This is a genomic window from Pseudoalteromonas sp. ABE4_541 (assembly GCF_056312285.1).
In genome coordinates this window covers 1-57,671 of record NZ_JBSVEM010000023.1, presented here as the reverse complement: position 1 = coordinate 57,671, position 57,671 = coordinate 1, and the positions used below count along the sequence as shown (strand labels likewise).

General features: G+C 41.9%; 47 protein-coding genes and 3 pseudogenes (1 of these 50 running past the window's edge). 14 read left to right on the top strand and 36 right to left on the bottom strand.

Annotated elements, in window-relative coordinates:
- Both ACW689_RS18465 and ACW689_RS18460 read right to left on the bottom strand, forming a co-directional pair.
- Positions 1-995: the 5' portion of a methyl-accepting chemotaxis protein gene (locus ACW689_RS18465; RefSeq protein WP_476293571.1), read on the bottom strand. Its footprint begins 985 nt before the window's first position; only the first 995 of its 1,980 coding nucleotides appear in the window; its start codon is at positions 993-995; its stop codon lies off the left edge, out of view.
- Between the two features lie 785 nt (positions 996-1,780).
- A pseudogene (locus ACW689_RS18460) lies at positions 1,781-2,143 on the bottom strand (transposase); the annotation flags it as partial.
- A gap of 60 nt (positions 2,144-2,203) precedes the next feature.
- Here ACW689_RS18460 and ACW689_RS18455 point away from each other — a divergent pair.
- Positions 2,204-2,443: a transposase gene (locus ACW689_RS18455; protein WP_476293569.1), complete on the top strand. Its 240-nt coding sequence runs from the start codon at positions 2,204-2,206 to the stop codon at positions 2,441-2,443.
- Positions 2,444-2,645: 202 nt separating this feature from the next.
- Here the strand turns inward: ACW689_RS18455 and ACW689_RS18450 are convergent.
- The 3 genes and pseudogenes from ACW689_RS18450 to ACW689_RS18440 form a co-directional block, all read right to left on the bottom strand.
- Positions 2,646-3,020, bottom strand: a pseudogene (locus ACW689_RS18450) (transposase); the annotation flags it as partial.
- 218 nt (positions 3,021-3,238) lie between these two features.
- Positions 3,239-4,210 carry a transposase gene (locus tag ACW689_RS18445; protein WP_476293567.1) on the bottom strand — a complete coding sequence of 324 codons (972 nt, stop codon included), beginning with the start codon at positions 4,208-4,210 and terminating at the stop codon, positions 3,239-3,241.
- Between the two features lie 183 nt (positions 4,211-4,393).
- The gene (locus ACW689_RS18440; protein WP_476293566.1) at positions 4,394-4,798 is read right to left on the bottom strand and encodes a hypothetical protein; all 405 of its coding nucleotides are present in this window, start codon (positions 4,796-4,798) and stop codon (positions 4,394-4,396) included.
- A 225-nt stretch (positions 4,799-5,023) separates the two neighbouring features.
- On the opposite strand from ACW689_RS18440, the gene ACW689_RS18435 reads away from it, so the two are divergent.
- On the top strand, positions 5,024-7,186 hold the full coding sequence (locus ACW689_RS18435) for a cation:dicarboxylate symporter family transporter (protein ID WP_476293564.1): 2,163 nt from the start codon (positions 5,024-5,026) through the stop codon (positions 7,184-7,186).
- On the opposite strand, the gene ACW689_RS18430 is transcribed toward ACW689_RS18435, so the two are convergent.
- The 11 genes from ACW689_RS18430 to ACW689_RS18380 all read right to left on the bottom strand — a co-directional run bounded on the left by ACW689_RS18430 (position 7,175) and on the right by ACW689_RS18380 (position 20,663).
- Positions 7,175-7,405, bottom strand: coding sequence for a DUF1294 domain-containing protein (locus ACW689_RS18430; RefSeq protein ID WP_476293563.1), 231 nt, complete (start codon positions 7,403-7,405; stop codon positions 7,175-7,177). The genes ACW689_RS18435 and ACW689_RS18430 overlap by 12 nt on opposite strands.
- A gap of 225 nt (positions 7,406-7,630) precedes the next feature.
- Positions 7,631-8,644 (bottom strand): tetratricopeptide repeat protein, encoded by a 1,014-nt coding sequence (locus ACW689_RS18425; protein WP_476293561.1) that lies wholly within the window; start codon positions 8,642-8,644, stop codon positions 7,631-7,633.
- 199 nt (positions 8,645-8,843) lie between these two features.
- On the bottom strand, positions 8,844-11,012 hold the full coding sequence (locus tag ACW689_RS18420) for an exonuclease domain-containing protein (RefSeq protein ID WP_476293558.1): 2,169 nt from the start codon (positions 11,010-11,012) through the stop codon (positions 8,844-8,846).
- 73 nt (positions 11,013-11,085) lie between these two features.
- Positions 11,086-14,367 carry a response regulator gene (locus ACW689_RS18415; RefSeq protein WP_476293556.1) on the bottom strand — a complete coding sequence of 1,094 codons (3,282 nt, stop codon included), beginning with the start codon at positions 14,365-14,367 and terminating at the stop codon, positions 11,086-11,088.
- A gap of 2 nt (positions 14,368-14,369) precedes the next feature.
- Positions 14,370-15,602, bottom strand: coding sequence for an ABC transporter substrate-binding protein (locus ACW689_RS18410; RefSeq protein WP_476293555.1), 1,233 nt, complete (start codon positions 15,600-15,602; stop codon positions 14,370-14,372).
- Between the two features lie 81 nt (positions 15,603-15,683).
- Positions 15,684-16,541 (bottom strand): alpha/beta hydrolase, encoded by an 858-nt coding sequence (locus ACW689_RS18405; protein WP_476293553.1) that lies wholly within the window; start codon positions 16,539-16,541, stop codon positions 15,684-15,686.
- Positions 16,531-17,133 (bottom strand): TetR/AcrR family transcriptional regulator, encoded by a 603-nt coding sequence (locus tag ACW689_RS18400; RefSeq protein WP_476293551.1) that lies wholly within the window; start codon positions 17,131-17,133, stop codon positions 16,531-16,533. The genes ACW689_RS18405 and ACW689_RS18400 overlap by 11 nt, the downstream gene beginning before the upstream one ends.
- A 477-nt stretch (positions 17,134-17,610) precedes the next feature.
- Positions 17,611-18,093 (bottom strand): bacterioferritin, encoded by a 483-nt coding sequence (gene bfr, locus ACW689_RS18395; protein WP_476293550.1) that lies wholly within the window; start codon positions 18,091-18,093, stop codon positions 17,611-17,613.
- A 3-nt stretch (positions 18,094-18,096) separates the two neighbouring features.
- Positions 18,097-18,567, bottom strand: a complete 471-nt coding sequence (bfr, locus tag ACW689_RS18390; RefSeq protein ID WP_476293549.1) for a bacterioferritin — start codon at positions 18,565-18,567, stop codon at positions 18,097-18,099.
- Between the two features lie 248 nt (positions 18,568-18,815).
- Complete coding sequence (norR, locus tag ACW689_RS18385) at positions 18,816-20,393, bottom strand: nitric oxide reductase transcriptional regulator NorR (RefSeq protein WP_476293547.1); 1,578 nt, start codon at positions 20,391-20,393, stop codon at positions 18,816-18,818.
- Between the two features lie 120 nt (positions 20,394-20,513).
- Positions 20,514-20,663, bottom strand: a complete 150-nt coding sequence (locus ACW689_RS18380; protein WP_476293546.1) for a hypothetical protein — start codon at positions 20,661-20,663, stop codon at positions 20,514-20,516.
- A 101-nt stretch (positions 20,664-20,764) separates the two neighbouring features.
- Here ACW689_RS18380 and ACW689_RS18375 point away from each other — a divergent pair, with 101 nt between their 5' ends.
- Positions 20,765-21,982 carry an NnrS family protein gene (locus ACW689_RS18375; RefSeq protein WP_476293545.1) on the top strand — a complete coding sequence of 406 codons (1,218 nt, stop codon included), beginning with the start codon at positions 20,765-20,767 and terminating at the stop codon, positions 21,980-21,982.
- Between the two features lie 14 nt (positions 21,983-21,996).
- Positions 21,997-23,160: an NO-inducible flavohemoprotein gene (gene hmpA / locus ACW689_RS18370; RefSeq protein ID WP_476293544.1), complete on the top strand. Its 1,164-nt coding sequence runs from the start codon at positions 21,997-21,999 to the stop codon at positions 23,158-23,160.
- Between the two features lie 63 nt (positions 23,161-23,223).
- On the opposite strand, the gene ACW689_RS18365 is transcribed toward hmpA, so the two are convergent.
- From ACW689_RS18365 to ACW689_RS18355, 3 genes are all read right to left on the bottom strand, one after another.
- On the bottom strand, positions 23,224-23,928 hold the full coding sequence (locus tag ACW689_RS18365; protein WP_476293543.1) for a hypothetical protein: 705 nt from the start codon (positions 23,926-23,928) through the stop codon (positions 23,224-23,226).
- A 180-nt stretch (positions 23,929-24,108) separates the two neighbouring features.
- Positions 24,109-27,963, bottom strand: coding sequence for a two-component regulator propeller domain-containing protein (locus ACW689_RS18360; RefSeq protein ID WP_476293542.1), 3,855 nt, complete (start codon positions 27,961-27,963; stop codon positions 24,109-24,111).
- 230 nt (positions 27,964-28,193) lie between these two features.
- Entirely contained in the window at positions 28,194-28,367 is a 174-nt protein-coding gene (locus ACW689_RS18355) for a hypothetical protein (RefSeq protein ID WP_476293541.1), read from the bottom strand.
- 202 nt (positions 28,368-28,569) lie between these two features.
- On the opposite strand from ACW689_RS18355, the gene ACW689_RS18350 reads away from it, so the two are divergent.
- The 3 genes from ACW689_RS18350 (at position 28,570) to ACW689_RS18340 (ending at position 30,237) form a co-directional block, all read left to right on the top strand.
- Positions 28,570-29,064 (top strand): low molecular weight protein-tyrosine-phosphatase, encoded by a 495-nt coding sequence (locus tag ACW689_RS18350; protein WP_476293540.1) that lies wholly within the window; start codon positions 28,570-28,572, stop codon positions 29,062-29,064.
- Between the two features lie 31 nt (positions 29,065-29,095).
- Positions 29,096-29,773: a 2OG-Fe(II) oxygenase gene (locus ACW689_RS18345; RefSeq protein WP_476293539.1), complete on the top strand. Its 678-nt coding sequence runs from the start codon at positions 29,096-29,098 to the stop codon at positions 29,771-29,773.
- A 77-nt stretch (positions 29,774-29,850) separates the two neighbouring features.
- A complete protein-coding gene (locus ACW689_RS18340) occupies positions 29,851-30,237 on the top strand; it encodes a hypothetical protein (RefSeq protein ID WP_476293537.1) in 387 nt (128 codons plus the stop codon).
- Positions 30,238-30,263: 26 nt separating this feature from the next.
- Here ACW689_RS18340 and ACW689_RS18335 read toward each other — a convergent pair whose 3' ends face one another.
- The 6 genes from ACW689_RS18335 to ACW689_RS18310 form a co-directional block, all read right to left on the bottom strand.
- Positions 30,264-31,604, bottom strand: a complete 1,341-nt coding sequence (locus tag ACW689_RS18335) for a sensor histidine kinase (protein ID WP_476293595.1) — start codon at positions 31,602-31,604, stop codon at positions 30,264-30,266.
- Between the two features lie 2 nt (positions 31,605-31,606).
- On the bottom strand, positions 31,607-32,947 hold the full coding sequence (locus tag ACW689_RS18330) for a sigma-54-dependent transcriptional regulator (protein ID WP_476293536.1): 1,341 nt from the start codon (positions 32,945-32,947) through the stop codon (positions 31,607-31,609).
- A gap of 63 nt (positions 32,948-33,010) precedes the next feature.
- Positions 33,011-34,216, bottom strand: a complete 1,206-nt coding sequence (locus ACW689_RS18325; protein ID WP_476293535.1) for an ABC transporter permease — start codon at positions 34,214-34,216, stop codon at positions 33,011-33,013.
- Between the two features lie 10 nt (positions 34,217-34,226).
- Complete coding sequence (locus ACW689_RS18320; protein WP_476293533.1) at positions 34,227-35,540, bottom strand: ABC transporter permease; 1,314 nt, start codon at positions 35,538-35,540, stop codon at positions 34,227-34,229.
- A gap of 2 nt (positions 35,541-35,542) precedes the next feature.
- On the bottom strand, positions 35,543-36,247 hold the full coding sequence (locus ACW689_RS18315) for an ABC transporter ATP-binding protein (protein ID WP_476293532.1): 705 nt from the start codon (positions 36,245-36,247) through the stop codon (positions 35,543-35,545).
- A gap of 40 nt (positions 36,248-36,287) precedes the next feature.
- Complete coding sequence (locus ACW689_RS18310; RefSeq protein WP_476293531.1) at positions 36,288-37,544, bottom strand: efflux RND transporter periplasmic adaptor subunit; 1,257 nt, start codon at positions 37,542-37,544, stop codon at positions 36,288-36,290.
- Positions 37,545-37,896: 352 nt separating this feature from the next.
- On the opposite strand from ACW689_RS18310, the gene ACW689_RS18305 reads away from it, so the two are divergent.
- Positions 37,897-38,385, top strand: a complete 489-nt coding sequence (locus tag ACW689_RS18305) for a SixA phosphatase family protein (RefSeq protein ID WP_476293530.1) — start codon at positions 37,897-37,899, stop codon at positions 38,383-38,385.
- A gap of 193 nt (positions 38,386-38,578) precedes the next feature.
- Here the strand turns inward: ACW689_RS18305 and ACW689_RS18300 are convergent, their stop codons facing one another.
- The 3 genes from ACW689_RS18300 to ACW689_RS18290 form a co-directional block, all read right to left on the bottom strand.
- Positions 38,579-39,067 carry a hypothetical protein gene (locus tag ACW689_RS18300; RefSeq protein WP_476293528.1) on the bottom strand — a complete coding sequence of 163 codons (489 nt, stop codon included), beginning with the start codon at positions 39,065-39,067 and terminating at the stop codon, positions 38,579-38,581.
- Positions 39,068-39,519: 452 nt separating this feature from the next.
- Positions 39,520-40,083 (bottom strand): lipid-binding SYLF domain-containing protein, encoded by a 564-nt coding sequence (locus ACW689_RS18295; protein ID WP_476293527.1) that lies wholly within the window; start codon positions 40,081-40,083, stop codon positions 39,520-39,522.
- A gap of 248 nt (positions 40,084-40,331) precedes the next feature.
- On the bottom strand, positions 40,332-42,509 hold the full coding sequence (locus tag ACW689_RS18290) for a winged helix-turn-helix domain-containing protein (protein ID WP_476293526.1): 2,178 nt from the start codon (positions 42,507-42,509) through the stop codon (positions 40,332-40,334).
- Between the two features lie 412 nt (positions 42,510-42,921).
- On the opposite strand from ACW689_RS18290, the gene ACW689_RS18285 reads away from it, so the two are divergent.
- The gene (locus ACW689_RS18285; RefSeq protein ID WP_476293524.1) at positions 42,922-44,289 is read left to right on the top strand and encodes a zinc metalloprotease; all 1,368 of its coding nucleotides are present in this window, start codon (positions 42,922-42,924) and stop codon (positions 44,287-44,289) included.
- 59 nt (positions 44,290-44,348) lie between these two features.
- On the opposite strand, the gene ACW689_RS18280 is transcribed toward ACW689_RS18285, so the two are convergent.
- Both ACW689_RS18280 and ACW689_RS18275 read right to left on the bottom strand, forming a co-directional pair.
- Positions 44,349-45,161, bottom strand: coding sequence for a hypothetical protein (locus tag ACW689_RS18280; RefSeq protein ID WP_476293522.1), 813 nt, complete (start codon positions 45,159-45,161; stop codon positions 44,349-44,351).
- 227 nt (positions 45,162-45,388) lie between these two features.
- Positions 45,389-45,595, bottom strand: a complete 207-nt coding sequence (locus ACW689_RS18275; protein ID WP_476293521.1) for a hypothetical protein — start codon at positions 45,593-45,595, stop codon at positions 45,389-45,391.
- 254 nt (positions 45,596-45,849) lie between these two features.
- Between ACW689_RS18275 and ACW689_RS18270 the strand changes: the two genes are divergently transcribed.
- The gene (locus tag ACW689_RS18270) at positions 45,850-46,371 is read left to right on the top strand and encodes an NADPH-dependent FMN reductase (protein ID WP_476293520.1); all 522 of its coding nucleotides are present in this window, start codon (positions 45,850-45,852) and stop codon (positions 46,369-46,371) included.
- A 177-nt stretch (positions 46,372-46,548) separates the two neighbouring features.
- Here the strand turns inward: ACW689_RS18270 and ACW689_RS18265 are convergent, their stop codons facing one another.
- The 4 genes from ACW689_RS18265 to ACW689_RS18250 form a co-directional block, all read right to left on the bottom strand.
- A complete protein-coding gene (locus tag ACW689_RS18265) occupies positions 46,549-46,854 on the bottom strand; it encodes a hypothetical protein (protein ID WP_476293519.1) in 306 nt (101 codons plus the stop codon).
- Between the two features lie 149 nt (positions 46,855-47,003).
- A complete protein-coding gene (locus ACW689_RS18260; protein ID WP_476293517.1) occupies positions 47,004-47,846 on the bottom strand; it encodes a YwqJ-related putative deaminase in 843 nt (280 codons plus the stop codon).
- A 40-nt stretch (positions 47,847-47,886) separates the two neighbouring features.
- Positions 47,887-50,538 (bottom strand): hypothetical protein, encoded by a 2,652-nt coding sequence (locus ACW689_RS18255; RefSeq protein WP_476293515.1) that lies wholly within the window; start codon positions 50,536-50,538, stop codon positions 47,887-47,889.
- 401 nt (positions 50,539-50,939) lie between these two features.
- Complete coding sequence (locus ACW689_RS18250; protein WP_476293513.1) at positions 50,940-51,767, bottom strand: delta-class carbonic anhydrase; 828 nt, start codon at positions 51,765-51,767, stop codon at positions 50,940-50,942.
- A gap of 348 nt (positions 51,768-52,115) precedes the next feature.
- Here ACW689_RS18250 and ACW689_RS18245 point away from each other — a divergent pair, with 348 nt between their 5' ends.
- Both ACW689_RS18245 and ACW689_RS18240 read left to right on the top strand, forming a co-directional pair.
- On the top strand, positions 52,116-52,433 hold the full coding sequence (locus ACW689_RS18245) for an antibiotic biosynthesis monooxygenase family protein (protein WP_476293512.1): 318 nt from the start codon (positions 52,116-52,118) through the stop codon (positions 52,431-52,433).
- Between the two features lie 40 nt (positions 52,434-52,473).
- Positions 52,474-53,172, top strand: coding sequence for a helix-turn-helix transcriptional regulator (locus ACW689_RS18240; RefSeq protein ID WP_476293511.1), 699 nt, complete (start codon positions 52,474-52,476; stop codon positions 53,170-53,172).
- Positions 53,173-53,422: 250 nt separating this feature from the next.
- Here the strand turns inward: ACW689_RS18240 and ACW689_RS18235 are convergent, their stop codons facing one another.
- Positions 53,423-53,776 (bottom strand): GFA family protein, encoded by a 354-nt coding sequence (locus ACW689_RS18235; RefSeq protein WP_476293509.1) that lies wholly within the window; start codon positions 53,774-53,776, stop codon positions 53,423-53,425.
- 129 nt (positions 53,777-53,905) lie between these two features.
- Positions 53,906-54,199 (bottom strand): CBS domain-containing protein, encoded by a 294-nt coding sequence (locus tag ACW689_RS18230; RefSeq protein ID WP_476293594.1) that lies wholly within the window; start codon positions 54,197-54,199, stop codon positions 53,906-53,908.
- 274 nt (positions 54,200-54,473) lie between these two features.
- Here ACW689_RS18230 and ACW689_RS18225 point away from each other — a divergent pair, with 274 nt between their 5' ends.
- Both ACW689_RS18225 and ACW689_RS18220 read left to right on the top strand, forming a co-directional pair.
- On the top strand, positions 54,474-56,864 hold the full coding sequence (locus ACW689_RS18225) for an Ig-like domain-containing protein (protein ID WP_476293508.1): 2,391 nt from the start codon (positions 54,474-54,476) through the stop codon (positions 56,862-56,864).
- Positions 56,865-57,054: 190 nt separating this feature from the next.
- Positions 57,055-57,579: pseudogene (locus ACW689_RS18220) on the top strand (transposase); the annotation flags it as partial.
- Positions 57,580-57,671: the final 92 nt, after the last annotated feature.

Genomic DNA, 57,671 nt, shown 5'->3' with positions numbered 1-57,671 from the left:
GGCTTTATAATAGAACGAGACACGATATACGTTATGCTCACAACGCCACCCACTGTGAATAAGGCAATAACCCCAATAATCCAGTTCATGCTGTAAATAGGTGCAAACGCTTCCGCTTTGTCTATTTCTACGAGCAGTACCCAATTCAAGCCTTCATAACTAAAGGGCGTATAAGCAGAAAGAACAGGGTTGCCGTTATAATCAATGATGATCTGAGTGTCAGATGTGCCTCTTAAACCAGCACGAACGGCTTCGGTGTCCACCCCATTTTGCTCAATACTACCAGCGAAACTTGCAAGAATAGAGTGGCCGGTTGGGTCTAAGTATGAATCAGAGCGCATTCTCTTATCATCCCCCACCAAATAAGATTCACCAGTTTCTCCCATGCCGCTGCGAACTTGCATGATACTATTGATGGCATCAATAGATAGTTGCAATGCAATGATGGCTTCTACTTTGCCATCAATGACCACAGCCTGACCGACAAATGCAGCTGGCTCATAGTTGCTAGGCGCGTATCTTGAGAAGTCTTGAATAACAAAACCATTATTATATCGGGCGTTTTGATACAACGAGGCCAATCCTGAATCGCGGTATGGCCCAGACACAAGACTAGTTTGATAATCGGGTTCTTTGGCTACTGTGTATTCCACAAAGCCATCTGGACTAATCACAAACAGATCGTAATAGCCATTAGTCTCTATGAATGTATTAAAGAATTCATGATGTTGCTCCGCCATCGTTTTCAGAGATTGGCGAGTATCATGCACAGTTGTCGCCTTCCACTCAGACACCAACACACTTAGGTCTGCTTTTTTAGCGTCGAAATAACGAGTAATTTGCGTATGTTTGATCTCTCTTATCGACGTCAGCTGGTTATAGGTTTGCTGTTCAATAGTCGAACTGGCCGTGAATAGCGCCACGAGCGATATCATGCCAGCTGGAACGAGGCCAACAAGCAAAAAAGACAACAATAAACGGGTTTTGATACGCATAATTACTCCACACAACTTTAAGCGGCCGCGGAGTGTACATGAATATGACAGTTTTATGAATGGTAATAGAGGTACAAAAAGTAAACGAATGTCAAACCATAAGGATGGGTGTAAATTAACACCCTAATACTTATGGCTTTTTGACGACTAACCCAGTTGAGCAATTTTTGATAAATTTAGCACTTTCATTATCGGCAGCTCATAGCCACTCTTACAATTTAAAAGAACAGACTTAAACTTCGCCTGACAGGCGGCTTTGAGCGTTCAAGAAACGGTCGTTCATCTAACTCATTCCTGCCCCTAAGCGAGTTAGTATGAATGCTCTAAGCGAAGAACAGGTGTTGGTAGCGAGTAAAGCTATGTGAGCTTTTACACAAAGTGCTTAATTTTAAGAAAATTAAGTTAAGAAAATTAATAAGAAATTAAGAAGAAATTAAGTGACACCCACCACTATCCATAAATTAATAAGAAATTAAGAGTCGAAATTAAGTGACACCCACCACTATCCATGGCTATGCAGCACTTAAAAGTCAGTAACAATAGTTGCACAGAGAAAATAAGTCAGAGAAAATAAGTGACACCCACCACTATTCATATTCAAGCTGAGGAAGTGAAATAAAAACGTATAAAAACACTCCAATCACTGGGTTGGGTACAAACACATTTTTCGATAGGCCAATTTTTAGCGCCCAAACGTATCTCTGCACCAAAACCGGGTTATCGCGCACGACAAAGCGCTGTAAATACAACAGTTATAGATTTTTGAGTTGATAGTACTTGTCTGACTAAGACAACAAGCGCTCGCAGTTTGTTAGATTCGTGCGCCGTCGTTTTTGAAGTGTTTCGCAGTAAGTAGTTACTGTCCGCTCTCGACCAACCGCGCCGCGGAATACCCGAGAAAACTGAGTTGTTAGTTTTATCCAGTTCTTAGGCTCTATATTTAATCGAGTAAGAATGGGCTGCGCTTCGTTGATATAACCACGCTTGTCAGCGCGAATACATTGGCCTGTTAGTTCAACTAATTCAATATAGGATTTGAGTTCAAAAGGCAGGCCTTTAGCCATATGTTTTCGTGGGCTACCAGCAACACGTAGTAGGCTTTTGGGTTGTTTTCCCTGCTTAGCGTGGTCGATGCGCTTTTTGATGTTCTGCTTTAATCATACAGGACACTTTAATAATGGAATATAATCCAATTATTGAGGTGTTAAATGACAAAACGAACAAACAGAAGTTACACAGCAGAATTTAAACAAGAAGCTGTGGCATTGGTAACCGAGCAAGGTTACAGCGTACCAAAAGCAGCTGCGTCTTTAGGTATCACGGATAAATTGCTCTATAACTGGAAAGCTAAGTTTGAAGCTGAGCAATCTGGAGCTGACTTGAACGCGGATGAACGAGCTGAGCTGTTAAGGCTCCGTAAGGAAAATAAAGAGCGAGAAAATAAGTGACACCCATCACTATTAATATTCAAGCTGAGAAAGTGAAATAAAAACGTATAAAAATACTCCAATCACTCGGTTCAAACACGTTTTCCGATAGGCCAATTTTTAGCGCCCAAACGTATCTCTGCACCAAAACCGGGTTATCGCGCACGACAAAGCGCTGTAAATACAACAGTTATAGATTTTTGAGTTGATAGTACTTGTCTGACTAAGACAACAAGCGCTCGCAGTTTGTTAGATTCGTGCGCCGTCGTTTTTGAAGTGTTTCGCAGTAAGTAGTTACTGTCCGCTCTCGACCAACCGCGCCGCGGAATACCCGAGAAAACTGAGTTGTTAGTTTTATCCAGTTCTTAGGCTCTATATTTAATCGAGTAAGAATGGGCTGCGCTTCGTTGATATAACCACGCTTGTCAGCGCGAATACATTGGCCTGTTAGTTCAACTAATTCAATATAGGATTTGAGTTCAAAGGGCAGGCCTTTAGCTATACATTTTCGTGGGCTGCCAGCAAAACGTAGTAGGCTTTTGGGTTGTTTTCCCTGCTTAGCGTGGTCGATGCGCTTTTTGATGCTTGTGTAGTCTGAAAATTAAATTTAATGACATCCACCACTATTAATATTAAAGCTGAGGAAGTGGAGTAAAAACGTATAAAAATACTCCAATCACTGGGTACAAGAGCTCTTTTCGACAAGCCAATTTTTAACGCCAGAGTGTATCTCTACACCAAAACCGAATTATCGCGCACGACAACGCGCTATAAATACATCAGTTATAGACTTTTGAGTTGATAGTGTTTGTCTGACTAAGACAACAAGCGCTCGCAGTTTGTTAGATTCGTGCGCCGTCGTTTTTGAAGTGTTTCGCAGTAAGCGGTTATTGTTCGCTCTCGACCAACCGCGCCGCGGAATACCCGAGAAAACTGAGTTGTAAGTTTTATCCAGTTCTTAGGCTCTATATTTAATCGAGTAAGAATGGGCTGCGCTTCGTTGATATAACCACGCTTGTCAGCGCGAATACATTGGCCTGTTAGTTCAACTAATTCAATATAGGATTTGAGTTCAAAGGGCAGGCCTTTAGCTATACATTTTCGTGGGCTGCCAGCAAAACGTAGTAGGCTTTTGGGTTGTTTTCCCTGCTTAGCGTGGTCGATGCGCTTTTTGATGCTGGTGTAGTCTGAGGTTTCAGGCGTTGCGGCGATTTTCGCCCTAATGGGGTTTAAGTCTACGTAAGCGAGACAAGCAGCCAGTGCGGCTTCATCCAGTAATGCTTGAGATTTAAATCGTCCTTCCCAGAATCGACCTGTACAATTATCTTCTTTATTTGCTCGGCGGGCGATGTCTTCGTTAAGTACCCGCATAAACCAGCTAATATCCGCGAGTCTTTCCCTGTACTTGGCTACATGCTCATCGAGTATCAACTGTTCCGACTCTTTGAGTGGCTCTCCCTCAATGAGCTTATGGGTTATCCAATTGCCTTTGAATAACTTGTGCCACCGTATCACAATTGCCCTATCCGACAGACGCTTAGCCTTTTTATCATCAACATATAAAACAATGTGAGTATGATTACTCATCACGGCATAAGCACAGATATCAATACAAAACACAGACCCCAACATCAGGAGCTTTTCTTCAACCCAATCCCGGCGGTGCTCGTATGATTTGCCCGTAAACCTATCTTCACCGCACAGAAACGCGCGCCTTACGCAACGGGAGATACAGTGATAGTATTTGGTGTCGGTTAAACTGATTTGTCTTTTACGGGCGGTTGCCATCGTTTCGTTTCCTCAATCCTTTGAGTGCAGGATCAAAGCTTAGGCGGCATTTTAGTAAGGCGCAAATTTGTGGTGGGTGTCAGCGATTTGTTTCATCAGCGATTTGCAAATTTGTGGTGGGTGTCAGCGATTTGTTAATTGTGGTGGGTGTCAGCGATTTGCGAGCGATTTGTTTCAATCTTACTAATCTATCTCTTCTTGGGCTTTGTTTTTCGCTTTCATCGCCTCAAGCTGCGCTTTTTTCGCCTTCTTTTTCGCTTCACGTTCTTTTTTGCTCATTCTGTTTTTGTGCTTTTTACCTTCTTTATTTGCCTTATCTCTGGCTTTTTTCGCTTTTTCTCGTTCTTTGTGAGAACGCTCCTTTTCAAACTCTCTTTTCTCTAATGCAGCTTCTCGCTTTTCTTGCGCCAGTTCCCGCTGATTTTCTCTTCGCTCTTGGGCACTTTCGCGGCGCTGCTCGGCTTTTTCCTTTGCTTGTTCACGCATTTGTTCTGCGCGCTCTTTGCTTTGCTCGGGGTCTTGCGCACCGGCGTTTACCGCCCACACGGTTGATATGGCTAACAAAACGCTGATTAATGTCTTTTTCATCCTGCCTCTCCTATCACTTATCCCAAATGCATCTCGGGTATGATCTGCACCAATTAAATATAATCTATAAATCAAACATTAAGCGATTTGCATATCACCGGTTTGCAACAATGCAGCTGTTTTTTGAATAGCGGTTCACCTAAAAGTCAGTTTACCTATGTAAAATCCCCGCTCTTTTTGTTTTCTATTATGCTTATTAATACATAACTGCACATTTGTATCACTATGAAATCATTGCTCGAATTTGTTAAAAACCTCAACTGGATGCTGTGGGCGCTTGTTTTAGGCGTTGCGACTGGCCTTATTTTTGGTGAACGGGTTGCCTTTTTGCAACCCATTGGAGCTGGGTTTGTGAAGCTCATGCAAATCACCATTTTTCCATATATTGTGGTGAGTTTAATTGTCGGCTTGGGGAAATTTGATCCAGACCAAGTACGTAGTATTTTGCTCAAAGCGGCGACGGTTATGTTGTGTTTATGGGGCGTGGGATTATTCGCTATTTGGTGTTTTACTTTCACCTTGCCACAACATGATGCTGGCACGTTTTTTTCACCCGCGCTTGTGGCCCCGACTAGTCAAGTCGACTTTGCCGAACAATATATTCCTGCCAACCCATTTGCTTCGCTAGCAGCAGGTAACGTGCCAGCCATCGTGATATTTTGTATCGCAATGGGTATGGCACTCATCGCTAATAAACGTAAAAACACCGTATTGGAATTTTTAGATGTTGTAGGCCAAGGCTTAACGGTGATCTCAAAAAAGGTTATCTCCATTTTTCCGATTGGCATTTTTGCCATGACCGCCAGCACAGCGGGCACGCTTAGCCAAGAGCAGTTAAACAACTTGCAAGTATATTGGGTGCTTGTACTCTGTTTAGGTTTATACCTTATGCTGGTTTTGTTGCCCATGCTCGTCGCGGCATTTACACCACTCAAATATCGAGGACTTATTTGGGTGATGCGCAACGCATGGATCACCGCCTTTAGTACGGGGAATGTATTTATCGTCTTACCCGTGATCACCGAAGGGATAAAAGAGCATATGCGCGCCATACATCAAGCTGACGAACAGGCCGATCATATCGCCGAAGTGTTAGTACCTATTGCGTATACTTTCCCAAGCTTAGGTAAACTCACAACCCTCATTTTTGTCATGTTTGCCGCATGGTTAACCGGTAATCCTGTGGGGGTCAGTGACATTCCCAATGTCACACTGTCCGCTATGCTCAGCTATTTTGCCAATGTGCACTTAGCCATTCCATTTATGCTGGACAGTCTAAAAGTACCAGCTGATAGCTATCAGCTATATTTATCTATGTCTGTGCTCACTGCCAAAGTGGTTTCACCAACCACTGTGGTGTACATCTTTGCTTTTGTATTTTTGAGTATATTCTACTGTCGCAAACAACTTCATTTAAAACGCCTGCGCTCCGTGTATTACGTTACTTTATTCAGCGCATTATTACCTGCGTTTATGTTGCTCAGTTTTAGCTTAAACAGCTATTTGGCTAAACATACTCAAGCCGCAGATGAGGTTATCGCCAATATGGTTATTGCCGATAAAGTACCTGCCCACGTGTTGAGTTACGTGCCGAAAGCCTACCAAACTGGAGAGCTGTCTCTTACTAATATTGATGTCATTAAAAAACGTAACTTGCTGCGTATTGGTTATTTGGTAGATAACGTGCCATTTAGTTACTTTAATCAAAAGAATGAGCTAGTTGGTTTTGATATCAGCTTGGCCCACCGACTCGCCGCAGATTTAGACGTTAAAATTGAGTTTATCCCGTTTAAAAAACACCAGCTCAGCGAATATTTAAACAAAGGCTATTTTGACGTCGCTATGTCGGGGCTAGAGATTAATGTCGCAGATCTCACTAAGGTGCGTTTTAGCAACCAAGTATTACAGTTACAGCTTGCTCTGCTTTCTCACGACTATCGCCTTGAGGAGTTTGCTAGTTTAGAGTCATTACAGGGCAAAGCACTTACCATTGCTCATGTTGAGTATGGCCCGCTACTAAAACAAACAGCAAAGGATTACCCCAATATTCAATTTAAGCATTTAGCTAATTTAAAAAGCTACTTTAACAATCCAAGTAAATACGATGCGCTGGTGATCAGTGCTGAAGCTGGCTTTGCTTGGAGTATGTTTTACCCTGAATTTGGCGTGGTTGTGCCGCAAGGTAGTGTGAGTAAATATCCAACAGGCTTTGCCGTTGCAAAGCGTAACTACGATTTACTGAACTATCTCAACGCTTGGCTCGATATCCAGCAAGCAAACGGGCAAATTGCGACAAACTATCAATACTGGATCTTAGGCCAAGGTAGTGAGAAAACAGCAAAACGCTGGTCTTTACTAGACGAATATGCGCCCAGCCTATTGGAATAGATAGATGTAAATAAACGAGCTAAGTGCCGTTGTTTGAAGTAAAGTACACAAAAGCAACTTTGCATTGAACTGCCACTTTAATGTTTTATGCGCAAACTTTTTTTGCGCATAAAACAGCGTGATATTGAAAGAAAGCGTAGAAAGAGTCAGTAACAAAAACTCACTCATTCGTTGTCCTGAGTGAATCGCTCTGCGTTTATCCAAAGCAAACATGCTCATGAAGACTAAATTGCAAACCGCGATCGCTCCAACAACAGGGATGCTCTGTGTATCAAGTGTCGCCAGCAATACGAGAAGGCATAACCAATTACACCTCGATACGCTATAGCTCAATGCAAGGCACGCTAAATTAAACTGTGAGTGAAGCAAAGGCTAAAACCAAAATGCAAACTTTACGCTATTTTATCGAAGTCTCGGCCTAGGCCCAACCTTAAATGTGAATGGTTACGCCTCGCTCCAATTACATGTTCGGACTAAATCAAACCAACTTTTATCAAATTTTAAGTTTCTCGGTGGTATTGGCATAGACACATCAACATCCAACTCAGATGCCAGATGTTTACGTACCAGTATTTTTACTTTATCGCTCTCGAGATGCTCGTAAGCGACCTTGAGCGCCAGTTTTTCTTTTTCAGTAGGTACATGACCTTGTAGCTGATCATATCGCGCATTAAGCCACTGCAACATCGCCTGCTTGGATTCATTGGGAAATATTTCAGTTAACTTCGATGTTGGTCCAATCAAGCGCTGAAAATTGGTGATTTGCCCCTGTATGAGAAACACAAAGAGTAAGTTGATCCCAGCCGAAATTTTACCTGAACGTTTATCAACTTCTTGATAGTCGTTCAGAGCTTGGCGAAACAGTTTTTCCGCTTCATTAATTTTGCCTTCATCTAAAGCAACACTGCCTAAGTTATTTTCGATCATGGCTAAAACCGCGATTTGCTGCATTTGCTTTGCGAGCACCTTTGAACGCGAGTAAAGCTGGCGCGCTTTTTTGTACTCCCCTTTTTCTCTGGCGACTAACGCTAAGCTATTCGTTAGGGTGAGCCTTTGACGATCATCTGCCGCATATTTATATGAACAATCTAAACTCGTTTGCGCATCGCTGTAATAACGCTCTCTTCTTAACCAAATACCCAGCGCACTTAGCACGGTTGTAATGTTCTTTTGAAAATGAGGCGTATCATGCTTGCTGAACACCGCTTCTAAAGATTCCATTAACCGTGACATTTGATTCGTGGGCACAGAAGCTCGCATAGAAAGAATATGCCAACGCAGAAAAAGATGATCTGGTAGCTCAGCAGGATCTTCAATGTTTTCAAGAAGAGTTAGCGAATAAGCGGGGTTTACTGTTAAATAGTCTTCGGCCTCATTAAGCACACCAACGGGGTTTATGATGCGGGCGTTCGCATTTAAGCTTAACAAGAAGATTGCAAGTAATAGCAAAATCCGCACAGTCACCTCGTTAATTTACCCCAATCTAAACTTAACTCTAGTTGCTAAAGGCAAAATGTTCAAAGCGTGGTATTTTGTTCTTAGCATGACTTAAACTACATCACAAAAAAATAAATCATTGATTTTAAAATCCTTTCCATAATATCAAGCTTCCTTTTGCCAATTGACGTTCGCGTTTTTGGCACGATTAATATGCGCCTTATTGCTTATCATTCGTTGTTATTGCCTCAATTCGCACTGCATTTATCATCATTAAAATTTCCGCCGCAGCTTGCGCATCGGCCAATGCTCTATGGTGATTATTCAATTCAATGCCTAAAGAGGCGCACAAGTTTGCTAAGGAGTACGACGCAAAATGAGGGTAGTATTTTCTCGCTAGCTGTACGGTACACAACTTTGGCATGTAAAAATCCATGCCTACCCTTTGAAACTCTTTTTTGAAAAATCCCATATCAAAATTAACGTTATGCGCAACAAAAATAGCGTCTTGGCAAAAATCTTGAATTTGCTCAACAAGTGATGAAAATAAAGGCGCATCACTCACCATGGTATTATCAATGCCCGTCAGTTCGGTGATATATTTTGGTATGCGTCGCTCGGGGTTGACCAAACTTTGCCATGTCGCTACCACTTCGCCCTTTTCAATTCTGACCATGCCAATTTCTGTAATGCGGTCATAGTCTTTTTTGCCCCCAGTGGTTTCAACATCGACCACCACATAACTTTGCTCTGGATCTGTTTGCCACTGCGTTTTTTGTATTTGCACCTTGAACCCGCATTGTTCAAGTTTATTGATAACAACCAATTGGTTTGCTCTAAGCGTATCACCGGGCGCTTTGATCTCTTCAAAGCGAAGTGTTTCTCCATCCAGTACCATGAGATCGGGAAAGCCAGACTTAAACGTTTTGAAATCTTGAGTCATGATCGTCAAAATTTGCGCTATCGAATTGACGTCAACATGCTCAACTAAAGTCATAAGCCAATGAAGAAGCTGGTCATGCCAATAAAACAACGGATTTGACTGTCCCAAATAGCGTGTAAATTGCTGCAATACGTAGTGTTTAAACGCTTGGCTATCATTTAACTGATTTAGCTTGCGCTCTATTTCATCACCTAACTGATCATATAACCGATTAAATTTTAAAATAGTGGGATAACGCGCAAATTCATTACCTGCTATGCTGTCTTCATGTTCAAAAATCTCTTGCCAAAAAGTGAGACAAAACAAAGCTAACCAAAGCTGGTTTTCCGTGTGCCACGCTTGAATGCCTTTACGAGCGTAGCAATCAATAACGCCTTGTTCCGTTCTACCCCGGTACGCTTCATCTAACCTCAATACACAAGCACTCTCCCGCAATTGATCCGTTAATAAAGATGTTCGCTTTTGCTCGAATTTTCTTAGGAAAAAGTCTTTCGCAAAAAGTAGCAACAGTTCATCATTCGGTGAGTTTAGTATTGATTCAAGGTGTAATTTACATTGCTCAACTTTGCCGTGTGTATAGAGCATACGGACATACTTTTCCTTTGCTTTACTACTTTGGCAAGTTTCTAACAAAGCCAGCGTCAGCTCAGGGTGTTGCTTTTCTAACAAACACGCCAGCTTATAAAAAAGCTTCTCACGTCGGTACTCTCCTTGCTCACCTATGTCTTCGCTCACGGTTTCATTGACTATCTGCATCGCAAATATCGGTAACTCATGCTCCTCAAGCGTGTTTAATTGCTGATACCTTTTGGCACTTTCAAATGCAAACTGTGCTTGTGATAAACAGTCAAAGTAACTTGAAGGGATAACAGAGTTTTGCGTTGCCATAACGCCTAAATCTCGCATAGAGAACTGTGATAAGTTGCTCTCTAATCGATTAAAAAACAAAAACAAAAAGTATTCAAAATCAGACGCTATAGACACATTTAAATAACTTTGCAGTAATTCATGATCGCGCACCGAATCGTAGCAAAGGTAAGATTTGGCAAAGTCTAGCCATATCGACTTTTTAGCACTACGCGCTGGTAAACTTTGCACATTGAGTTCTGAGCACAGTACAATCAACTCGGGTTTAGTCAGTACATCTAACCACAGTGTAAAAGTATGCTTGCCTATCGTCTCAATCATCTTGCTCTGCTGTAGTGTTTTCAATGCTATCAACACATCTTCTATTTCGGCGTATTGCAGCGTGTTCACTGCAATAATTTGAGACTTTCTATTGAGCATTCTTACCAAAAGACACTGTGAACTTTCATCCAACTTCTCAATTTTTCCCAACAAATTCACATGATATGGCGTGAGCAAATGTGCATTTGTTTTCAAAATGAATGAAGTAAACTCGCGATAATGGTCAAGGTAGTATTTTTCTGGCAGTTGCTTTTGCATAAGAATGTAAAACTGTATTTTTATACAGTTTTACATGACAGTGGTCATTTCTGCAAGCAGTTGAAAGCGTATGCTAGTACGTTGTATGAGGCAACCATGCTCGTAATTTGTTAAACAGTACATCGGGGTCGATGGGTTTTGCTATATAGTCATCCATACCACTTGCCAAGCATTTATTTTTATCGCCCACCATAGCGTTTGCCGTCATGGCAACAATCGGCACCTTCAGGTAATGGGGCCCAACATGCCCATTACGAATAAGCTTAGTTGTTTCGTAACCGTCTAGTTCCGGCATTTGACAGTCCATTAGAATAAATGTGTACTGATCTTTATTTTGGGATTGTTTCAATAAATCCAGAACTTCATTGCCATCTGCCGCAACGTCCACTTTGTTAAGGCCAAATTTTTGTAACATACTCGTCGCCACGATTTTGTTGACCTGATTGTCTTCGGCAAGCAAGATCCTCACTCCACCATCCCATTGTATCTTGTCCGCCGCATGGCCTATGCTAGTTTTTGCCGTTGTGCTAGTAGCCTCTGTTTGCAACGGTTCTCTCACACCCGATTTTAGAAGGTTTAACGCAGAAAAAAGATCTGATGTTGTCACAGGTTTTGGAAAATAACTGGTGATCCCACTTTCAGCAAAGTAAGTTTCATCTTGCTTGCTGTTCATTTTAGTCATTGCCACTAATTTCATTGCAGAAAATTCAGGCGCTTGAACCAGTCTATCAGCAAGTTGTAGGCCATCCATTTTCGGCATATCCATGTCAATCAAGGCCAGATCAAAGCATTTTCCCGTTGCGCAAACAGTTTCATCACAAAGTGTGAGCGCTTGTCCTGCGGAACCTGCGCCCGTAACGCTTGCTCCCCAGTGTGCCAACTGCGCCATGATCACATTTCGCTGCTTAGCGTTATCATCAACCACTATAATATTATGCAATGACACATCGACTGGTGGTTTAACATATTCAGAAGCAGTGCTTTTGCGAAGAAGAAGATAAAAGCTAAAGCAGCTCCCTTTATTCGGTGTACTCGATACCTGCACTTCTCCATTCATGAGCTCACATAACTTTTTAACAATGGCTAAGCCTAGACCCGTACCACCGTACTTACGCGTCGTGGAAGCATCTACCTGAGAAAAGGACTGAAACAACTTCTGCTGCTGCTCTTTTGATATCCCTATCCCTGTATCACTGACAGCACAATCGAAGCGCCAAAAATTAGGTGCATGTTCAGATAAAGAAGCTTCAACAACAACTTCTCCTTGTTCTGTAAACTTAATCGCGTTGCCAACAAGATTGGTAAGAATTTGCCGTAACCGCCCAGGATCACCTATAACTAAAGACTCATTCACTTGGGTCATGTTAATCACCAACTCAATCCCTCGTTCTTGGGCTTGAATTGCGCATGATTCAATGAAATCACCAAGCATTCTTCTTAAATCAAACTCCAGCGCTTCCAGCTCGAGTTTTCCCGCATCAACTTTAGAAAAATCTAAAATGTCATTAATAAGATTGAGTAACGATGTAGCGCTGGTCATTGCAACCTGAGCTCTATGATGCTGCTCTTCTGAAAGTTCGCTATTTAAAAGCAGATTTAACATACCGAGCACACCGTTCATGGGTGTGCGTATTTCATGACTCATTGAAGCCAAAAATTCACTCTTAGCCATACTCGCCTGTTCGGCGGCTATTTTAGCTTCTTTAAGTGCTTCTCTCGACTTAACCCACTCTGTGATGTCTTGTTGAATACCCACATAGGCTTTCAGTTCCCCTTTGGCATCAAATACAGGGGATAGTTGTAAGCTATTCCAAAATGGTTCTCCGTTTCGTTTGTAGTTGAGTACTCTGGTATTGAATTTTCTGTGCTCTGAAATTGCCTGACGCATCTGAGCCGTCACATCTGAAGAGGTATCTTTGCCTTGTAAAAAACGGCAATTGGTGCCTAACACTCGCCTATCGTAACCAGTCATGTCCGTGAATGCTTTATTGACAAAAACCAACGGAGAATCTGCATGCTTAGCATCTGAAATGGAAATACCCACAGTACACGACTCTATGGCTTCAACGAGTAAATCGTTATGCTCTTTGGCTTCTTTTAGCGCGCTTTCGAACATGCGCTGTTCGGTAATATCCGTTAGGGAGCCAGCCATACGAATCGCTCTACCCATTTTGTTTTTTTGGGCAATTCCTTTAGCCCGATAGTTTCTAAACTCCCCTGTGGCGGTACGCAACCTAAACTCGATATCAAATGGCTGACCGTGTTTAAGGTGTGCGACTATCTGCTCATGAAGCCGCTGTTTGTCTTTACTATGTACATGTTTACTTAAAGTATCTACATGATTGGGGAAATTATCTTTATCATGGGCATCAAACCCCAATAGTTCTCTAAATCGAGGGGCAAAGTAAATTTCTTTTTTCTCTATATCCCAGTCCCACAGACCATCATGACTGCCTTTCACAGCGAGCTTGTATCGCGCTTCGTTTGCTTTGGCTTGTTTTTCAGATAACTCCAGCTGCTTAAAAGGGTTAAGCAAAAGCTGACGACCAAAAATAAATAAAATAATTGATGACAACGAAAGACTAATCGCGATTGCCCAAGCAATATCTTTTTTAAATGAAAATATCTTATTTTCTAACCAAGTGGTTTCTATTAGATATTCAAATGAAATGCCCGTAGAGCCAATTTTTTGTTTTTCAATCCTTAAATAACTACTGCTGGGGTTTCTCGAATCATAGGAAACCCAATCGCTTTTTAGTACTACCGCGTTTGCCTCATCAGCCATACTTTGCGAAAGTAACGCGTTTAAGTTTAAGTGAAACTTCGCAACCAACGCGCCTTCAGTAAAACCATTGTATTTAACGGGAACGGCTATTTTAAATTGCGTTTGTTCAAGCACAACAACACTTTCTACTTGGCCATTGATAACTTTTTGCAGCCATAACTGAGTTATATCTGCCAAGCGTTCTGTTGGCTGGTTGTTATATACCTCATCACCGAGAATATTAAAAACGGTTAAGGCTTCTTGTTTACCTAAAAATGCATAGTTTTGTAGAAAATCTGACAAGGATGCTTTGGAGCTATCGCTCCCCATAATACCTTGCACAAGAATGGGGGTCTTCGCTAAGTCACGCAGCAGTTGTTGTCTTGCTTCTAAAAACTGCAGCAAATATTGCCGGGTTAGTTGCGCCTGTGCTTTGTGGGTATTTATCTGTAACTCTACTACTGTATCGTTCGACCTCTGACCAACTAAGAACAAACTAATTAAAATGGACAACAACAAGCTCGCGAGTAAAAATGCGTAAAATGTTTTGTCAGTTGAGCGCATAAAAAAACGACTTATAAATTGGCTCATATTCAATTAAGCCCCTGTATAGGCTCAGGTAACAAGGTAACACCACCATCAGTATCATATTTGGCCATACAGAAGTCTGCAATTCCGAGCGCTTCATGGGCATCATCTTGCTGTTCTGACCAAACAGAAAAAGGCTGTCGATAAGTTTTTATTAACCCTGAAATGGGCTCTCCCAGTTGTTCTAACTCATCTCGTAACTGCGTACGAACCTTAGTAACTTCGAGGCCCAGATCAACTTTTTGTAATGCTTTAATAAGCAATTTACCCATATCATAACTATGAACGAATCCCGTCGGCGCTTGCAATGTCGCTGGTGATTCAAACGCTTTTGGGAAGAGGCTTTGCGCGCGCTCGATCACTTGTTGCGCCAATTTATTTTGCTGATAATCTCTTAATGAAAAACAGCTTTGGATAAAATGAAGAACTAGCCCCTGACCAAGTGGTTGTTTAACTGAATCGTAAAAGCCACCGCCAGTGATCCCCCAATGGCTAATAATGGGCAATTGTTGTTCTTTTGGGAAGCTCGCCATCGCATTCACAAATTGTTCCCCTTCGATAGCATTACCTACAAACATAATACAATCGGCATTTGTTTGAACAATGTCGCGGATCATAATTTTTGCAGCATTGAGTTTTGTATTCCAATTAAACCAAGTAATTGCCAAATCATTTCCTTTTCCACTAGCTTGTCGCATTGTACTCTCGTTTGAGCGGCCCCAAGGCGTACTTTCCAATAATAGATGCTTATTTTTGCAGCCCATTTTATTCGCATGCTGAGTAAGCGTGTAACCTGCTTTGGTGTCGTCAATAGATAGTCTAAAAACCCAGTTAGTACCATCAGAATAACGTGTAATTGGACCGCCAGCAGCCCATGGAACAAGCAATAAAATACCATTTTCATTGATGAAGTTACGATATTTAATGTAGGGCGGTGAGTGTAACCCACCCAACATAAGTAACGCATCCGAATCTTTTAAAAATTGCTTCATATGCAGCAGACTACGATTGCTATTGCCCCTGTGATCTTTTTCTAGCAATTTAATTTGATAACCATTAATTTCATTGCTCACCTCGGCGAGGGCTGTCAACAAGCCCATCTTCATCGCATTTGCCGATTGTGCATGGTTTGTATAATCAGAGTCGTGATAGATAAAGTACACTGGCTTATCTTGCTTTTCTTGTGCATGCAACAAGGCGCCAAACAAAATGCAAATAAGCCAAAATAGATATTTCATAAATAAATTTGAAAAACGATTAGATAGTTCTAAAAATAGCCCAAATTTATGGAAATTGAAGTAGTTATATCTTCTAATACGCTAAAAACTGGTTCTGATAGTATTCAATTTGGTCGCAATTTTCTGCCACGTTTGCTCGTGATTGATGACGCGCCCATGTCCCAAGCCTCGTGTCGTATAAAGTTCAATGTGTTCATGAAGGCCAGCTTGCTGTTTTGATAATGCGTGATAAGCAAATCTGTCTTCTTCATCATGTACAATTAAAATATCGTTATGCTTTGTTAAGTGTTGCTCTGGTAGCAGAGTGCTAAAAGTCATGCCGTGTTGTAACTCCACTCCTTTTAATACTTGTTTAAACAAACGTTGTGATAAACCCGTTGATAGTATTCTTTGCTCAAAGCCAGTATAAAAATCAAATGGTGGGGCGATTAAAATATGCGAGGACCCCGCGACCTTGTTAACGGCGGCGATACACCCCATCGAATGACTGATAGTACATACAACAGGCGCATTAATATGACGAATAACCGCATCAAGCGCTTTGACAAATAACGGTAAATTAGCCTCGCGCCCTGCGCTTTGTCCATGAGCAAAGTGATCAAACCCAACCGCCTTAAAACCAAGACTCGCCACCTTTTCCATCAATGGATAAAACTGCCCTGTGCTACCACTCCAACCATGGGTAAATAACACTACTGGCCCACTTCCAAGCTCCGTGATGTGCAGGTCGCCCTCACTCGTAGACAATTTATATTCTTGGCTACAAGATGGCTTGGCAATTTTCGCCTTATGGCGAACAGGCGTGAGCAAAAGACGTCGAGCAAACTTATTACCCACCCGTGGGGCTAATCGTGCAATGGTGCCAGACAGGAATTTAATCCCATAATACCCAGCACTTTTACGCTGATTTTTATCCGAAAAATATATTTTACTGCTCATTGCTAACTCCTTGATGACGAGTAACTAGGCTCGCTAGTGCATTTTTAAAACGGGTGTGCGAATCATCTTCAAAGCCAACCCAAATCATGTGTTGAGAACCCAAATAAAGCGAGTACAGCTCAAAGGTAAACTGTTTTGCATCCGTTTGAGGACAAAGCTCTCCCAGCTCAACCGCCTTACTCACCAGATTATTTAGATAACCCAACCAATTTTGTAACTGGGCTTTTACTTCCTCTCTAACCGCACCTGGTTGATCGTCAAACTCAACGGCAGCAGAAATAAATATGCAGGTGCACGCTTGTTCTTGATACCAGCTCTGCCAACGATCACAGGTTGCTAATAGAGCCTCTAAAGGTGACAGTTTTTGTTCTTTAACTGGTGCAATCACTGTTTCTTTAAAAATAGTTTGTGCATGTGCTAGCACCGCTAACTGCAAGTTTTCTTTTGAATTAAAGTGGGCAAATAGCCCCGATTTTGACATTCCGGTGGCGGCTGCCAATCCACCAATCGTTAAGTCATTTAAACTTGTCGCAGTCGCTATGTTTAGCGCTGTAGCCAAAACTTGCTGCTTAGTCTGTTTTCCTTTACCCATAACCCACCAAAATAGAACGAACGTTCGTTTTATCTGTTTTTTCTCTGTGCTTGGCAAGTAAATTTTGCAATAACAATGGTGGCAGGCTTCAGCAACCACATGAGAATACACACGTACATTGAACTTCTTTCGCCAAAGGTGCGTATTACTTGTACTGTTTTTTGGAGGTCGTATGTTCAATTGGTTTCAATCTGATGTGTCAAAGTTATAGTAAGAACGCATTAGATGCGTCGATCGACGGTGTCGTTGTTTTAGACGAAAACAACCATATTGTTTTCTTCAACCGAACAGAACTGGAGTTACCAAGCGAGCGAAGTGCTTGCGCCTAAAGGCATTCAACGAGTCATGATGACTAGGTAAATCGTAATCTTGAGACAGGCAAAAACCGAATCTTCGGAACTTCCATTGAGTTACCAACCACAAAAAAGCAGCGCTCTATGCGCTGCTTCACTTTGAGGATACACACACATTTCACAACTAAGTTGGATCGCCACCCATTTGGCTTTGAATATAGTTTGGTAAACCAATCAATTTAATTAAACCCAAGTGCTGTTCAAGCCAATAAATATGATCCATTTCAGTATCATCTAAAAGCTTTTCAAGCATTTCTCGAGTAACGTAATCTTTCTCTTTTTCGCACTCAGCAATGATGCTACGCAAACTCGCTGCTACAGTCATTTCTGCTGCAAGGTCGTTTTCAAGCATCTGTTTCACATTATCTCCAACATGAATTGGCGCCCTTGACGCAGTATCTGGCGTACCTTCTAAAAACAAAATACGTTCAATGATGTTCTTAGCATGGTCAAGCTCTTCATCGAATTCGTGCGCCAACTTATGGCCCAATTTACCGATGCCCCAATCTTCATACATTTTTGAATGCGCTAGATACTGATCCATCGAAGTCAGCTCCAAAGTGAGTTGCTTATTCAACAGGTCAATAATTTTTTGACTGCCTTGCATAGGTTACTCCTCAATCTGCGATTGCAGATAGTTTTCAATACCAGTGTGCTGAATCAAGAATTGCTGTGCTTCTATCCAGTCAACATACTCTTCTTCATACTCAAGAATGTCTTCCAAGATTTCACGGCTCACAAAATCTTGCTCTTGCTCACACAAGGCAATGGCAGATTTAAGCTCTGGAATTTGTTCCATTTCGAAGGCTAAATCACAATCAAGCATTTCTGCCGTGTGTTCCCCGATACGCAGCTTTTCAAGATGCTGTAAATTAGGTAACCCTTCTAAAAACAAAATTCGCTCGATTAAGTCATCGGCCTGTTTCATGTCTTTAATAGATTTTTTATAGGCCTTTTCATTGAGTTCTTCCAAGCCCCAGTTTTTGTACATTCGGGCATGGAGAAAATATTGGTTAATTGACGTCAGTTCCAACGTCAGAATACGATTTAATACATTCAGTACTTGCTTATTACCCTGCATAGGGCCCCCTTGAAAAACAAACACACGCTCAATAACCCTAGTTCAAAATAACTACAACGCAAGACTGTTCTGCACTAATAATTAATTTAATATATTCTTTTAAAATAAATAACTTATAACATAATTGAGAGTGATTCACATTGCTAATCGCAGTTGTAATTACAATGCTTTTTCGTAGTTACTTACGGCCCGTTGAACGCGCTATATTGAGCGTTCAACTTCACTTTGGTTTGGGAGAGAAGAGTAGGTTATAAATGCTTCTTAACTTCAATGTTTAGTCGCTTAGCCAAACGCACTAAATTTGCTCTGTCTAACTGTAATGAACGAGCGGCCGCTGACCAATTTAATTTATTCTCTTCAAGGGCGAGAATGATCTTTGTACGTTGGAACTCATCAACCGCTTGTTTAAGTGGCAAGTGTGTTTTCTGCTCACTTATTGTGCTCATTGGCGATAGCGCAACTGAAGAAGAGGCCTGCAACTCACAATTACTCGGTTCAATCTTGACGATATCTGCTGGCCACTGTGCTTGTTTTGCCCTTAATGCACTTCGACTAATAACATGTTCTAGCTCACGAATGTTGCCCGGCCAGTCATAATTTTTTAAAGTTTGCTCTAATTTAGAATTCAAAGTGAGTTGTTTAATACCCAACTTTTTGCGTGTTCGCTCGATAAAAAATCCAGCAAGCAGGGAAATATCATCTCGGCGCGCGCGCAATGGCGGAACTTTAACAGGATAAACACTTAAACGATGATATAAGTCGGCACGAAAGCGCCCTTGCGCAACTTCATGCTCTAAATCTCGATTTGTAGCAGCAATAACGCGAACATCTACTTGTTCGGTTTTATCTGCACCAACAGGTTGGATCTCGCCGCTTTGTAACACTCGCAGTAACTTACTTTGAATACCAAGCGGCAACTCACCTATTTCATCTAAGAAAATAGTACCGCCATCAGCCAACATGAATTTCCCTTCACGACGCTTATCAGCACCAGTGAATGCACCTTTTCGATGACCAAAAAATTCACTCTCCGCTAAGTTTTCCGGCAATGATGCACAATTTACCTGCACGAAAGCTTGCTCTGCACGAGTAGAGTATTTATGAACATTACGTGCCACAAGCTCTTTACCCGTCCCCGTTTCACCATGCACCAGCACACTAAAATCAGAACTGGCCACCAGCTCTATATCATTTTTTAATGATTGTATCTGGGCGCTTTCGCCAACCATATCAAGAGGCGCTTGATTCATCGCAGATACCAGCGCATTGCCATGCTGTGCTTGACGAAGTAGTTGCTCATTGTACAAAACACATTTTAGTTGGGTCGCGACAATATCACTGACATGCTGCAGAAATGATTGGCTATATTTGCTAAAACTTGCAGGCGTTAAACTGTCAAAAGTGAGCAGCCCCAATAACGCTTGTTGGTCATGCAACGCCATACCCATACAGGCATGCACGGGCATATCTCCCTCGGTCGCAAGTAATAAACCATCATAGGGATCAGGCAGCGCGCAATGCTCATCAAAACAAAGAGGCCCATTAGCTTGGCTGATCAACTCTAGACGCGGATGCGCGGTGAGTTCGAAGCGCCGACCAAAAGTATCTCGAGTTAGCCCCTCTAACGCGACTGGAGTGAGTGTGCCACTTTGGTTCAGTAGCAAAGCGACTGCATCTGAATTAATACATGTCTTCACAGCCCGTACTACCGCACTGTAAAACCCGTTTACAGATTGATTTAATTGCGAAGGCTGCGCTTGTGTCAGAGTAACGCTCAACGTTAACAGCTGAGATAAATCTTGTGAATTCAAGTCAAAATGACTCATATATATATTTTTGAATAAGACAATAATAGGTCAATATGACTTTATCCGCAACACAAAAAACAATAAATTGTTGATATTAAATCGTTTTTATTTTGGCATAAAGAGTGCAAATACAAGCTATCATTCATCGACAATAAGTTTTTGAACATGCCAAATACCCGCTTCATTTTGACTGTAGCAAACACCGCTTTGGTGATGCTCGCCCTCATTTTCAGTGCCAGTATCGGAGCAAGTTACCCCTTGGCCGATCACTTTAGTTTGTCGGCTCAAATCGCACTCCACATTTCAAGCATTGTAGTCGCTGCGTTATTTAAAATCAGCTATGTGGTGCGCTGCGTTTGCCAATATCAATTAGGCATGGAGGTGAAATAATGCGCCCTATCAATCTTGACGAGCCTATTGCTACCAAAGCGTCCTGGTATCAAGTTAATGAGTGGCCCATTTTCATGCTTGCCTTTAGACCGTTTTTTTTAGGTGCCGCGATTTGGGCTGTGATAAGCATCGCACTATGGTCAGGCATCTTAATGGGTAAAATTGCATGGAGCACGGCTATTCCAGCCACACTTTGGCACGCTCATGAAATGATCTTTGGTTTTTCTGGCGCAGTAGCTGTTGGTTTTTTACTCACCGCTGCGCAAACGTGGACCAATGTACCAAGCATAAATAGTTGGAAGCTTTGTTCACTTGTTGCTGTATGGGGTGTAACACGTTGCGTCTTTTTTATACATGCGGACATGTTATGGGCGGCATTCATCGGCCAAATAACATTTTGGTTCTGCGCCATCGTTTTTTTGAGCAATATGTTGCTCAAAGCCCAGTCAAAAAATAACTATATTTTTATTTTTATTTTGTGTGCGCTGAGTGTGTTCAACACTTTGTTTTTTATATTACTTTGGCAAGAAGATTTTTCTACTGCCCGTACCTTTTCTCATCTGGCAGTTTTGATGTTCATGCTCCTAATCGGTGTCGTCGGCGGTCGAGTTATTCCATTTTTTACGGCAAGAGGACTTGGTTTACAAGCCCAAATACGCACACCGCATATCGATAAACTTTTGCTCTGGGTGAGCTTGCTTGGCATATCTGGTTTTATACTTAGCCAAGTTTTCTCGCTACCACTCAATCCAGGGTACCTCATCGCATGTGCCGCATTCTTACACTTGATCCGTGCCGCACTTTGGTTTGACCCTTGTGTTGTAAAAGTACCGCTACTTTGGTCACTACAATTGGGCTACACACTCAGTGCCATAGGATTACTGCTCGTCGCGGGCAGCTTCTTTTCAACCTTAATGAGGCTTTCAGATGCGCTGCATTTGATCACTTTGGACGGAATGGGGCTGGTGATTATCTCCATGATATCGCGGGTATCTCTTGGACACACAGGCCGCCCACTTCGAGTTCATCCGTCCATGTCTATCGCATTTATCGCCGTCACACTTGGCGCATTATGCCGAGCCTTTTTACCTAGCGTAATTAATCCCCATCTCGCATGGCTGCTAAGCGCCGCGCTTTGGTGTTTGGGTTTTAGTTTGTTTGTTTATCACTATTTTCCCGTTCTAACGCAACAACGCGTTGACGGTCGTCGTGGTTAATTTTTGGAGAATATATGTTATCTCAACGCACTATCAGTTTAGTCAAAAGCACAGTTCCACTATTAAGTAATGCGGGTACAGCCGTGACTGAACACTTTTATCAACGCATGTTCACGCACAACCCAGAACTAAAAGATATTTTTAACTTGAGTAATCAGCACAGTGGTAAACAGCAGTTTGCGTTATTCAATGCACTGGCGGCATACGCCACTTATATTGATAATCCGGCGGTATTAACAGAGGCGATTACGCGTATCAATCACAAACATGTCAGTTTAAATATCCAAGCTGCGCACTACGATATTGTTGGTTATCACTTAATTGAAACCCTAAGAGAGCTTGTGCCTGAACAATTTACCCCTGACATTGAACAAGCGTGGCGCGAAGCATACGGTTTCTTAGCTGATTTATTCATCACACAAGAAGAAGGACTATATCAACAAAGTGAACAACAACTTGGAGGATGGCGAGGAACCAGAGCGTTTACCATCACTCGCATAGTTCAAGAGTCTGCAAAAGTGAAAAGTTTTTATTTAAAACCTAGCGATGGAGGCCCGATTGCTCACTACCAAGCAGGTCAGTTTATCGCATTAAGCGTAAAACCCGAGCGCAGTGACAACATCCAAATTCGCCAATATTCACTCTCTCAAGCGGCTAAAAAAGACCACTATCGGATCAGTGTTAAGCTAGACGGATTAGTCTCTGAGCACTTACATCAACTCTCTCAAGGTGACGTGCTGATGCTCTACCCGCCTGCCGGGGATTTTACCCTCAAAAACACAGACGTTGATAAAGTGTTTATTAGCGCGGGTGTGGGCATAACTCCCATGATGGCCATGTTAGAGCAGGTATTTGAATATGAGCACGCAGGAAAACTCAGCTTTATCCATGCCTGTGTTAGTGAGGCAGAACACAGCTTTAAGCAAGATATTCAACACAAAAAACAGCAACATGATCGGTTAAGCACTGAAATCTGGTATGAACAAAGTGACAGTGGCGACCAAACTGGGCGAATTTTGTTAACGCAAAGCCATATACCGTTACCACTGGAGCAGGGCGAATTTTATCTGTGTGGCCCAACGCCATTTATGGCGAATATAAAACAACAGCTACTTAAAATGGGTGTAGAAGAAGAACGTATTTTGTACGAAGTATTTGGCCCACACGAAGCATTATGATGGGCTAATTGAGAAAGCCCCAATTGGGGCTTTCTTAACTAACCACCACATCAGCTACTGAGGTTAACTTGGGCGTGCTGACTTTGCTTTTATGAGCGTTTTTGCTAATTGCCAAAAGTTAATCGGTATAATCACAAATAATGCCATACCACGATTAAAGTCGGGGTTCACCTTACAATAATATTGTATTTCAGGTTTGTTACTGGCTTTTAATTCCATCACTTCTTGTTCTGTATAGTTGGTTTTTCTATCCACAGAGACTAAACAGCGTAGCGCGTTTGCCTCGCTTATTTGCCCATTGTGGTTGAAATGCTCAAACAGCACTTTTGGTGCTGTCAAAGAGAAATGCGGCCAAATAATTCCCGTTTTTTTTGCGATAGCACGATACATTGCGGGGCTTAACATTGTGTCGGCATAGAAGTACCGACGCCATGGCCTCTTTAGCCAAGATGAAACGCTCTCTTGGATTGAAAAAGAAAATGTATTGCCACCTTGGCGATGCTCCGGCAAAAATGCGGCGGAAGCCCGTATAATGGTCAGGTTTTTATCATCCGTAAACGTCAACAAGCAATAACCCACCAATTTTTCCGCCTGATAATACAATCGGATCTTTCGCTCAAAAGGTGCTGGGCAATCAAAATATTTAGCTAAATAGGCTTGTGGAACAACATTTGAAAAACTCTTTTCAATTATGCCACTAATTGCATTTCTTTGGGATTCAGATAACCAATGTTTAGTTTGGACAAGGTCTTGGGTTTTCAGTGTCATATCGATTGCTTTGTTCTTATATCATTTCCCTTATAGTCAGATTATTTTACTGCATTAAACTCGCTTAAAGAACCATTTACTTACAAGACAATGACGCCAGAAAATAGCTGCTGTTACGCTGTTACAAACTCAGTTGAAATAGTGCTTATTCTTAGATAAAACTCGTCAGATTTTGCTGTATTACCGTAATGGTGAGACGGACTCTAGTGGTAACTTAATCACAAATTCACTGCCCTTACCTAATTCACTTTTACAGGTAATTTCGCCATTGAGTTTTTGCGTCACGATATTAAACACAATGTGCATCCCAAGGCCCGTGCCACCGGCATTTCGTTTAGTTGTATAAAAGGGTTCAAATACTTTATTGAGGGTTTCCTCACTCATTCCATCGCCGTTATCACTAAAGTGCCATTGTACAATGTTATCTTCAACACCAAGAGCAATGTTAATTTGCCCCGCTTTTTGGCCATTACTAAATCCATGCTTAACCGCATTTTCAATTAAGTTTGTCAAAATCTGTGCAATGGCCCCGGGGTATGTGTTAACTGGCACGCTTTCTGGAAAGTGGGTCTGTACATCAATATTTGTGTGCTTCCATTTTGGATGCAAACTTGTTAGCACATCTGACATATACGCCGATAAATTGATGCTTCCCATCTCTTCAACCGATTGGTCAACAGCAACCTGTTTAAAGTTTTTAACCAGTTGCGCAGCACGTTCAAGGCTAGATTCTTGCAGCTTTACGCTTTCTTTGATGGTATGAATAAATGAGGTGAGCTGAGGTTTGGTGAGCTTGCCATCATTTAATAGCTGTTCGCACTGCTCAATTTGCTTTGCCGCATGCGAGCTAGCGGTAATACTTATTCCCAATGGAGTGTTGATTTCATGAGCAACGCCCGATACCAATCGCCCAAGCCCCGCCATCTTCTCCTGTTGGATGAGCTGCTCTTGCGTTTGCTTGAGGTGCTCATGTGTTTGTTTTAACTCTTGATAAGTACTCGCCAATTTAGTCACTGAGTCAGCGTTTGCCAGAGCAATGGCGGTATAGTTCGCAATCGTTCGCAGCATTTGCACATCATTTACGGAAAACGCATTTTCACTAAAACTTTGCACGGTAATACAGCCAATCACTTGATTATCAATCGCTAAAGGTAAGTAGATGATTGACTGAGTATTGCCGCCACTCACTGGCGGTTCTATCTGCCCAATGTAAGATCTCAGCTCTTCCAGGTTGTTGGTGACCAATTCTTTATTGTGCACAACACACCAAACTGCGGGCCTGCGCTTGTCATCAAGAGAATATTCGAAAGACGGGAGTTTTTGACCATTTTCAATTGCGAGCTTACACACTATTTTTCGCTCTGTCTGGTCAATTATCCCAACCACAAAAACTTGTGCATTCATCAGTTCATTGACATGTTTATAGACTCGCTCTAACACGCTCTCTAGCTGTAATGTTGATGTGATCTCTTGCCCTATGGTGCCCAACATAGAGATGTTCGCCGTTCTAGATTGCACCAAATTATCTAATGCAATTTTTTGCGCTTGTAGTCCTCTCACGCGCCACAAGTAAAGTACATAAACAATAAAGGTAATGGCGAACAACAACACGACCTTAAACCAATGCGTTTCATACCAAGTTGGCAACTGAGTTACTTTAAGCGATATTTGCTTGTCACTCCAAACGCCCTGTCGATTTGTACCCTTTATTCTAAGCAAGTAATTCCCTGGACTAAAACGGGTATAGGTAACACGGCGGCGACTCGCATCAGTTGATATCCAAGCATCATCAAACCCTTCCAGCATATAAGCATATGAGTTACTACTTGGGTGGGTGAAATCAAGCGCCGATAATTCAAATGAAAAGCTTTTAGTCTCGGCTGGCAATATGAGGTGCTCTGGTACAGGGGTGCTTTTGTTATTGAGCTCCAATTCACTCAACACTACAGGCGGGTTGTATTGCCAGGACTGCCACAATAACGGGCGAACCATAAAAATGCCTTTGGTGCCACCAAACAGCAATGTACCATCACGAAGCTTTGTATAGGATCCGGTCCACATAGCACCGATATCCCAGTCATCCTCGTTGTCTAAACCTAGCCAAGTCTTGTTTTTCGGGTCAATCCAGCCATAACCATTCCATATTCGACCCAACTCGTCTTCTAATAAATTTCCAGCTGTACCAATGGGCCTATTGACAAGTTTATCTAATGACTCAAATACCGCCCTGCTACCATCAAAACTGATCAGCCTATCAAGACCATGACGCGTTGCCAGCAATAATCGCCCTTGGCTATCCACCAACAAGCTACTGATATAATTATCGGATAAAGACTCTGTAGTACCTGCCTTTTCGCTAATCTCAGTCACTTTGTTATCATCTAGCGACACAACAAGTAACCCATTTCTAGCGCCAACCCACAATTGCTGTTGTGCGGTGTAAGCAAAGCTTATTACTGACCTTCCAATTAGCTGCTCACCATTTTGAAGTCGCGTTACAGATTGCAAGGTGCGAGTGTTGAGATCCATCATCACAACTCCTTCACCCGTTCCTATCCAAAGCCTGTCATTGGCTGTCTCTTTTAAAGCGACAATTTGAATACTTGGTAATCCGTCTTTTTTCCCATAGTGATAGAAACGTTGCTCAACTGGGTCAAACCGGTAAAGTCCATCATTTGAAGTACCAACCCATATACTCCCATCGGCGGTTTGGGCCATAACACGGACAAAGCCCGTGCCAAGAGCCCCCACTTTATTGGGATCAGGCCTAAAGCCACTCACAACGCCCATTTTCGGGTCAATAATGTCAATACCGGTTTGCGCATTACCGACCCATATTTGCCCATTGTCGAGTTCCAGAAAGCTACGAACATCTTCATGACTTAACGAGTGAGGGTCGTTCAAGCGTTTTACAAAAGTGCGTAAAGCCCCATTGTTTGGATTGTGACGGTTAAGCCCAGCTCCCCACGTTCCAACCCAAACAATACCTGAGTCATCAACCATGATAGTGCCTATGGTATCAATATTGATACTAGCGCTATTCAAAGGGTCGTGATTTATGTGTCTTTTTACGCTCCCAGTTGCAGCGCTAACCACGTTGATCCCACCGCCGGACGTACCTAGCCAAATTTCGTCTGCATTTGGTTGTGCAATACTATTTACCCAATGATGACTTAGTGTACTGGCATCATCGGGGATATGCTTTATGTGAATAATTTCATTAGAATCTGTGTTAATAAACGCGGCACCATGATCTGTGGTCCCAACCCAAATATCTTGATTTTCAGCTTGAAAAAGTCGGTACGCATTCTGGCCATTAAAGGCTGAGATAGTCTTACCATGCAGGGAGCCATCTAAGCGTGTTAAATCTTGCGGTAAGGTTATTTGGCATAATCCTGTTTTACTTCCAAGCCACAATGTCTGTTGCTGTGTTAGTAGTACAGAGCGCATACGTTGTGATTGCAATGGCACATCGCAACCGCTCACTTTGTTGATTTGAGTCACCTTTCCCGACAAGGTATCAACGTGGTTTAAGCCTTTATCAGTAGCCACATAAATATTGCCTTTGTGATCGCCTGTCAGCGCACGAATCGTATTGTTAGACAAACTATACTCGTCGTCTGGAGAGTGTTGAATATGGCTAAATTGATCCGTCTTGGGATCATAAATAGAGATACCGTCTGAGTATGTGCCGACCCAAATTCGACCATCTTTTGCGGCCCACAATGAGCGTACAAAATTGCCACCTAATGACGTTGGGCTATTTAGCTTCTCTTCATACAAAACAAATCGATAACCATCATAGCGAACAAGACCAAATTGGGTTCCTAACCAAATAAACCCTTGTTTATCTTGTACCATGGCGGTAACCACCCCTTTAGGGATGGTTTTTTCGTCTCCTACGGTTTGAAAAATCAGCTCACCGAGATCAAACAGGCTTTGATTAAGACGTGCAGGTTGCTGCGCATAACTCGCCAAAGATAAAAGACACAAACACAGTATTAACAGCTGGCGAATTTGAAAAAAGCAGCTCACGTTTTTACTTCACCCCAATTCATTCACACTAAGAAGCACTAACGAAACAAAAGTTAATCTCATTGGGTAAAGCTAGAATAGGATTGTCATTTTTACCAATCGACATGTCTTCGTCATAAGCATACAAGCTCGCACGTCGTATACCGACCCACAGACACAATGTTGATGGAAAGTGTTGATAGAAGAGGAAAAGGCAGCTTCTCAAAAAGGCTGCCTAAAATGACTTGAGATTATTTTTCAATCTTTGCTTCAGTTGGTAATTCACAGAACATCCAGCTTCCACAGCCAAACATCCCCGGCTTACTGATATAACCACCCGCGACTTGCGGTGTCATGTCCTGAGGTAAGTTTTGAGCATTTTGTGACAAGTTCTTCATTTTCTTTTTATTTAGCTTCACCTTCATTTTCATTTCCTTTTTACGAATAAAGTAATCCTAGCAGTGCTAGAACATGGGCCAGAATATGCTTATCTAACTTAAGCGTCAAGTTGTTAAAAATACGAGTTGACACAAACAATTAGGGCCAGAATATAACAAAATAGATATGAATGATTTTATGTATTTGTGATAGTGTTCTTAATTGTAAAGTTTTGGAGATGAGGACAGTATGAAGCACTTTGATGAGCTAAGTAACGTGAAAAAAATATTGGTCGTATGCATGGGTAACATTTGCCGCTCGCCCACAGGTGAAGCTGTGCTTAAAAAGAAGTTAACCGATAAAAAACTCAATATTGAAGTTGAGTCGGCCGGTACCATAGCTTATCACCAAGGAAACCCGCCAGATAGACGAAGTGTACAAGCGGGCACTGCCCGAGGTTATGATTTTTCAAAGATGCAAGCACGCCAAGTCAAAACTTCTGACTTTGAGGAGTTTGACCTGATTTTGGCTGCGGATAACGCCAATATGGCGGATTTAATGGCCATTTGCCCGAAACAATATCAACATAAAATTAGGCTATTTTTAAGTTTTGGCACGGATAATTATGCTGAGATCCCTGACCCTTATTACGGCGAGGGCGATGGTTTCGAACTCGTGCTCAACCTCATTGAAAACGCCAGTAATGAGATTGTTTCAAGACTACAAAAACACATTGTAAAATGAAGTAAATTTCGCTCGCCATAATTGGGGCCTTATGATAAAAGTAGCGCCCCACTATTTTGAGCGCACGCCGTTGTCCACATCAGAAAATTTATTTGAACAGATCGCCCTTGATTTGCAGTTTCATGGTGTCAGTACTCAGCAATTCAATGAACAAGAGCCCACATTACTCGCACTTGTTAAGAGGCTAAACTTATTATCGCAAAACGATTTCCATAAAGCTGGAATAGGCCGAAATGAAGATTATATTAAAGCGGACAACGTACGCCGAGACAAAATTCACTGGCTCGACATAAGCGATCCACATGAATCGCTCTTTTTGTCTTACATGCAAGATCTAAAAACCTACTTAAACCGGCGTTTGTTTATGGGCTTATTTAGCTATGAGTGCCACTTTGCTCATTACGAACAGGGTGCATTTTACAAAAAGCATGTAGACGCCTTTAAAGGTGAAGCAAACCGCATACTATCAACCGTGTTGTATCTTAACCCAGATTGGCAGCAAGGTGATGGTGGTGAACTGGTGATATACGACCCAGATAACACTGTTCAGATTCTAAACGTTGTGACGCCAAGTTTTGGCACCTTGGTGACGTTCTTAAGTGAAGATTTTCCGCATGAAGTATTACCGGCACAAAAAGCACGTTACTCTATCGCAGGTTGGTTTAGAGTAAATGCCAGTATTGCAGGGCAAATCGATCCGCCTCGGTAAGTTTTACACTTTTTTACTTCTGATTATCTAACGCATTGTCTAGTATGCAACTTTACCGCAAGCACATGGAACGAGAAATGAGAAACGTATTAGTGGCAAGTGTCATGCTGGCCATGTTGAATGGATGCATATTTGTCCCCAAAGAAGTGAACTACTTCGACGAGAAATGCCAAGTATTCTCGAAAAAGGCGGTGCTAGACACAGAGACAGCTGTGCGTATTGCCGACTGTCGCGACGCTTCTTGCGGTTTTGCACTCGCTGGGGCTGGTTTAGTCAGTGCTGCAAGCCTTGTCGTATCAGGTAGCATTGTCGTTGTTAAGAATGCTGTTTATTGGCAAGAATTAAAAGGTAACTGTAAAACGCTAGATACCGACAGTTCAAACCGCGTCCATCACGAAGAAACGAACGCCAGCGAGGGTAACACTGAAACACAGAGTGATATCCAAGAAATTGAACGGTACTAACAAAGACAAAAGCTAAAGTGGACATACTAATTAGCGGCCAGTTTGCCAAAAGGAATAAATACCTTCACCACTAAACCTGATTGTCCACCTTTTTGAGCCGCGCTATGTAGACTTAAATAGCCATGATGCGCTTCAACAATTTCTCTACATAAAGCCAAACCTAGGCCGCTACCCGATGCTTTGGTTGAATAAAATGGCACAAGCGCATTGGCCATCACCTGTTCACTCATGCCCATCCCTTCATCTTCAACACTCAGCATCACGCCATTCGCTGCCTGCTCTATACGCAGCTTCACTTTATCTGCGTCAGATCCCGATTCATGGGCATTTTTGAGTAAATTGATCAACAGCTGTTGCAACTGCATATTATCCGCGTAACAAGGCTGCGATGGTAAATCTATGTGTGTTTCAAACTGCCATTGTTGGGATAATTCATCGTTTAGCTTATGCCAATCTACTTCCTCAAGCTTAGGCTGGGGAAGCTTGGCAAATTTACCATACCCTTGCACAAATTCAGTTAAATGCTTAATGCGCTCTTCAATCGTTGAAAACACTCTTTGCAGTCTTGGCTCATCTAAATTTTGCGTTAAAATTTTGCCACTGTGCAACATCGACGACATTGGCCCTAAAGAGTTGTTTAATTCGTGGCTAATAATACGGATCACTTTTTTCCATACAGCCACTTCTTGCCTGTTAAGTTCTCGCGTTAACTGCTTGAATATGTAAAGTTTATGCTGTTGATTGTTTAATAAAAACTGTCCATTTGCCAAGTGCCATGTTTGTACTTCTTCTTGCTCACTCAACAGGTTGAATAAGCCATCCTGATCGGCCTCAATGGCATGGTTCAGTTCTGTAGGAGCATAAGCTAACGCCTGTGTTAGATGCATCCCCTCTAATCGGCTACCCTGTGCTAGCAAGTTTTGTGCACTCAAGTTACAAAACACAACCACATCGTTACTATTGACTAATAATAACGCCTGCGGAGCGCTTTCTAACACTTTATCTAGCATTAATTCTCGTTGATAGATCCACTGTTTTTCTTGTCTGAGCTTTTCAGCCGTATGATTATAAAGTTCACATAACTGCCCGAGCTGGTCATTTCCTATGTAAGCCAACTTATTTGAGAACTCACCATCTTTGAAGTTTTGGAGGCCTAGCTCTAACGCATCAAGTCCTTGCTTGATACCCGAACAAACAAACGAAGTAACAAGTATGGCCAATATGACGCCAATAAAAGTGACGAGTGCCCCTTGTGCCCAAGATACTTCTAAATAAACGAGTAGTGGCAGCAAACAAACTGTTAAAATAAATACCACACTCAGCTTAACCCGAGTGACAATGGGGATTGAATTGAACATGTTTTGCATCATTAATAGTCAATCTCAAACTTTTGCAAGCGTCGGTACAGTGCTTGACGCGTCATGCCAAATTGCCTAGCCACTTTTGCGATCACACCTTGATGTGCATGCATGGCCTGCTCTATTTGCTCTTTACTCGGCTCTTGTTTGGCCGTATTTGCAAGCTGTGAAGTTGTTGGAGTTTGCACAGTCAAGGCAAAGTCTTGTGCGTTTAATTCCCCATCGGGCTTGAGTACTGCTGCTCGTTTACACGCATTCTCAAGCTCTCGCACGTTACCAGGCCAAGCGTGGCTGAGTAATGCCTGCTCTGCGCATAAAGACCAAGAACGGTTTGGCAAAAAGTGTTTCACTAACGGTAAAATATCATCGCTGCGCTCACACAGCGGTGGTAGCTTAAGCTCTATCACATTTAGCCGATAGTAAAGGTCTTCCCTAAATCGCCCTGTTTGAATATCCTGAAGTAAATCTGCGTTGGTTGCAGATATCACACGTACGTTCACTTTTTGAGTCTGCACTGAACCTAAGCGTTCAAATTCACCAGTTTGTAACACCCGCAGCATTTTCATTTGCCCCGACATGGGAAGGTTACCTATTTCGTCCAAAAACAAGGTACCGCCATCCGCCGCTTCAAAACGCCCTATTCTTTGCTTATTAGCCCCTGTATAAGCGCCTGCTTCAGCGCCAAATAGCTCTGCCTCAATCAGCTCTTGTGGCAAAGCCCCCGCATTAACTTTGATAAAAGCTTGCTTACTGAGCATCGAATTAGCTTGTATTATCTCAGCGATACGCTCTTTACCACTGCCATTAGGCCCCGTGATCAACACAGACACATCTGACTTTGCCAACTGTAATGCCATGTCGACGATGCGTTCCATAGCGGTACTGGCATATACAAGACCAGCCAAGTTTGCTTTTGTTTTAGGTGCATTTCGTTCTTGCTGTTGGCGTTCATATACAGAGTTATCGGCTTTTGCTTTGCCAAGCTCAATCAAATTACTGATACTGGTTAACAGTTTCTGGTCATCCCACGGTTTACCGATATAATCCACAGCACCGGCTTTGACCAACTCAATTGCTGTTTCTAGCTCCGTCCAAGCTGTAATCAATATAATGGGTAGGTTTGGATTAATATCCCTGAGCCGATAAAAAAGAACTTTGCCTTCTTCACCTGATGTGGTGTCTTTTGAAAAGTTCATATCTTGTAAAACAAGGGCAATCCGCTGATATTGCACAACTTGTTCTGCTTCAAAAGGCGTACTAGCAGTCACAACCTCATAACCATGTATCTCAAGTAAAAGTGACAAGGCGTCTAGTACTGATGGGTTATCATCAACGATGAGTATTTTATCCATATTATTTTATTTACTTCACTGTGTTACACCCAGTGGAGTGTAACACAGCTCTAGTTTGATTCGTTAGATAGTACGTGTGGCAATACTCGGTGAAATATTTGCCGCTTTTCTTGCAGGCTCAATGACCGCTAAAATACTCATTAAGAACACACACAATCCTGTAGCAACAATATAGACATAGGGAAGTTGAGCGAGATCATAATGCAGCATTAGCTGCTGTCCCAAAGCGATGGCGCATATTCCACCAATGGTGATCCCAGCAGAACATACAAATGCATTTTCAACAACAAAGTATTTGATAATGTCTGACTTTTTCGCTCCCAGCGCACGGCGTGTGCCAATTTGTTTAGTTCGCTTGCTAATATTGAATAAGGTCATCCCGAAAATACCCAATGCGGTGATTAAAACCAACACAGTGATCATTACCATTAACATACGCATAGTAAGCTTATCTTCCGCAACATATCTCGCTTTAACATCGTCAAGACCTTTCACATTATAGATAACGCGTTTTCCATTTAAAGCATACAAACGCTGCTCTACCTGAGACATTACTTGCGCTCTTTGACCCGGCTCGGTTCTTACCACAAAGCGTGTTAATTTATTCGCTTTAACAAATGGCGTTATGACTGAACGATCCTTGCGGTTATCTTTCAACCAAGGCCCTTTCATCATGCTTGTTATACCTATAATTTTCGCAGGGCTTTCTCTTCGGTAAATACTCTTTCCAAGTGCATCTCCATCGGGGAACAATTCATCAGCCATTGCTTTAGTAACAATCACAACGGTCGGCAATTGCTCGTAGTTATCAGTCACAATCACTTCTGACTCTGTAAAATTCCTTCCTTCGATAATGTCCACATCTAGCGTGTTTAGCAGATGCTCATCACCCCTAAATATTGACGCATTCGCACTTTTGCCTTGCTCAGAACCCGGCACGAGGCTAAAAGAACTCGCAGATCCCGATCCCGATAAAGGAACCGCATTAACCATTGCCGCATCAATAACACCCGGCATACTACGAATATTCGCTTCATCTAGTTCAGCTTGCTGACTTTCATTAACATCACTTGCAAACGACATGATTTGGAAAGTGAATATATCTTGTTCTGGATAGCCTGTTTCTTGGTTTAGATAGTTAATTTTATCATTCACAATATAAACGGAATTGCTCACTACCGCTGTGGTAATTGCTATTTGTAGCAGCAGCAATATGGCGCCCACTTTTGAGCGACACAAAGCACTAAATATAGGTTTTAATTCAGACATGTTTAGCTCCTTATTGACTCTTTAGATAAATGGCAGGCGTGGTTTTACATACAAGCCATGCAGGATAAAGCCCAGCACAAATACAGGCCAATATTGCAATAGCTGGTGCGCAAATAAGCATCGTCATATCCATATTGGCTAGCCCATCGTAGTAGCTGTAACTTGCACGAACCCCCCATAAACAAAGCTGCGCGATGACTATACCTAGCACACCACCAAGCACTCCAAGTAAAGAAACTTCAACAAGATGCTGATAGAAGACTTGTGTTTTTGACGCACCGAGCGCTCTTCGTACACCCACCTCTGGCGCTCGACGCAGGAATTTAGCCAGTAACAAACTTAAAATGTTGGCAACACACACCGCTAAAAACATAAAGCTCAGAGTGACCATGATTTTGTTATCATGCTTTACAACACCTCGGTACTCCATTAATTCAAGTACGTTGAATAAATTGTACTCGAGCTTTTCACGATTAAATCGACCAAGCGACTGCTGTTGTGCCATGTAATTATCGAGATATTGACCAAACTCAGTTATTTCTTGTTCATTTTCTAATTGGATCCAAAATTGTAACCACACAGACTCCGAACCCATCAGCTCTTTGTAAGTGTTATCCGACTCTTGTTTCCATCCATTGGTATTGCCCCATGTATAAATTTCATAAGCAGGGCCCATTGTGATCGGCATAAAAATACCCTCGGGATCTCGAAATGCGCCATTATTCGTGTCGTAATATTTAACTGTGGTGTTCCAGTTAGCAACTACACCCGCTACTTGCACTTGGATATCATCAAGGTAAAAGTGCTGACCAACAGAATTGGCCCCTTTAAACAACTTGTCATTAACGCTTTTAGAAATCACCACCGCCGCTACGGCATCATCTTCTTGGCGCTGGGACCAAGCCCCTCCGTATATAAATTTAAGATCAAATAGCTGAAACATGTCTCTAGAGGTTAAGCGTACTGTCTCTACAAATGGTTTTAGATCAGGCGAGTCTAAATGAACAGAGAACCCTGATTTGTACATAGCGGCGCGCTCATATGGCAAATTCGCATTGAGCAAGTGCATTGCATCTTGGTAAGTTAGCTGAAACGGCTTGTTATCTTTTGACCACCAAGTTTGCCCTTCATCCATTGTTTGTAATTGCACATGGTGCAACACACTACTTTTGTGCGGAATAGGGTCTTTTGACATCATGTGATAAATCGACAGACTGGTCATGGTGATACCAATACCTATCGCTATAGCAAGCACCATAAGCGCGCTAACCATGGGCGTACGCTTGAAACTGCGCCAACTTAAGTCTAAATAGTGAAAAAACATAATTATGCCCCCACCACTGCCGCTGGATTACCTTGATATAAGGTAAAGTCTGCTAGTTGACCATCCACCACTTGGATGTTTCGAGGTGCACGGCGAGCCAGCTCTGGGTCGTGCGTAACCATTACAATCGTCGCGCCTTCTCTATTTATTTGTTCCAGTAGCTCCATCACTTGGCGCGCCATTAAGCTATCCAAGTTACCCGTTGGTTCATCGGCAAGTAAAAATCTTGGCTCCCCTGCAAGCGCGCGGGCTATTGCCACTCGCTGCTGCTGACCGCCAGAAAGCTGTTGAGGTAAGTGCTTTGCTCGGCTTGCCAAGCCTACTTGCTCTAAACGTTCTTCTACTCTGCGTTTACGTTCTGCGGCCTTAATGCCTCGATAGCGCAAAGGCACTTCAATATTTTCAAATAAATTCAAATCTGGGATTAAATTAAAACCCTGAAATATAAAACCGATTTTTTGGTTTCTCAGTTCAGCTCTTTGATTGTCATTCAGTTTACCTACATCAACGCCATCCAAAATGTATTGACCCGATGTAAACGACTCCAGCATGCCGGCAATATTCAAAAAGGTGGTTTTACCTGAACCAGAAGGCCCTGTGACGGCAATAAACTCTCCTTCGTCAACTTGTAGTTGAAAGTCACGTAGCGCATGTGTTTGTACCATATCCGTCTGATAAACTTTATTGATGTTGTTCATTGTTAGCATAATAATCTTCCTACTCTTAATCCTGTTTATTGTTTGATTCTTAACGCAAAGCAACCTGCTCTGCTTGCTTAAATTCTTGATAGTTTGAAATGACAATCTGGTCGCCTGCCTGTAACCCGCTCAATACTTCAACAGCGTTGATACTGAAAGAGCCTGTTGATATCTCAGTTCTTTTTACTACAGAACCGTCAACTTTGTAGGCGATACCACCACCTGATTGCATAAATGGACCACGCTTAACCATCAGCACATTTTGTTTGTTTTCTAATAAAATTCTTGCCGATAAACGCTGATTTTGGCGAATGCCCGTAAGGCCTGTTTGATCAAACCGCACTCGCGTGGTGACTTCTCGTTGATTAACTTCTGGTGAAATAGAAGACAACTCCCCCATCACTTCTTGGTTACCTATTTTTAGTGCGACTTGCATACCTAAGCCAAGTTCGTTCGCGTAGCTTTCTGGCACTTGTATTTGCGCTTCAAAAGCACTGAGGTCAACGAGAGTCATCAGCGCCTGATTCTGCGCAACTAGGGCTTGGGGTTGCACCAATAAATTACCTACAATGCCTGAAACACTGGCTTTAATATGTAAGTTATTCACTTTTCTTTTTATTTCATCAACAACCAATTGCTGACGTTCAACAGTACTTTTCACTGATTTCAGTTCAAATTCCAGCGTATCTTTAGCCAGTGCAACTTCTTGTTGGGCATGTTTATATTCCAGCTCTGCTTTGGCCAAGTCATCTACTGCTTTTTCTAAATCTATTTGGCTAATCAAACTCTTTTGAATGGAAAGCTGTGCACGGCGATTTTCTCTTTGTGCTGCGTTAAGTTCGACTTGCGCCATATCAAGTGACTTACTCAAACTAAGCGTTTGACGACGAGCCTCAAGTTCCCTGCGCGCTAACTCATCCGAAAGTCTTTGTAGCTCTGAGTTCTGTTGTTTTAATTCATTTTGCAATTCTGGGCTGATTACTTTGGCAACATTCTGCCCTAGCTCAACGCGATCACCTGCTTTAACGAGTAACGTGACTACGCCTTGTTCTGGGCTATATACTTGTGGCGCATTCGCAGCGACAATTCTCCCAGTAGCCGCAACGTCCCTAACTAAATCACCTTGAACTACAGTGGCCATCTTCAATCCATCTTTTGCAATGGAAAAACTAGATTCTGCGCCCGATATAAGGGCATTGGCAGACATGGTTCCGCCAATAACGACAAACGCTCCAATTAATAATGGTTTGGCAAATGAACGCTTGGTAGTGACTATCTTGTCTTGACCGCTGGTATCTTTAATCATGAGAGTTCCTTATTGAGATGCCGCATTTTCAAGTACTTTAATAAGCCCGGCTGCGCACAAAACGATACCTGGAGATAGAAAGAACAGTGAATATAGCAACATAATTAAATCCAAATTAATCTTGATGCTTTTTACTATCCCAATTACGTGCCAAAATTTAATTACATAAAAAACAACAACTTAAAATTTCACACTCTAGAAGCAAGTGTCCGCGGACACTTAAAGTGTCTGCTTCGGACACTTTTAACATCACAAAATGAATAAGTGCGATTGCGGGTTGGTATCAACGCTTTGCTTCCAAATGGACATTTGCTAAAGTGCTTCTCTTAATAAAAATAACGTTAGTACTCTTATGAAAATAAAAAGCTTTTTACTCCTCATCTGTTCGTTCATTGGTAATGCTGCAATGGCGCTGCCTGATCAAGTTATCTTATTTCGTCATGCTGAAAAGCAAGCTGGCAGCAATCCAGATTTAACAGCACAAGGTCAAAAACGCGCTGAACATTTAGTGACTATGCTGAGTAAGCCTTCAATCAAGCACCTTTTTAGCACTGACTACAAAAGAACACAGCAAACCATTGCGCCGCTTTCTAAACGCCTAAGTTTACCGGTTCAAAGTTATGACCCTCGCAAACTGCCCGATTTTGCGAAACAGCTAACCGGCTTATCCGGCACAGTTGTTGTAGCCGGGCATAGCAATACAACTCCTATGCTAGTAGAGCTTTTAAGTGGTCAGAAAGTAACGATTGATGAATCGCAATTCGATAAGGTATTTGTGTTGGATTTTGGTTCTAACAAAGAGACCACATTGACTACATTAAGCTCAAATAGTCAAAACTAAGAACTGCCTTTTATAAAGGAAAGCTGAGCAGTATTTTCATACTGCTCAGCACTTCGCTTTATCATGGCGGGATTAAAAGCTTTACATCAAAAAAACGGTTTAAAATAACAGAAAACAAACCTGGATTATTGCCATTTAATAAACAATGCAAAAACAGCAGCTCTTAAAAAACATGCTTTTTACGCAATCTGATTTAGCACGTTAACATAGCTCGAATGACTTTCGCAGCTTGATCAAGACTGACCAATCGTTCAATTGCTTCAGCGCGTCCTATCCCTTTGATCGCCTCGTAGTCTTCTAAGAACAATACTTTGTCATACTTGCCGCTATTACTGTTTTTAATATAAACCAATACATAACAACGAATAGAAATCTTATCCAAGGTGCAAAGCATATCAATATCACAAGCATCCATTTTGGGCTTTACTAACGTGCCCAAATGTTCAGTGAAACTATGCTTGATATAAAGTGCATCAGATTTAGAGCGATATTTGGTGACGTTACTTACCCCAAACTCTTTAACCAACTGCATATGTATATCATTATCTAGTTGCACAGTTTCCTTGTTATCAAGAAAACGATGCCAAAGCTGACTAAACGGCGGTTTTTTTTCCTCACACTCAACCGTGTGAAATAGCGAAAACCAACTTTTTACCATTCGACTCTCCATCCACATCTGCATCTTTTTAATCCTCCTTGATAAATAAAGTTACCGAATCAAATAAACTAAAACGGTCCTGTCTAGCTAGTAACATCAAAATAACGAAGTTTGTTCTACTAACTGTCAATATCACATGTTTAAATATTAATATGTTAATAAACAGGATAAAAAGTTAACGAACAAAACCTTTTAACTTTCCCATTACATAACAACAACTTAGGCAATAAAACCAGCATATGAGAAACTGACAAATAATCCTGTAAATTAGGATTAAAGAGCAATAATCACAGCAAAACGCGCGCTTTACTGATAATAAACAGGCTCAAAAACCCAATAAAGGGACTTTTGTAACTTTTTTGTCTTATCTTTGAATCGACTTCTCATCTTAAGCATTAACGGACTTTGTTCAGTACTTGCTATGGCTATTGCTTGTTCGAACAGCGCCAATCTCGTTTTATTGGTGCGTATATAGCCTAGTTAAGTTCATCATCGACCCAAAATTTGGTTCCTTTTAGTACTGCTTGAAGCGCCAAACCCGTTTCTGTTAGAGAGTACACAGTTACATCGTCCACAACCGCCTCTGCTGCTACCGCACCACCTTGATGCTTGTGCTTTGCAGCTGCGTCAGCATTTCCACCAAAAGCCCAACCGTGTGCAATGAATCGCGCTAAGGCATCTTGTGTGTGAAACACCATTACAACACTAAAGTCTTTTGCGCCAATACCCAATCCTAAGCCCGCTTCGGCCATATTCATGTAGGTTCGAGTACCAGTCTGGCGGTTAACTGCAACACCATACCCACCGCCAAAGCTCGCAAAAATCACATTCACATTTGCGTTATCAAATACGGCGTAGCCAGCAGAACTCGCTATTTGCTGTTTTACATCAGGTTTGTTGGTATACAACTTACCTAAAACATCTGCTCGCATATCTTCAACCGCCGCTCTTTTTTGGGCGACCGACTCACCACTGGTACCTGCACAACCTCCAAGCAAAACCATCACGGTCACAACTATACCCACTGCGCACTTTTTCATTGTTTTCTCCATTTAAAGGATCATCTATATGAGTTGTAGTTTAAACTGGCTCGACTGGCTAATGCCTGAATGAATTTGTATGGAAATTGTAAAAACGCGTAAAAAAGGCCGCTTGCGCGGCCAACATCATGGGTAATCATGAAGGGATAAGTGTGAAAACAAGTTTAGTGTACATAGTGAATTAATAAATTAAAACCACATTATTACGCATTAACAACTCGAAAAAACCGAATTATTACCTAAGCCTTTTAACTTTTTTCACATACTTTGCGCAACTGCTTATTCAGTGAACGAATATGCGGCTGTAACTCAATCATTCGGGTCATTGCTTGATTCTTAGCTTGTGCAACGCGGTTGGTGCCTGCAACTTGAGCTAGCAGCGGAAATGCCCCCCAACTTTGGCATATAGCAGGGCTTTTGCTGCACCCTTGAAGCAAGGCTTGCTCGGCTCTACTCATGTCACCATTGAGCACAAAAAAGCGCGCTAATATTAGGTCTGTCAATGCAATTTCGTCCTCGGGCATGGTCAATGCGCTATTTTCGAACTGCGATAGAAGTCGAGTTTGCTCATCGTTTGAAAGCTGCTCAGTTTGAACTCGTATCACTGCATCAGCCATATCCACAAGCGCCTCCTGACTAAAGCGGGAAAGTGAATTGTTCATTAAGGTATATAATTTCAAAGCTTGTTGATTGTCTCCCAGTGCTAAATAGGCAGTAGTATTTAAGAAAAGCGCCTCAAACAAACTATCTCCACCTAATATGTCTGGCGCATAGGACTGATACCATTGCGGATACTTGCTTAACTCTTTCTCATAGGCATGTTTAGAAAATACTAACCACGGCAACCGCCAATCTCTGGCTGGTAATTGCTGCACCCAATACTCACTTTCTTCAGCATTCCCTAGCGCAACATTAAGTAACGCCATGGTGCCAGTAAAATCATCATTGCACGTCATTGACGCCTGTCGTTCAGTGAGTAACGTGAAAATACGTTCAAAATCGCCTCGCATCATGAGCCAATTAATGAACACAAAATCAATACTCGTTGAAGAATACGAATGGCTTAGTAATGAAGCTTGATACTGCCCTAGCTCTTCATTATGCGGACTATAAAGCAGCTCTAGAAAATAAAAGTAGGCATTGTCTTCAAATTCTGGTTCATGCTTATACACCTTCTCAAAGTGCTTTAACGCGCGATCTGCTTCGTCCAATTCAATATGGAGTAACCCCTGAATATATGTAAGAAAATGGTCTTGTTCTAGCTTTTCTAGCAATTGAAATGCAATGTGCCCATTATCTACATTTGCTAGATATAATGCTGCAGAAATTAATGCGTAATTGCTTTGGTGATAGCGCGCCAGCAAATAGTTTACACCGGCCTGCAGCTTACTCTCCTCAACAAACTCTATGCGGTAAAATGCCAGTAATGTATCTATAAAGGCATGTTTGGCCCGTTTTTGTTGTTCATTTAAACTGTTTGTGTCAATTTCAACTCGCAGTTTTAAAATCGCATTTTTGATATTGTCACTTTCAGATAGTGCAGCTAAGGCCTTTAACTCTTTACTCCCTCGCACTAACTCTGCTAACCCCGAGTTCCCCTGACGTAGCATAGGTGCTGTAAATTGGCTCACAATATTTGAAATAACATCCTGAGCCTCAAACTTAATGAGCGATCGATACTCGATATGAATGAGTCTGGAAGGTAGCCCCATCATAACAAGCGCTAATACGGCGTCTTTTTCTGGAAGGTACTTGATCACTAATTTGGGCTGACTACCGAGCTCATTCAGTTTGTCTAAAAACGTGTTATTTTGCACTACAAGCGCATTAGAAATATTGAGCGCCCTTGCCAACTTAGTTTGCAACGCATTAAATTGTGGGGATTTTTCATGCGTACCGGAGTCTATCACTACAAGATATGGCTCATTTTCAATACTTTGTATTACTGAAACTTCCGAGTGCGTTTGCTTAAAATGAAACCATACATAAGCACTGAGCGCGATAAAAATAGTGATAAATGGAATAAGCGCAAGTTTGTATATTGATACTTTACTATGTGCCGGCTTTTCCATGTTCTGAGCCGTGGTACTTAGCGATTTTTCTGTTATTGCCTCTTGCTCAATACGACCGACCTGAGCAATCAGTTGATAGCCAAAGCGAGGAACAGTTTTTATGTAAGTTTGTTCTTCACCGTCCTCAAGTGCAAGCCGTAAATTGCGGACCGTCTGATAAACCAAATTGTCCGTTGTGTGCTCCGTGTTCCAAACTTGCTTTTTTATTTCACAAATTGAGACCACTTGATCAGACTTAAGTACCAATAGCTGAAGTAGTTTAAATGCGGTAGGACTGAGTTCGATCTCATTTTCTCCTTCGAAAATGCTAAATCGCTTTTCATTTAAAACCCACTTTCCAACAGTAAATTGCACACCCAGTACCTTTTGTTAAACTTTATACTAACGCCTCGTATTAGAAGCTTCGCATATTTATAGTAAGTCCCTTTATCAATACCAAAAATCCAGTCGAACTTTATATCACAACTCTTTATGCCCTTACATAATCCGTAGACCAACAGAATAGAACTCAGACCAGCCATTAATATAAATCACACAAAAAGATGATGTCTAATTTGCCATTTTGGCTCTCGCCAGCGCCTACTGCCCTTGCAATTTTATAAATAAAAAAACACTCATAACTACAGCGTGAAAACATAAAATAAACTTACTTATCATCAGTATAGGCATTTCATTAAGAATAACTCAGATCTATTTAGTTTGTAATTTAGCCAGAATTGATAACTTGAGAGTCGATGTTACTCAACTTATCAATAGGAAAATAATCATGAATATCACGCGTCTTGTGCCAATCGCTGCATTTAGCGTAATGACGTTAGGCTGCTCGGGCGGCTCATCTAACAATGACAGTGCCGCACAGCAATCTCAGCCAATAAAAAGTGCCGCACCCTCGCTCACGCAAATATCAGTAAAGGTTGACGAGCACGCTATGTCAGTTATACCCAATGTACTCAACCTAAAACCAGGCGAAAGTGGAGCGTTTAGCCTAACGCTTACCCAGGGGTATAAAGTTGATTCAATCAGTGGGTGCGGCGCAGCATACAATCAAGAGACCGGAAAAGTTAACGTTACTGCGACTGAAAAATCGTGCTCAATCAAAATAACGGCAAAAGCGCAAACGATGATCCCTATCACCAGCTCGGTATTGGGTTTTGGCTCACTTGTTTCATTACCTCAACACTTAGAGCAAGGCAGTCGATTGGATATTAATGCAACGCCCCAAACGGACTATAAGCTCGATAAAATCGCTGGCTGCGGAGCAACACAAGACAACAGAGGTAATTGGCGCGTTCTGTCAGTGCAATCGCCTTGCCATATAGAGGCCACATTCATACCAAACTTTAGTGAATCTAAAGAGTTTAGTGAATCTATCCGATTACCCGTTATTGTGCATGTTATTGAAAACGACAATGTATCTATCAGTGATGAACAAATTAGTAGTCATATCGAGCTGCTAAACATGCACTTCAGACGTTCGAAATTACTCGCAGATTTTGACTTTCTAATTGACAGCAGTTCGCCTGATCACACACCTTTACCAGACAAAGATAGACAGTATATTGCAGATACAGGCATAACATTTTATTTAGCAACAAATACACCTGATGGCGCGCCAACTGCGGGGATCAATCGTATTTCTGCTGAGCAAGCGCTAACTGAGCAAGCAATGAAATCATCGATGTGGGATGCAAATAAAGTAATAAACGTGTGGGTAGGCGAAAAACCAACAGCAACCAAAGATCTTGAAACTATCTATCAGCTCACAGCGAATAGCGAGCCAAACTCACTTGCTGGAATCGCCATCGACCAACGCAAGTTTTCCGATTATTCTAGTCGACGTTTCGATGCTAAGCTGGGTAAGACATTAACACATAGCATGGGGCACTATCTGGGCTTAATCGGTCATATCGTGCAAGGACCAGAAAGCGGCCATCGCAATTTACCCTGTGACGGTGTGATCCAACCAAGTCCTCAATGTAATAACAAAGACTTATTATTCAATTACATGCGTGATAGCCAAGTCGCTGACGAAAACAAGCGTATGTTTTCTATCAGTCAAGCAAACCTGATGAGGCAACACATTCAAAACGGCCCTCTTCAGACGCTTTATAATAATGTGCGTGATAAACAGTAATGTAATTTAAAAACCCGAGCCTTGAGGTAAAGTTTTTATGTCTCGGCTCGATTCTTTTACTATATCGAGCGCAAACGAACCGATGTTTGTTGCATGTCTAGGTTAATCGCCGCAACCACTCGTGGTAAGTGTATAACTATGCTTTGCGACGCAATGTATAGTACCCAATTGATTTCTCTAGCGAGTGGAAAAAAGCCAGCGCCATTGTTACCAAAGATCCAAAACGCACCAATAATGGCATCTGCAATCGTGGCTAACGCTAGACCTAAAGCCAGTAGCCACATGCCAGTGCATCTTCGTGCAAAGGAATGCAGCAATAGTAACACCGAAGCACATGCAGGCAGTGAAATTAACAAGCTATAGGCAAAAGAAAGAGAAATAACGTACCGACCACTACCTTGAATAACCATACTGTTATAACAAAACGACGCAACAATCATTGTCAGCAAACAAGCAAACGTGAGCGTTCGAAACGAGTAAAAACGTAACAGCACTTTCGCGATTGCAACAAGTAATAGCGCATATCCGGGGGCAAAAAATATAATGGAGTCAATTAAGTAATCATGCATAACCACATTTGAGTGGTTATAGAAAGTTTGGCCCAGGTTAAAATTAACAATATCGCCAAACATGCACACAGTTATTGATAACGTGCAGAACCAAGCTAACTGATAAATCTCAGTATCATGTTTAAATTTATTCTTAATTAACAGGCTATTGACTAATAACAGAGCCAATGTACCTAGTTCAAAAGCGACAATGGCTACACGGTCATCAGGGTGAGTTATCGACCAAAATCCGAGCATTCCACCAAAGGCATCAATGCATGCAAAGAACATCGCAATGGCAGAAATGAGTACATATCGATTCAACGCAAAAAATCCTTATGCTCTTTATCACTTTGCATCTAATTGATGCGGCAAACTTAAGCCTGTGCTTAGGCCCCTTTCTCTCCCATGTTTTGTCTCGTAAATAAAACCGCAGCTTTGAAACACACTAAAAGTGGAAGTACAACGATATTAAGCCAACTTAACACCAAAGTCACAAATAGTTATTTTCATCTTCTTATGCAAGCAAGTAGCCCGACAACCTCGCGCTACTACTTTTTAATCACTACTGGCACATCATCAATGGTGCTGGGGTTAGACCAATTGGCAATGTAAGTGCCCACTACTTTGTTGCTGGTTTGCTTAAACTTTTGATGGGTGCCAGTAAAGTGTGAATAGCCTGTTTTCGCACAAGCGGAAGCTGTGGCAAACAAAAGTATCATACTCAATAGGCTACATTTATTGTTTGTTAATTTCATCAAAGTTCCTCTACTTAGTTGTATCAGCGCACACGACCCTAGTTTGTGACGCACTAGAAAATATATCGTATGCAACTATTGCGATTAAGCCAGACACACGTCAAATAACGTTTAGTTACGTCATCCGCTTACTTTAAAAGTTGTCACGTCTTTAACTTTTAAAAAATTAAATTTAATCATTGACCTAAAGTTATGTTGAGGTTTTAAAGTGCCAACCAATGAAAAATAACATACTGAGCTATAAGGAATTAATTATGAAAGTACTGGCCTTCGCAGCAAGCAATAATAAAAACTCAATCAACAAACAACTGGCTTTATATGTCGCAAAAAAGCTTCCTCAAGCAGAGGTTAGGTCGCTCAATATCCATGATTTTGAAATGCCTATCTTTAGTGACGACAGAGAAAAAGAACATGGCATCCCGCAACTTGCGCATAACTTCTATCAAGCCATCGGTGATGCTGATGTTATCGTGGTCTCATTCGCTGAACATAATGGTACCTACACCGCCGCCTACAAAAATGTGTTTGATTGGACCTCTCGCATAGATATGAAAGTATTCCAAAATAAACCCGTGATCATGTTGTCTACCTCTCCAGGGCAAGGTGGCGCACAAAGTGTACTTAAAGCAGCCACCGAATCCGCCCCTTATTTTGCAGCCAATGTTAAAGGTGCGCTGTCATTGCCCAGCTTTTTCGACAACTTTGATACAACAACTGAACAAGTAACTTGCGAAGCGTTTAATCAAAAACTGGCAAGTGCGATTGGTGGACTTTAGAAAATTGCTTTTAGCGAGTAATTTGTATCACTTATCCCGTAAAGGTCTTTTAACTGCCTAATAAAAGCGTTATTAAATATTAACGACGATCAATGTCGATTGGTGTTGCTTTGCGACTTAACCCGCCTACTTAGGTAACACTGTAGGTTGGTTAAGCCAAAGGCGCCAACCAACCGTTTATCGCCAAACCTCCTTCAAACGCGCAAAGCGCACCACTTGATACACTGCAATATTTTTTTCATTCAATGCTCGGACTAAATCCGGCACCGATTGCAATGGCACTTTGAGCAAATAGCCATGATCCATCGGAGTAATATAATCTTGTCTTGTTGGACCTAGGTACTGTTCAAAAGTGCTGCGTGCCATATTTTCATGTTCACCCACTTCAAAATACACTTGATAAACATACTCAGTGTACTCTTTTGGTGAGCCCATATCACAGGCTCTTGCGCCTATGGGGATCAATTCGTGTTCATTTTCCATCGCTCTTACCGCCACTATTTGAATTAAATTGAATTGCTACAACTTCGCCCAGAACACGCGAGCGGCTAGGCGAAGTTGTAACCGTGAAGAGTTACAGCACACTAAGGATGTTGCTGTGTACTTAATTGTCGATTAGCATGTCACGATTGCTAGAAGTCATCCGTAAGAACGTTCACTCCTGCTCGATTTAAAATCCCATAGCAATTTGGGCACGCACCAAAATCAACACCTAAGAGTGCATTATCATCTTTCAGTGTGAATCGAACCGTCGCAACTGCAATTTCTTCGAGCTTTTCACTGGTCAATGGCACACCTAACGCATCAGCCATATTTGCGATACTATTAAACGCCTGCACTTCTGCGTGCATACCAGGTAATCCTTTAAAATCATTTAATAGAATACCGCCGCCCTCAAGCTCTACCTCCCCTTCAGCGCCAAAACGGATATAGTCCTTAATAAATGTTTTGGTAAGGTCATTTAGAGTCTGGCCTCGGGTTGCATACGCTGTGCGTAGTCGCTCTATGTACCTATCGGGATCGTTTATACGAAAATATGTCACCGCCTGATCGCCTGCAACCTCTGGTGTTTGATCAACAAGCGTAATATAAGGCTCATTCTTAACATCACTAAACGTTGTCGGTATGTTTATATGGCCTTCCGTTTTTACTATCTCTCCTTCCACTTTTAATTGCGCTTTAGCGTATGCGGCACCGCTTCTTAGCACTTTATTACTTAAGGGGGTTGTACGTCCTCGGTAATCAGTCAAATTGAGTTTAGAGCCAGCCCATTCACGGTCCATTGTTGCATATTTTGCTTCTACTTCCGTCTCATCCAATAACCGTTCGTTATCACTAAGCTGCGAACTTGCCCTAAAGTCTTGCTCTGCAATTTCTTCCCCAGCATTAGGTAGTGCACAGGCGCCTTCTCCCGCCGCCATAATCGACAACGGTAAAGCACCCAATAAAAAAGTAAGTAAATGTGTTTTTTTCATCACGAAACCTTATTTTTAATCTGTTGTTATTATTTGGCTGTTAAATAGAGCACAACTGACCAAAACGCGTGCTAGATAGCTCTTCACCAAACTCAGTAGTGACTGCCTCTCCCTCGGCTATTTCACCAGCTTCTCCTTCAGCGGCCTCACCTGAACTCAATGTTTCAAGCTCAATGTCACTGGCATCCGAAGTAGCAAACTCTTCGAGTAACGGGTTGAATTCTTCTCCAAATAGCGATCCTGTAAATACATAGTCAAGCAATGGTCCGCTTATCAAAGGCAGTAAAATTTCATCCCAACCACCAGAAATCTGCGTTTTTTCCACGCGCATAAAGCGGGCAATTTGATGTTGTTTTAGCACAGCTATGTCCTGTTCTTCTTTGTGAAGCTGCACTAAGCCGCAGTCAGACAGCGCATTTTCACTGAGCTGTGCTTTTTTGCTCGTGTCGTTCAAACTACAGAAAGATTGCAACACTTCATTGGGTGAGTTGTAAGCACGCTGCGCATATTCATAAGCGGCATGGTAGATAATCGACTCTCTTCTAAGTGTTCTGTCTCCTGCTGGGACCCACTTTTTACCGTATTGATTCATAACCAAAACAGACGCTTTATACAGCTTGTGATAGTTCTGTCCATTGCGCACATAAAAGTCGTGCGCAGAGTCTTTACCTTGCAGCTTTTCAATGGTTTGTAGCGCCGCAATCGCGGTGCCAAAAATCACCAATGGCGCGTCGTATGCAGGTAGCAGCGAGTATGGCGAAGCAGTGTAGTTGGCATGCGCAGGCATGTGGGCAAATTTCTCAAATGCAAAAGTACTTAAATGAGGTGTGTAAATTCCCATAGACAAAAAGTGATGACGAGATTTCAGCTCTTTAAACCAATCTGTACCTTTCGCGTACTCAGTTAAGTAAGTGCTGTGTACATCTGGAAATTTTGCAGCCGGACGCATCACACTTAACTCATTTACCCCTATCGTATTTTTGAAGTAATTTCGCAGTTTTACTTTGTCTTCATTTGGTATACCAACGGTTGCTAGATAACCTAAGTAACCTTGCGCATCAAGGTTGCTTTTACGTTGTAAAAATTGCTCTGAAAATAGGTAGTTTTGCGCTTCTTTATAAACCGCCGATGCAGCCGACACCATTTTTTTGTGGCTAAACTTATCCACTTTACTGGCTAATTCAGGCGTTGTGAGCTTTACCGCCAAAAATCGAGGTGTAGCATCATTAGTAGCCAGATCATCAAAGCCCGTAGCGTAAGTTGTGCAGAGATTGGCGCTTTGACTATAGGCAACGCTGTTGCGACTGTTGCATTTTGTATCCGCAATGTACATTAACTGTGTTTTTTCAACATAGGTAGGTAGTGTTATTTTGCCCAAATCCGTAAACGTACCGGCATCATTGTGAGCACTCGCTGCGTTAGCCTTTGATTTTAAGTTCACCCAATCAGATTGACTCATATGAAACCGGTCAAAAATTTGATATTGGTTGTGATCGAGGTCTTGGACGGTGATCACCGCCTTCATCGGGTAAATATAATCCGCACCAATCACCTTACTTTGACGTTTAACGCTGGCTAAAATGTTAAACACCTCATCGTAACTTGCTTCCAAAAATACGCCATGGGCACCTTTAAAATAGTCACTTGTTTGGCTCACATCGGGTACTTCATTAATACGAAAAGTTAGATTTTCAGGATAATCCTTCTCCTTTAATGGTGCATGGAATGACTCAAAATCCGCCACTTCGGCTTTTTGCGCAAGCGCCAAACTGGCGGGGTCTTTACTCGGTACATTTGGCACATTATTAATGCCACTGAGCCTGTCAACTGTGGCCACTCGAAAGGTACTAGAGCCTTCTTCATCACCAAGGTACAAGCTATGATCGTCAAAATTTGACTGTGTTAAGTAGCCACCATCATGAGAAATAATTTGTGCCCCAGCAGTGAGCCCTTTTTCTCTGGCCGTTTCGTCACTAATTACATTAATTTGAAAAACGGAACCTTGCTCAGGAGCAGGCTCAACATCCGAGGTAATAGAAAGCTTATCAACATCATCCACCTTCATTAAATATTTGTCGGCATGCGTTCCTGCGTTATGCCTGAGTCTTAAGCGCACTTTGTCGTACCATGGGTCAACCACTTCCACTTCAAATTGCGCTAATTTATCCGTCTGCGGGTTGCTATGATTTAAATACAAATACTTTGTTGCTTCAGGATAAACTGTCGCCACTTCGGCTTGGTCGTCCGACTTCATCATTGCAATGGTATCTTTATCAGTAAATGCATATCCCCCCACGCGAATATGCGGCTGATTAAGTAGTTTTTTTGCTTCTTCGCTGTATACAATTTGGCCGTGTCCACCACAGCTTTCGTCACCTGCCTGCAATATGGCAAACGGCACATTATCGAGATGCTCAAGCGCAACCCAATAATTACAGTTGATGTTGGGTTTTTCGGTTATTGTTGTATGTAACCCGTTAATAGCAATTGAGAAATACTGCCCGTGATTCACGTAAGGTAAATAACGGCCGTCAATCCAAGTGCCATTACTACTGTTTAACTTTGCTTGCGTGATCCCAAACTGCGTTATCACATCATTTTCAATGGTAATGCTCGCACTGTGGGCCGCCCCCGAAAAAATGGACGCAACAGCCAATGCCGAGCACTGTTTTAAAAAAAACCTGTTGTACATGATTTGCTTTCCTATTTTTAATGTTTTAGGTCTTTTACAACATCTTGAATACGGTGCTTTACAACGCATTTGTAGGCTGAGTTAGCGTGTGCTGACAGCTCATTTGAGTATCCAAGTTTGCACGTAGTAAAAGCGCAAATTTACGTTAACAGTGACAGGGGAAATCGCCGTGTGAATTATCCTTAGAAAATCTTAATGAATAATTTAATTAAAATTTTCATACACTTATTTAAAGTGCATTAAATGAAACGATGGTGAATAATGTGTTTGCACTTGAATGTAAACCCGCTTTTTTAGCGTGGCTTAGTCATGTTAGATGCAAAAAGTATGGATAAAGCAGGAAAGCTTAAGGCAAGTCCGCTAGTTGAACTAAGAGCAGCCCAACCAGCAGACAAGAAGAGTTAATTCAAAATTGGTGATAAATGCTCTGGAGCGGTTACCAGATCTCGCACTCCATGTGCAGCAGCTTCTTTGAATATATTACTGGCACACCAGTTATCTACACTACGTGCATCCACTTTCACCACCTCTGGGCGCACGCTCCAAGTCACTTTAAATGGTGATCCCTTTTTGTTATAACTCGGGCCTGTTGTTGATCCTGTGTATTCAACAGGTTGGCCCGTTGTTGTTGGAATTTGTGTTGCCTGATAGTAGCCATTAACCGCCTCAAACTGAGTCAACTTGTTAAAATCTTGCCCATATCCGTCATTGGTTAGCACCATCACCTGCGCTTCAACACGTAGTTGCGGGTTCTGAATATATTCACTTAAACATGCGCCTAATGTCGCGCCAGGCTTGACCGGTGCAGTGCTGTAAACATAGTGCAGTTCGATGGTATCGCCAGGCGCTAAACTCATTCCTTTTGCAGGACATACGGGCCCATTAAGGGGCTGCTTTTCTAGTGACGTAAGTTCACCACTATATAAAAATCCCGCTTGACTGCTGTTTGCCAGCGCGGGGGTGGTAAACTCACCACCTCTGTGTTCAGCATTTTTGTGAAAATGAATGTTACACAAGTTTAACTGTTCACGTTTCGGTGCGGCTGAAAAAATAATAGGGTTTTTCCCTGCGACACTGTCAATATCTCGCGGAGATTGTGGCCCAAAGTTAATTAAATGGTGATGTTGCTTGCCTTTTTTGATACTCGACTGCTCTGCAGAGTCAGCTGCAAAAGCATTCGCCGATAAACCAGCGATAAGCGCAAGCGTAAAACCATTATGTGTTCTCATTGTTTAGCTCCTTTGTAAATGAAAATAAAATTAAATTTTTATGACAACGTTATCATGTGCTTTTTTTGTAAACCAAACTAAGAAATTGAGTCAAAACACCATTATTTCAAGATGGAAAACAACAACGTATTGGAAAAACCCACCGAGCTATAAATTAACATTTATTTATAACTTTAAAGTCAGGCTAACAGATTAATGAAACTGCCTTATTAATCCATTTTGTAACGTTTTAAATATGCGCCCTTAAAATTGTTGCCAAATCTCTTAATTACTCTCCTGACATTCCCTGACAAAGCGCTGTGGTTTACTTAACCCCGAACTAAACAACCAACCAATTAAGGAAATGTTATGTCTAACAACATAGTTGAAATCGTGACTTTTAAATTAGCCCATGGTGTAAGTGAGCAAGATTTTGTACAAGCAAACAAGGCGTTTTCTGAATTTATTCATAAGCAACCGGGGCTTTTGTATCGCTCGGTTGCAAAACAAAACGATGCGGATGTGTACGTTGATGTGGTGTACTGGCAATCGCAAGAAGATGCAAAGAAAGTTGAGCAAATGTTTTACGACTCACCAGAATGTAAAAGCTTCATGCAAGTTATCGATAAAGACTCGGTGATGATGACCCATAATTTAATTATTGAACAAACTCAATGTAATGGCTAAGCTGCCAACTTTTAAATAACGCATTAGTAAGTACGTTCATATGCATAAATCAGAGCGACTGTTTCAGCTGGTCAACGTGTTAAAAGGTAGGCGTACGGCAATAACCGCACGCCAGTTGGCCGAGCGCTTTGAGGTGTCTGAGCGTACTATTTACCGCGATATTGAAAATCTACAAAGCTCAGGAATGCCCATTCAAGGTGAGGCAGGCATTGGCTACCTCATTGCCGATCAACCTCTGCCGCCGATGATGTTCAGCTTTGACGAACTCACCGCGCTGCTACTGGGCAGTAAGATGGTCAGCGCATGGACCGATCCCAAACTCAGCGCCCATGCAAAATCCGCCCTTGATAAAATTGAAGCGGTATTACCTGCGCGTCTCAAACAACAACATGAGCACTCGCCCTATTTGGTTGCCAGTTTTAATCATAACGAACAACAACAAACATTTAGTGCCCTTTTACGCGAGTCTATTGAAGCGCAGCACTGTGTAAAGTTAAGTTATAAAGACGTCAACGACAACCCAACTACACGCCATATTGAACCACTTGGTCTCGTTTATTGGGGTGGAAAATGGACACTCATTGCCCACTGTCAAATGCGCAGCGACTACCGAGAGTTTCGCCTAGACCGCATGCAAGATTTAGAAACAACGGATATGCCGTTCACCAAACACAGTGAAAAGAATTTGGACCACTATATCGCCTTGGTGAAAGCAAAATATGCTGATAAAGAGGGGTGAAGTCAGACGTTGGGCTGCGTTAACACCAATCATTTAGGAGGTCCTGACTTTCGTCAGGAAGACGATAGGCGCATGTTTGGAGACTACCAACAGAACTACCTAATTCGTTTCAAGACTTAGCTGTTTTCATCATTTTAAACTTGGTTTCGTCATTCTGAACTTGTTTCAGAAACTCATCACCTTGAACGAGTCGTGTTAGTGTTGCTAAGCTGATGATTACTAGCAAAAAGTGCCTCACGCCGATCGGCAATTACAGTTCATCTCTGCCATTAAATTCAGTGATTTCTAATTTCCTTGGCTCTAACCCTTCTAAACACCCCAAGTTGACTCTAAACACCTCGGGGTCATAACTCGTATCATGAAAAGGATAAATACCACAGGTTTTACAAAAGTAATGGTTCACATCGTGATCGCCCCAATGATAAACACTTAAATTGTCACGACCAGTTAAAATGGTTAGCTCATTTTTAGCAAAACTGGCTTTAGACATAATGGCGTTTTTTCTGGCGCAAATAGAGCAGTTGCATTGCAGCGCTTCGGTTATTTCTGGCGTTTCTATTTCAAACTGCACCGCTTTACAGTGACAACTACCCTGATATTTCATTGTATTTCCCTTCTTGAACTTAAAGGCTGTATATAAACACAGATAATTAATAAAGGAAAGAGCTGGGGCTAACCCCCGCTATCAACGATAAAAACACACTTAAAAGTTGTATTGTCTTGTGCGAGCTTTTTATACCTTTTCCGGCACTGAAAGAATCATTGCAGAGACCAGCTTAGCCAAAATGTCTTGTTTACTCACCATATAAAGGTACTTATTTGATTTTGTGACAATAGCAATATGATCGGTCTGTGCATCTTGCATTTTCTGTAATACTTCACTGGCGGTTGAGGTTGGATAAGCATGCTCCTGCCTCAAGCCAATAATCTCATTTTTTAGGTCGCTATAGCTATATGTCGTGTATGTGGGCAGCTGACCTAAAAACAAGCCTGGTGGGACCCAAGAATCAAACTCCCCATTGCCCATAAACAATATATTTCACGCCTAACAAACTGATATATTTTTCCAGAAACGCCGTAGAGAACTGCGTTAATTTAGAGAAAAACAATACCTTACTGAAAAAACAAACTTTTGGTGTTCTAGCCTATTTCAATGTGCCATCAAATCATGTGAACAGCTTTTTGAGTGGGAGACCGTGGATAACCCTTTCGTGGATAACCCTTAATGCATTAATTCCTGTACATGCATTGATTGTATGAATTTTATGGGCTAGTATTTGGCATTTTTTCAGGGACATATCATGAGTAAATTACACTCATTTTATTACTTTATTCTGCTATTCGTATTAACAGCGTGTGGCGGCGGCAGTGATGCTGACAACAGTAATAGCAGCAAAGGTAGCAACCCAGTACCACAAACAACCATCTCATTCACTGAAACTTCAGTGCAAATTTTGATAGACGAGACCCCATCAATTAATGAGATATCAGGAGGCTCAGGTACGGGAGCAATAACGTTTTCATCGTCAGACTCATCCATAGTAGCAGTGATGAACCCTCAAACAGGGCAAATTAAAGGTGTTGGAGCAGGAAGTGCGACCATTACTGTATCCAAAAATGCGGATTCTCAGTACCAATCAGCATCTGCCAGTTATACAGTTAAAGTTAACAAACGTGAGCAAGAATCACTCAAATTTAACTATGAGACTGTCAATGTATTTGTTGGTGACTCCCCAACAAACAATATGTTAATTGGTGGAAGTGGTACAGGCTTAATAACCTATAGCTCGAGTAATCCAGACGTGGCGACTATTGACTCCACATCCGCAGAAGTCACTTTTATTGGTAAAGGAACCACAACCATAAAAGCCACCAAATCCGAAGATGAAAAATATAATTCAGCAGAAGCGTCTTATTCACTGACGTTCAATGGAAAAAATCAAGACGACATTGTTTTTGAGCAAAACCCGCTATACATCTATCTAGATGAAACTAAAACCAATCGTTATACTGGGGGGAGCGGAGAAGGAAAGGTTACCTATTCGACATCCAATGCTGAAGTTGTGCTCATCAATACCGAAACGGGCTTACTAACCCCTGTGAAAGCAGGCTCAGCGACCATTACCCTGACTAAATCAGATGATAATTTTTATGCACCTCAAACGGCCCAGTTTACAGTTAATGTAACAAAAAAAGAGCAGGAACCTCTATCATTCCAATCTAGAACTTTAGATTTAATCATTGATACACCGATACAGAGCAATCCTTTATCAGGAGGTACAGGTTCAGGCACTATAACGTACCAATCCAGTGACACCTCAGTGGTAAATGTCAATTCAAACACAGGAAAATTAACATTACTCAAAGATGGTGTTGCAACAATAACCGCAACAAAAGCTTCAGATGCTTTGTACAATGAGTCAACGGCTTCCTATGAGGTTGATATCAGTTATATATTAGATGAGCTCAGTATTGCCATCAGCTTAACAAATGCAGAGATAACATGGAGTAAACAAAGTCAGCAACTTGAACTATACAGAAGTACCAACGCTAACTGTGATATAGCGAATTACACTGCATGTGATAATTCGCAAATGAATGTTATATCTGCACAAGATGCACAGTCACTTCAAGACGGCTTTATAAATATTCAGCGTTCTAAATACACACGAGAACACCAAGGTGCCTATATTAAAATTGCCCACGAGGACTATGTTTCTAATACCGTCCACGTAACACCTTCCTTACCCCCTTTTAAACTTGGATATGGCGCTCAAATGGTGTCCTTTAAAGGTAAGTTGTGGTTAATGGGCGGTGAATACTACAAAGGTAACGATACCATTTGGCAAACTGGCATTTGGTCTTCTACAGATGGAATAAACTGGCAACTCGAGGTTGCAAACGCGCCATTCAAGGGACGTGCACACTTTGAATTAATTGAATTTAAGGAGCAGCTCTATTTAATCGGTGGTCAAAGAGGAATAGGTACAGGCGGTGCACTGGTAGGTGAGTCAGATGTGTGGCGTTCTGATGATGGGATCAATTGGACATTGATTCAACCCAATCTAGAGTTCCCTATATGGGGCATAGCATCTGCGATCGTCTTTCAAGATAAGCTATGGCTATATGGAGACTATATCTTCACTAGCAAAAATAGCACAATATATTCGACTGAAGACGGGTTCAACTGGACCATAGAAAATAGTTCAGCAGCATACCCGCCTAGAACTAATCCTACATTATTTGTTCACAATGACCACTTGTGGATGTACGGTGGTCAGGTAGTGGGAAATGGCCAAACACAAGCAATTAACGAAATTTGGTCTTCAGAAGATGGGGTTAATTGGCGCCTAAGAAATGCAGCCCCCAATATTCCGAATGAATATGCTGATGCCAGTAAAGTCTTCAATTTTAACGGCAAACTTTGGATGATTAACGGACAATCGTCCGGGGTCGCTTCTAACGCAAGCTACAGCGCCGCCTATTCATCTGATAACGGAGTAGACTGGACGATTGAAGCAAGCCCAATTATATCTAGGTTTAACTCTTATTTAACAGGCGCTAAGTTCGCTGACAAGTTGTGGATATATAGTGGTTGGCAAGATGAGTATATCTGGCATTCCAAAGACGGAAAAGATTGGCGAACTTATGTCGAGCTACCAAAACTAGAATGGAGCCCAAGGCAAAAATAACCCTTAGGTGACAAAAATACATTCAATGTCAGATAGCTAAGTTAATTAAACCGTCACTACAAATACGTAGTGACGGTTTAATAGCATAGTCAGTCTGTAGTGACACAATAACAAATAAGAATGGGTGTCTACGTGGTAGTGTTTAGAAATCTGTGTCATTTCAGTAATATTAGGAAAACAGGAATGACACATGACTCAAGAATTCGATTTCAACAAAGCATTAGAACAGCTTCAATCAGGTAAAGGTTTAACTGGTGAAGATGGTGTGCTGACTCCTCTCATCAAACAACTCACAGAAGCTGCGCTGAAAGCTGAACTAGAGCAGCATTTAGAATCAGAAGCAGAGCCAAACCGAAAGAACGGTCACACTAAGAAAACAGTTAAGAAAAATCAAACCAAGCTCTGTGACGAAATTGACCGAAAAATACTCTCAATGTTCTCGCTTGGCATGAGTTACCGCGACATGCGTAAACACGTCGCCGACCTGTACGGCATTGAAATGTCTGAGGCAGCCATCACTGCGGTGACTGACCAACTCATTCCCAAACTTAAAGCATGGCAAGAACGTAGCCTGGACAGCGTTTATCCAATCATCTGGCTTGATGCCATTCACTACAAAGTCAAAGACAGTGGTCGTTTTGTCAGTAAGGCCGTGTACTCAGTGCTCGGTGTAAATATCGAAGGCCGCAAGGAGTTACTCGGCTTATATCTGTCGGTGTCCACTTCCCCGTCAGTGAGACACCTGTAAACTAGAGTTTTCTAACTTTGCCCGGTAAGCTGCTGGCGGCAGATCACCGAGACTTTCAT

Bases quoted from the DNA above. Each gene is read 5' to 3' on its own strand.
- norR (WP_476293547.1), bottom strand. From the start codon at position 20,393: ATGAGTCATTTTGACTTGAATTCACAAGATTTATCTCAGCTGTTAACG.
- ACW689_RS18435 (WP_476293564.1), top strand. From the start codon at position 5,024: ATGAAATCATTGCTCGAATTTGTTAAAAACCTCAACTGGATGCTGTGG.
- ACW689_RS18405 (WP_476293553.1), bottom strand. From the start codon at position 16,541: ATGAGCAGTAAAATATATTTTTCGGATAAAAATCAGCGTAAAAGTGCT.
- bfr (WP_476293550.1), bottom strand. From the start codon at position 18,093: ATGCAAGGCAGTCAAAAAATTATTGACCTGTTGAATAAGCAACTCACT.
- ACW689_RS18325 (WP_476293535.1), bottom strand. From the start codon at position 34,216: ATGTCTGAATTAAAACCTATATTTAGTGCTTTGTGTCGCTCAAAAGTG.
- ACW689_RS18260 (WP_476293517.1), bottom strand. From the start codon at position 47,846: ATGAAAAAAACACATTTACTTACTTTTTTATTGGGTGCTTTACCGTTG.
- ACW689_RS18240 (WP_476293511.1), top strand. From the start codon at position 52,474: ATGCATAAATCAGAGCGACTGTTTCAGCTGGTCAACGTGTTAAAAGGT.
- ACW689_RS18320 (WP_476293533.1), bottom strand. From the start codon at position 35,540: ATGTTTTTTCACTATTTAGACTTAAGTTGGCGCAGTTTCAAGCGTACG.
- ACW689_RS18430 (WP_476293563.1), bottom strand. From the start codon at position 7,405: ATGAGCATGTTTGCTTTGGATAAACGCAGAGCGATTCACTCAGGACAA.
- ACW689_RS18410 (WP_476293555.1), bottom strand. From the start codon at position 15,602: ATGAAATATCTATTTTGGCTTATTTGCATTTTGTTTGGCGCCTTGTTG.
- ACW689_RS18305 (WP_476293530.1), top strand. From the start codon at position 37,897: ATGAAAATAAAAAGCTTTTTACTCCTCATCTGTTCGTTCATTGGTAAT.
- ACW689_RS18285 (WP_476293524.1), top strand. From the start codon at position 42,922: ATGAATATCACGCGTCTTGTGCCAATCGCTGCATTTAGCGTAATGACG.
- ACW689_RS18330 (WP_476293536.1), bottom strand. From the start codon at position 32,947: ATGGATAAAATACTCATCGTTGATGATAACCCATCAGTACTAGACGCC.
- ACW689_RS18365 (WP_476293543.1), bottom strand. From the start codon at position 23,928: ATGACACTGAAAACCCAAGACCTTGTCCAAACTAAACATTGGTTATCT.
- ACW689_RS18245 (WP_476293512.1), top strand. From the start codon at position 52,116: ATGTCTAACAACATAGTTGAAATCGTGACTTTTAAATTAGCCCATGGT.
- ACW689_RS18225 (WP_476293508.1), top strand. From the start codon at position 54,474: ATGAGTAAATTACACTCATTTTATTACTTTATTCTGCTATTCGTATTA.
- ACW689_RS18300 (WP_476293528.1), bottom strand. From the start codon at position 39,067: ATGCAGATGTGGATGGAGAGTCGAATGGTAAAAAGTTGGTTTTCGCTA.
- ACW689_RS18440 (WP_476293566.1), bottom strand. From the start codon at position 4,798: ATGAAAAAGACATTAATCAGCGTTTTGTTAGCCATATCAACCGTGTGG.
- ACW689_RS18355 (WP_476293541.1), bottom strand. From the start codon at position 28,367: ATGAAGGTGAAGCTAAATAAAAAGAAAATGAAGAACTTGTCACAAAAT.
- ACW689_RS18315 (WP_476293532.1), bottom strand. From the start codon at position 36,247: ATGCTAACAATGAACAACATCAATAAAGTTTATCAGACGGATATGGTA.
- ACW689_RS18420 (WP_476293558.1), bottom strand. From the start codon at position 11,012: ATGCAAAAGCAACTGCCAGAAAAATACTACCTTGACCATTATCGCGAG.
- hmpA (WP_476293544.1), top strand. From the start codon at position 21,997: ATGTTATCTCAACGCACTATCAGTTTAGTCAAAAGCACAGTTCCACTA.
- ACW689_RS18345 (WP_476293539.1), top strand. From the start codon at position 29,096: ATGATAAAAGTAGCGCCCCACTATTTTGAGCGCACGCCGTTGTCCACA.
- ACW689_RS18335 (WP_476293595.1), bottom strand. From the start codon at position 31,604: ATGCAAAACATGTTCAATTCAATCCCCATTGTCACTCGGGTTAAGCTG.
- ACW689_RS18415 (WP_476293556.1), bottom strand. From the start codon at position 14,367: ATGAGCCAATTTATAAGTCGTTTTTTTATGCGCTCAACTGACAAAACA.
- ACW689_RS18250 (WP_476293513.1), bottom strand. From the start codon at position 51,767: ATGAGAACACATAATGGTTTTACGCTTGCGCTTATCGCTGGTTTATCG.
- bfr (WP_476293549.1), bottom strand. From the start codon at position 18,567: ATGCAGGGTAATAAGCAAGTACTGAATGTATTAAATCGTATTCTGACG.
- ACW689_RS18255 (WP_476293515.1), bottom strand. From the start codon at position 50,538: ATGTACAACAGGTTTTTTTTAAAACAGTGCTCGGCATTGGCTGTTGCG.
- ACW689_RS18375 (WP_476293545.1), top strand. From the start codon at position 20,765: ATGCGCCCTATCAATCTTGACGAGCCTATTGCTACCAAAGCGTCCTGG.
- ACW689_RS18295 (WP_476293527.1), bottom strand. From the start codon at position 40,083: ATGAAAAAGTGCGCAGTGGGTATAGTTGTGACCGTGATGGTTTTGCTT.
- ACW689_RS18445 (WP_476293567.1), bottom strand. From the start codon at position 4,210: ATGGCAACCGCCCGTAAAAGACAAATCAGTTTAACCGACACCAAATAC.
- ACW689_RS18265 (WP_476293519.1), bottom strand. From the start codon at position 46,854: ATGGAAAATGAACACGAATTGATCCCCATAGGCGCAAGAGCCTGTGAT.
- ACW689_RS18310 (WP_476293531.1), bottom strand. From the start codon at position 37,544: ATGATTAAAGATACCAGCGGTCAAGACAAGATAGTCACTACCAAGCGT.
- ACW689_RS18400 (WP_476293551.1), bottom strand. From the start codon at position 17,133: ATGGGTAAAGGAAAACAGACTAAGCAGCAAGTTTTGGCTACAGCGCTA.
- ACW689_RS18230 (WP_476293594.1), bottom strand. From the start codon at position 54,199: ATGGGCAATGGGGAGTTTGATTCTTGGGTCCCACCAGGCTTGTTTTTA.
- ACW689_RS18235 (WP_476293509.1), bottom strand. From the start codon at position 53,776: ATGAAATATCAGGGTAGTTGTCACTGTAAAGCGGTGCAGTTTGAAATA.
- ACW689_RS18350 (WP_476293540.1), top strand. From the start codon at position 28,570: ATGAAGCACTTTGATGAGCTAAGTAACGTGAAAAAAATATTGGTCGTA.
- ACW689_RS18340 (WP_476293537.1), top strand. From the start codon at position 29,851: ATGAGAAACGTATTAGTGGCAAGTGTCATGCTGGCCATGTTGAATGGA.
- ACW689_RS18275 (WP_476293521.1), bottom strand. From the start codon at position 45,595: ATGAAATTAACAAACAATAAATGTAGCCTATTGAGTATGATACTTTTG.
- ACW689_RS18455 (WP_476293569.1), top strand. From the start codon at position 2,204: ATGACAAAACGAACAAACAGAAGTTACACAGCAGAATTTAAACAAGAA.
- ACW689_RS18270 (WP_476293520.1), top strand. From the start codon at position 45,850: ATGAAAGTACTGGCCTTCGCAGCAAGCAATAATAAAAACTCAATCAAC.